Annotated in this window: 56 protein-coding genes and 3 pseudogenes (1 of these 59 cut by a window edge); 23 read left to right on the top strand and 36 right to left on the bottom strand. The window is 69.4% G+C overall.

The window, feature by feature from the left end; translation table 11 throughout:
- The 4 genes from ABT115_RS18295 to ABT115_RS18280 form a co-directional block, all read right to left on the bottom strand.
- Positions 1-710, bottom strand: partial view of an acetyl/propionyl/methylcrotonyl-CoA carboxylase subunit alpha gene (locus ABT115_RS18295; protein WP_351790628.1) — the start only. Its footprint begins 1,225 nt before the window's first position; 710 of the gene's 1,935 nt are visible here — the first part of the coding sequence; its start codon is at positions 708-710; its stop codon lies beyond the left edge, outside the window.
- 278 nt (positions 711-988) lie between these two features.
- A complete protein-coding gene (locus ABT115_RS18290; protein ID WP_351790507.1) occupies positions 989-2,596 on the bottom strand; it encodes an acyl-CoA carboxylase subunit beta in 1,608 nt (535 codons plus the stop codon).
- Positions 2,593-4,311 (bottom strand): acyclic terpene utilization AtuA family protein, encoded by a 1,719-nt coding sequence (locus tag ABT115_RS18285; RefSeq protein ID WP_351790504.1) that lies wholly within the window; start codon positions 4,309-4,311, stop codon positions 2,593-2,595. The genes ABT115_RS18290 and ABT115_RS18285 overlap by 4 nt, the downstream gene beginning before the upstream one ends.
- Entirely contained in the window at positions 4,308-5,102 is a 795-nt protein-coding gene (locus ABT115_RS18280) for a TIGR03084 family metal-binding protein (protein WP_351790501.1), read from the bottom strand. Before ABT115_RS18280 ends, ABT115_RS18285 begins: the two co-directional genes overlap by 4 nt.
- Before the next feature lie 440 nt (positions 5,103-5,542).
- Between ABT115_RS18280 and ABT115_RS30915 the strand changes: the two are divergent.
- Positions 5,543-5,641, top strand: a pseudogene (locus ABT115_RS30915) (RNA-guided endonuclease TnpB family protein); the annotation flags it as partial.
- 189 nt (positions 5,642-5,830) lie between these two features.
- Here the strand turns inward: ABT115_RS30915 and ABT115_RS18270 are convergent.
- Positions 5,831-6,808: an EamA family transporter gene (locus ABT115_RS18270; protein ID WP_351790495.1), complete on the bottom strand. Its 978-nt coding sequence runs from the start codon at positions 6,806-6,808 to the stop codon at positions 5,831-5,833.
- 149 nt (positions 6,809-6,957) lie between these two features.
- Between ABT115_RS18270 and ABT115_RS18265 the strand changes: the two genes are divergently transcribed.
- On the top strand, positions 6,958-7,887 hold the full coding sequence (locus ABT115_RS18265; RefSeq protein ID WP_351790493.1) for a LysR family transcriptional regulator: 930 nt from the start codon (positions 6,958-6,960) through the stop codon (positions 7,885-7,887).
- A 295-nt stretch (positions 7,888-8,182) separates the two neighbouring features.
- On the opposite strand, the gene ABT115_RS18260 is transcribed toward ABT115_RS18265, so the two are convergent.
- Complete coding sequence (locus ABT115_RS18260; RefSeq protein ID WP_351790491.1) at positions 8,183-8,779, bottom strand: TlpA family protein disulfide reductase; 597 nt, start codon at positions 8,777-8,779, stop codon at positions 8,183-8,185.
- 383 nt (positions 8,780-9,162) lie between these two features.
- Here ABT115_RS18260 and ABT115_RS18255 point away from each other — a divergent pair, with 383 nt between their 5' ends.
- Positions 9,163-10,050, top strand: coding sequence for a helix-turn-helix domain-containing protein (locus ABT115_RS18255; protein WP_502969115.1), 888 nt, complete (start codon positions 9,163-9,165; stop codon positions 10,048-10,050).
- Positions 10,047-10,232 (top strand): DUF397 domain-containing protein, encoded by a 186-nt coding sequence (locus ABT115_RS18250; RefSeq protein ID WP_351790489.1) that lies wholly within the window; start codon positions 10,047-10,049, stop codon positions 10,230-10,232. Before ABT115_RS18255 ends, ABT115_RS18250 begins: the two co-directional genes overlap by 4 nt.
- Before the next feature lie 193 nt (positions 10,233-10,425).
- On the opposite strand, the gene ABT115_RS18245 is transcribed toward ABT115_RS18250, so the two are convergent.
- Positions 10,426-11,124 (bottom strand): class I SAM-dependent methyltransferase, encoded by a 699-nt coding sequence (locus ABT115_RS18245; RefSeq protein WP_351790486.1) that lies wholly within the window; start codon positions 11,122-11,124, stop codon positions 10,426-10,428.
- 72 nt (positions 11,125-11,196) lie between these two features.
- Positions 11,197-11,397 (bottom strand): hypothetical protein, encoded by a 201-nt coding sequence (locus ABT115_RS18240; RefSeq protein ID WP_351790483.1) that lies wholly within the window; start codon positions 11,395-11,397, stop codon positions 11,197-11,199.
- Positions 11,398-11,420: 23 nt separating this feature from the next.
- On the opposite strand from ABT115_RS18240, the pseudogene ABT115_RS18235 reads away from it, so the two are divergent.
- A pseudogene (locus ABT115_RS18235) lies at positions 11,421-11,594 on the top strand (DNA-binding protein); the annotation flags it as partial.
- 80 nt (positions 11,595-11,674) lie between these two features.
- Here the strand turns inward: ABT115_RS18235 and ABT115_RS18230 are convergent.
- The 3 genes from ABT115_RS18230 to ABT115_RS18220 all read right to left on the bottom strand — a co-directional run bounded on the left by ABT115_RS18230 (position 11,675) and on the right by ABT115_RS18220 (position 13,424).
- Complete coding sequence (locus ABT115_RS18230; RefSeq protein ID WP_351790480.1) at positions 11,675-12,133, bottom strand: hypothetical protein; 459 nt, start codon at positions 12,131-12,133, stop codon at positions 11,675-11,677.
- The gene (locus ABT115_RS18225) at positions 12,117-12,620 is read right to left on the bottom strand and encodes an NUDIX hydrolase (RefSeq protein ID WP_351790477.1); all 504 of its coding nucleotides are present in this window, start codon (positions 12,618-12,620) and stop codon (positions 12,117-12,119) included. The genes ABT115_RS18230 and ABT115_RS18225 overlap by 17 nt, the downstream gene beginning before the upstream one ends.
- 63 nt (positions 12,621-12,683) lie before the next feature.
- Entirely contained in the window at positions 12,684-13,424 is a 741-nt protein-coding gene (locus ABT115_RS18220) for a class I SAM-dependent methyltransferase (RefSeq protein WP_351790474.1), read from the bottom strand.
- Between the two features lie 363 nt (positions 13,425-13,787).
- Here ABT115_RS18220 and ABT115_RS18215 point away from each other — a divergent pair, with 363 nt between their 5' ends.
- Positions 13,788-14,003, top strand: coding sequence for a DUF397 domain-containing protein (locus ABT115_RS18215; protein ID WP_351790622.1), 216 nt, complete (start codon positions 13,788-13,790; stop codon positions 14,001-14,003).
- Positions 14,004-14,380: 377 nt separating this feature from the next.
- Positions 14,381-14,575: a hypothetical protein gene (locus ABT115_RS18210; RefSeq protein ID WP_351790472.1), complete on the top strand. Its 195-nt coding sequence runs from the start codon at positions 14,381-14,383 to the stop codon at positions 14,573-14,575.
- 140 nt (positions 14,576-14,715) lie between these two features.
- Here the strand turns inward: ABT115_RS18210 and ABT115_RS18205 are convergent, their stop codons facing one another.
- The 7 genes and pseudogenes from ABT115_RS18205 to ABT115_RS18175 form a co-directional block, all read right to left on the bottom strand.
- Positions 14,716-15,612, bottom strand: coding sequence for a helix-turn-helix domain-containing protein (locus ABT115_RS18205; RefSeq protein ID WP_351790469.1), 897 nt, complete (start codon positions 15,610-15,612; stop codon positions 14,716-14,718).
- 9 nt (positions 15,613-15,621) lie between these two features.
- A pseudogene (locus ABT115_RS18200) lies at positions 15,622-16,356 on the bottom strand (DUF6879 family protein).
- Positions 16,357-16,571: 215 nt separating this feature from the next.
- Positions 16,572-17,525: a MarR family transcriptional regulator gene (locus ABT115_RS18195; RefSeq protein WP_351790466.1), complete on the bottom strand. Its 954-nt coding sequence runs from the start codon at positions 17,523-17,525 to the stop codon at positions 16,572-16,574.
- Between the two features lie 444 nt (positions 17,526-17,969).
- The gene (locus ABT115_RS18190) at positions 17,970-19,292 is read right to left on the bottom strand and encodes an MFS transporter (protein WP_351790463.1); all 1,323 of its coding nucleotides are present in this window, start codon (positions 19,290-19,292) and stop codon (positions 17,970-17,972) included.
- 95 nt (positions 19,293-19,387) lie between these two features.
- Positions 19,388-19,537, bottom strand: a complete 150-nt coding sequence (locus ABT115_RS18185) for a hypothetical protein (protein ID WP_351790460.1) — start codon at positions 19,535-19,537, stop codon at positions 19,388-19,390.
- A gap of 334 nt (positions 19,538-19,871) precedes the next feature.
- Entirely contained in the window at positions 19,872-20,882 is a 1,011-nt protein-coding gene (locus ABT115_RS18180) for a helix-turn-helix transcriptional regulator (RefSeq protein ID WP_351790457.1), read from the bottom strand.
- 78 nt (positions 20,883-20,960) lie between these two features.
- Complete coding sequence (locus ABT115_RS18175; protein WP_351790454.1) at positions 20,961-21,947, bottom strand: alpha/beta fold hydrolase; 987 nt, start codon at positions 21,945-21,947, stop codon at positions 20,961-20,963.
- Positions 21,948-22,091: 144 nt separating this feature from the next.
- On the opposite strand from ABT115_RS18175, the gene ABT115_RS18170 reads away from it, so the two are divergent.
- Together ABT115_RS18170 and ABT115_RS18165 are read left to right on the top strand one after the other, a co-directional pair.
- Complete coding sequence (locus tag ABT115_RS18170; protein WP_351790451.1) at positions 22,092-22,697, top strand: helix-turn-helix domain-containing protein; 606 nt, start codon at positions 22,092-22,094, stop codon at positions 22,695-22,697.
- Between the two features lie 182 nt (positions 22,698-22,879).
- On the top strand, positions 22,880-23,290 hold the full coding sequence (locus ABT115_RS18165; RefSeq protein WP_351790448.1) for a VOC family protein: 411 nt from the start codon (positions 22,880-22,882) through the stop codon (positions 23,288-23,290).
- Here ABT115_RS18165 and ABT115_RS18160 read toward each other — a convergent pair whose 3' ends face one another.
- Positions 23,291-26,203 (bottom strand): FAD-binding and (Fe-S)-binding domain-containing protein, encoded by a 2,913-nt coding sequence (locus tag ABT115_RS18160; RefSeq protein WP_351790446.1) that lies wholly within the window; start codon positions 26,201-26,203, stop codon positions 23,291-23,293.
- 283 nt (positions 26,204-26,486) lie between these two features.
- Here ABT115_RS18160 and ABT115_RS18155 point away from each other — a divergent pair, with 283 nt between their 5' ends.
- The 8 genes from ABT115_RS18155 (at position 26,487) to ABT115_RS18120 (ending at position 33,873) form a co-directional block, all read left to right on the top strand.
- Positions 26,487-27,959 carry an ATP-binding protein gene (locus ABT115_RS18155; RefSeq protein ID WP_351790444.1) on the top strand — a complete coding sequence of 491 codons (1,473 nt, stop codon included), beginning with the start codon at positions 26,487-26,489 and terminating at the stop codon, positions 27,957-27,959.
- Positions 27,956-28,402, top strand: coding sequence for a roadblock/LC7 domain-containing protein (locus ABT115_RS18150; RefSeq protein ID WP_351790441.1), 447 nt, complete (start codon positions 27,956-27,958; stop codon positions 28,400-28,402). Before ABT115_RS18155 ends, ABT115_RS18150 begins: the two co-directional genes overlap by 4 nt.
- A complete protein-coding gene (locus ABT115_RS18145; protein ID WP_351790439.1) occupies positions 28,399-28,761 on the top strand; it encodes a DUF742 domain-containing protein in 363 nt (120 codons plus the stop codon). The genes ABT115_RS18150 and ABT115_RS18145 overlap by 4 nt, the downstream gene beginning before the upstream one ends.
- Positions 28,742-29,416, top strand: coding sequence for a GTP-binding protein (locus tag ABT115_RS18140; protein ID WP_351790438.1), 675 nt, complete (start codon positions 28,742-28,744; stop codon positions 29,414-29,416). Before ABT115_RS18145 ends, ABT115_RS18140 begins: the two co-directional genes overlap by 20 nt.
- The gene (locus ABT115_RS18135; RefSeq protein WP_351790435.1) at positions 29,413-30,711 is read left to right on the top strand and encodes a cytochrome P450; all 1,299 of its coding nucleotides are present in this window, start codon (positions 29,413-29,415) and stop codon (positions 30,709-30,711) included. The genes ABT115_RS18140 and ABT115_RS18135 overlap by 4 nt, the downstream gene beginning before the upstream one ends.
- Positions 30,708-31,916 carry a cytochrome P450 family protein gene (locus ABT115_RS18130; RefSeq protein ID WP_351790432.1) on the top strand — a complete coding sequence of 403 codons (1,209 nt, stop codon included), beginning with the start codon at positions 30,708-30,710 and terminating at the stop codon, positions 31,914-31,916. Before ABT115_RS18135 ends, ABT115_RS18130 begins: the two co-directional genes overlap by 4 nt.
- 119 nt (positions 31,917-32,035) lie before the next feature.
- Positions 32,036-33,154 carry a phosphoserine transaminase gene (serC, locus tag ABT115_RS18125; protein ID WP_351790430.1) on the top strand — a complete coding sequence of 373 codons (1,119 nt, stop codon included), beginning with the start codon at positions 32,036-32,038 and terminating at the stop codon, positions 33,152-33,154.
- 146 nt (positions 33,155-33,300) lie between these two features.
- The gene (locus tag ABT115_RS18120) at positions 33,301-33,873 is read left to right on the top strand and encodes a Uma2 family endonuclease (RefSeq protein WP_351790427.1); all 573 of its coding nucleotides are present in this window, start codon (positions 33,301-33,303) and stop codon (positions 33,871-33,873) included.
- A gap of 206 nt (positions 33,874-34,079) precedes the next feature.
- On the opposite strand, the gene ABT115_RS18115 is transcribed toward ABT115_RS18120, so the two are convergent.
- From ABT115_RS18115 to ABT115_RS18095, 5 genes are all read right to left on the bottom strand, one after another.
- Positions 34,080-34,544 (bottom strand): hypothetical protein, encoded by a 465-nt coding sequence (locus ABT115_RS18115; RefSeq protein WP_351790425.1) that lies wholly within the window; start codon positions 34,542-34,544, stop codon positions 34,080-34,082.
- 175 nt (positions 34,545-34,719) lie between these two features.
- Positions 34,720-36,531, bottom strand: coding sequence for an alpha/beta hydrolase (locus ABT115_RS18110; RefSeq protein WP_351790422.1), 1,812 nt, complete (start codon positions 36,529-36,531; stop codon positions 34,720-34,722).
- 9 nt (positions 36,532-36,540) lie between these two features.
- Positions 36,541-37,002: a hypothetical protein gene (locus ABT115_RS18105; protein ID WP_351790419.1), complete on the bottom strand. Its 462-nt coding sequence runs from the start codon at positions 37,000-37,002 to the stop codon at positions 36,541-36,543.
- A 78-nt stretch (positions 37,003-37,080) separates the two neighbouring features.
- The gene (locus ABT115_RS18100; RefSeq protein WP_351790417.1) at positions 37,081-37,605 is read right to left on the bottom strand and encodes a GNAT family N-acetyltransferase; all 525 of its coding nucleotides are present in this window, start codon (positions 37,603-37,605) and stop codon (positions 37,081-37,083) included.
- Between the two features lie 51 nt (positions 37,606-37,656).
- Positions 37,657-38,658, bottom strand: coding sequence for a WD40 repeat domain-containing protein (locus ABT115_RS18095; protein WP_351790415.1), 1,002 nt, complete (start codon positions 38,656-38,658; stop codon positions 37,657-37,659).
- A gap of 37 nt (positions 38,659-38,695) precedes the next feature.
- Here ABT115_RS18095 and ABT115_RS18090 point away from each other — a divergent pair, with 37 nt between their 5' ends.
- On the top strand, positions 38,696-39,403 hold the full coding sequence (locus ABT115_RS18090) for a GDSL-type esterase/lipase family protein (RefSeq protein ID WP_351790412.1): 708 nt from the start codon (positions 38,696-38,698) through the stop codon (positions 39,401-39,403).
- Positions 39,404-39,509: 106 nt separating this feature from the next.
- Here ABT115_RS18090 and ABT115_RS18085 read toward each other — a convergent pair whose 3' ends face one another.
- The 7 genes from ABT115_RS18085 to ABT115_RS18055 all read right to left on the bottom strand — a co-directional run bounded on the left by ABT115_RS18085 (position 39,510) and on the right by ABT115_RS18055 (position 44,791).
- Positions 39,510-40,127 (bottom strand): helix-turn-helix domain-containing protein, encoded by a 618-nt coding sequence (locus ABT115_RS18085; RefSeq protein WP_351790409.1) that lies wholly within the window; start codon positions 40,125-40,127, stop codon positions 39,510-39,512.
- A gap of 50 nt (positions 40,128-40,177) precedes the next feature.
- Positions 40,178-40,816 (bottom strand): TetR/AcrR family transcriptional regulator, encoded by a 639-nt coding sequence (locus tag ABT115_RS18080; protein WP_351790406.1) that lies wholly within the window; start codon positions 40,814-40,816, stop codon positions 40,178-40,180.
- Positions 40,817-41,266: 450 nt separating this feature from the next.
- Complete coding sequence (locus ABT115_RS18075) at positions 41,267-42,130, bottom strand: ABC transporter permease (protein WP_351790403.1); 864 nt, start codon at positions 42,128-42,130, stop codon at positions 41,267-41,269.
- A complete protein-coding gene (locus ABT115_RS18070; protein ID WP_351790400.1) occupies positions 42,090-42,956 on the bottom strand; it encodes an ABC transporter ATP-binding protein in 867 nt (288 codons plus the stop codon). The genes ABT115_RS18075 and ABT115_RS18070 overlap by 41 nt, the downstream gene beginning before the upstream one ends.
- Positions 42,953-43,417, bottom strand: coding sequence for a MarR family winged helix-turn-helix transcriptional regulator (locus ABT115_RS18065; protein WP_502969114.1), 465 nt, complete (start codon positions 43,415-43,417; stop codon positions 42,953-42,955). Before ABT115_RS18065 ends, ABT115_RS18070 begins: the two co-directional genes overlap by 4 nt.
- Positions 43,418-43,528: 111 nt before the next feature.
- Positions 43,529-44,035, bottom strand: coding sequence for a hypothetical protein (locus ABT115_RS18060; RefSeq protein WP_351790397.1), 507 nt, complete (start codon positions 44,033-44,035; stop codon positions 43,529-43,531).
- A gap of 171 nt (positions 44,036-44,206) precedes the next feature.
- On the bottom strand, positions 44,207-44,791 hold the full coding sequence (locus ABT115_RS18055) for a PadR family transcriptional regulator (protein ID WP_351790394.1): 585 nt from the start codon (positions 44,789-44,791) through the stop codon (positions 44,207-44,209).
- Between the two features lie 87 nt (positions 44,792-44,878).
- Between ABT115_RS18055 and ABT115_RS18050 the strand changes: the two genes are divergently transcribed.
- Positions 44,879-45,655, top strand: a complete 777-nt coding sequence (locus ABT115_RS18050) for an alpha/beta fold hydrolase (protein ID WP_351790391.1) — start codon at positions 44,879-44,881, stop codon at positions 45,653-45,655.
- Between the two features lie 229 nt (positions 45,656-45,884).
- On the opposite strand, the gene thpR is transcribed toward ABT115_RS18050, so the two are convergent.
- Complete coding sequence (gene thpR / locus ABT115_RS18045) at positions 45,885-46,457, bottom strand: RNA 2',3'-cyclic phosphodiesterase (protein ID WP_351790388.1); 573 nt, start codon at positions 46,455-46,457, stop codon at positions 45,885-45,887.
- A gap of 101 nt (positions 46,458-46,558) precedes the next feature.
- Between thpR and ABT115_RS18040 the strand changes: the two genes are divergently transcribed.
- Positions 46,559-47,143, top strand: a complete 585-nt coding sequence (locus tag ABT115_RS18040; protein WP_351790385.1) for a Uma2 family endonuclease — start codon at positions 46,559-46,561, stop codon at positions 47,141-47,143.
- A 69-nt stretch (positions 47,144-47,212) separates the two neighbouring features.
- Here the strand turns inward: ABT115_RS18040 and ABT115_RS18035 are convergent, their stop codons facing one another.
- Positions 47,213-48,547 (bottom strand): MFS transporter, encoded by a 1,335-nt coding sequence (locus ABT115_RS18035; RefSeq protein WP_351790382.1) that lies wholly within the window; start codon positions 48,545-48,547, stop codon positions 47,213-47,215.
- 95 nt (positions 48,548-48,642) lie between these two features.
- Positions 48,643-49,083: a MarR family winged helix-turn-helix transcriptional regulator gene (locus tag ABT115_RS18030; RefSeq protein ID WP_351790380.1), complete on the bottom strand. Its 441-nt coding sequence runs from the start codon at positions 49,081-49,083 to the stop codon at positions 48,643-48,645.
- A 144-nt stretch (positions 49,084-49,227) separates the two neighbouring features.
- Here ABT115_RS18030 and ABT115_RS18025 point away from each other — a divergent pair, with 144 nt between their 5' ends.
- Positions 49,228-49,443: a ribbon-helix-helix protein, CopG family gene (locus ABT115_RS18025; protein ID WP_351790378.1), complete on the top strand. Its 216-nt coding sequence runs from the start codon at positions 49,228-49,230 to the stop codon at positions 49,441-49,443.
- Here the strand turns inward: ABT115_RS18025 and ABT115_RS18020 are convergent.
- Positions 49,436-50,890, bottom strand: a complete 1,455-nt coding sequence (locus ABT115_RS18020) for an NCS2 family permease (RefSeq protein WP_351790376.1) — start codon at positions 50,888-50,890, stop codon at positions 49,436-49,438. The genes ABT115_RS18025 and ABT115_RS18020 overlap by 8 nt on opposite strands.
- A 221-nt stretch (positions 50,891-51,111) precedes the next feature.
- Here ABT115_RS18020 and ABT115_RS18015 point away from each other — a divergent pair, with 221 nt between their 5' ends.
- Entirely contained in the window at positions 51,112-51,411 is a 300-nt protein-coding gene (locus ABT115_RS18015) for a DUF2530 domain-containing protein (protein WP_351790373.1), read from the top strand.
- Between the two features lie 173 nt (positions 51,412-51,584).
- Complete coding sequence (locus ABT115_RS18010; protein WP_351790370.1) at positions 51,585-54,065, top strand: HAD-IC family P-type ATPase; 2,481 nt, start codon at positions 51,585-51,587, stop codon at positions 54,063-54,065.
- 129 nt (positions 54,066-54,194) lie between these two features.
- Here ABT115_RS18010 and ABT115_RS18005 read toward each other — a convergent pair whose 3' ends face one another.
- Positions 54,195-55,070 (bottom strand): DUF5707 domain-containing protein, encoded by an 876-nt coding sequence (locus ABT115_RS18005; RefSeq protein WP_351790368.1) that lies wholly within the window; start codon positions 55,068-55,070, stop codon positions 54,195-54,197.
- Between the last annotated feature and the right edge of the window lie 440 nt (positions 55,071-55,510).

The following is a 55,510-nucleotide window of genomic DNA, read 5'->3' as shown; positions in this document are numbered from 1 at the left end:
CCGGGCGCGGGGGCCTCCTCGACCACCTTCTGGTGGCGTCGCTGGAGCGAGCAGTCCCGGGTGCCGAGCGCCCAGACACCGCCGTGCTCGTCGGCCATGACCTGGACCTCGACGTGCCGGCCGCGCTCCACGTACGACTCCGCGAAGACCTCGCCGTCCCCAAAGGCGGCAGCGGCCTCGGCGGAGGCTGCCGTCAACTCGCCTGACAGCGAGGCGAGTTCACGCACGATGCGCATGCCGCGCCCGCCGCCGCCCGCCGCCGCCTTCAGCAGCAGCGGAAGGTCGTCGGCGGTGGCCTGCTCCGTGTCGACGGGCGCGAGCAGCGGCACCCCGGCGGCGGCCATCAACTCCTTGGCGCGGGTCTTGGACGCCATCAGCTCGATGGCCTTGACCGGCGGCCCCACCCAGACGAGACCGGCGTCCTGCACGGCCTGAGCGAATGCGGCGTTCTCGGAGAGGAACCCGTAACCGGGGTGGACCGCGTCGGCGCCCGCCGCGAGCGCGGCGCGTACGACGAGGTCACCGCGGAGATAGGTGTCGGACGGGGCGGCACCCGGCAGCCGTACGGCGGTGTCCGCCTCCCGTACGTGCAGCGCGTCGGCGTCCGCGTCGGAGAACACGGCGACCGTGGCGATGCCCAGCGCACGGCAGGTGCGGAAGATCCGGCAGGCGATCTCGCCCCGGTTGGCCACCAGAAGCGAGCGAATCATGGCTGGCATGAGAGAAAACTCTTTCCACTAAGACACCGCAACCATCAATTGAGAAACCCCCGCGGCGAGCAACCACCTCCGCGAGAGCGACGGCGGTTTAGACCGACCGGCAAATGGGAGGCGGCGTCGCGATGCTGGGCACGCGCATCTGCGGCGTTGTCGTCAGTCAACAACGCTCCGCGTTGCCTCCCTCCTCCGTCTTGCAGCTGCACGCACCCAGCCCCGCTCCTTCTCCCACCCCCCATTTGCCGGTCGGTCTTAGCCGCAAAAGGGCCGCCTCACATCCGGAAGATTCCGAAGCCGCCGCGGGCGCCTTCGACCGGGGCGGTGTGGATCGCGGACAGGCACATCCCGAGGACGGTCCTGGTGTCGCGCGGGTCGATGACCCCGTCGTCGTACAGCCGCCCGGACAAGAACATCGGCAGCGACTCGGACTCGATCTGCTGCTCGACCATGGCACGCAGCCCGGCGTCCGCCTCGTCGTCGTAGGGCCGTCCCTTCGCGGCGGCGGAGGCGCGGGCGACGATGGACAGCACCCCGGCGAGCTGCTGTGGCCCCATGACGGCGGACTTGCTGCTGGGCCAGGCGAAGAGGAAGCGCGGGTCGTACGCCCGTCCGCACATGCCGTAGTGCCCGGCCCCGTACGAGGCGCCCATCAGCACGGACAGATGCGGGACCTTGGAGTTCGACACCGCGTTGATCATCATCGCGCCGTGTTTGATGATGCCGCCCTGCTCGTACTCCTTGCCGACCATGTAGCCGGTGGTGTTGTGCAGGAAGAGCAGCGGGATGTCGCGCTGGTTGGCGAGCTGGATGAACTGGGCGGCCTTCTGCGACTCCTCGCTGAACAGCACCCCTTGCGCGTTGGCGAGGATGCCGACGGGATAGCCGTGGAGCGTCGCCCACCCGGTCACCAGGCTGGTCCCGTACAGCGGCTTGAACGCGTCGAAGTCGGAGCCGTCGACGAGCCGGGCGATGACCTCGCGCGGGTCGAAGGGCACCTTCAGGTCGCCGGGCACGATGCCGATCAGCTCGTCCTCGTCGTACTTCGGCGGTTCGGCGGGGCCCGGATCGGCGTGCGCCTTGCGCCAGTTGAGGCGGGCGACGATCCGGCGGGCCTGGCGCAGCGCGTCCTGCTCGTCGACGGCGAAGTGGTCGGCGAGCCCGGAGGTGCGGGCGTGCATCTCAGCGCCGCCGAGCGATTCGTCGTCGCTCTCCTCGCCGGTCGCCATCTTCACCAGGGGCGGTCCGCCGAGGAAGACCTTGGACCGGTCCTTGATCATGACGGTGTGGTCGGACATGCCGGGGACGTACGCCCCACCGGCGGTCGAGTTCCCGAAGACGACGGCCACGGTCGGGATGCCTGCCGCCGACAGCCGGGTGAGGTCGCGAAACAACGCCCCGCCCGGGATGAAGATCTCCTTCTGTGACGGGAGATCGGCGCCCCCCGACTCGACGAGGCTGATGCAGGGCAGCCGGTTGGCGAAGGCGATCTCGTTCGCCCGCAGGGCCTTCTTCAGGGTCCAGGGGTTGGAGGCGCCGCCGCGTACGGTCGGGTCGTTGGCGGTGATCAGGCACTCCACGCCCGACACCACTCCGATTCCGGTGACGAGCGAGGCACCGACGGTGTACTCGGGGGAGGCACTCCCCCAGGCGGCGAGCGGCGACAGCTCCAGGAACGGGGTGTCCTCGTCGATCAAGAGCTCGATCCGCTCCCGGGCCAGCAGCTTGCCGCGCGAGCGGTGCCGCTCGGTGTACTTCTCACCGCCGCCCGCCTGCGCCTTGGCGTGCTCGCCGGCCAACTCGTCGAGTTTCGCGAGCATGGCTGCGCGGTTCGCGGCGTATTCGGGGCTCGCGGTGTCGAGCCCGGTGGGCAGGACGGTCATGCGTTCACCTCCGGTGCGTGGGCGGCTTCCAGCAGCGATACGGGAATGGGGAGATGCCGGGAGCGCAGCCACTCCCCGACCGCCTTGGCCTGCGGATCGAACCGGTGCTGGGCGGCGACGCCCTCACCGAGCAGCCCGTGTACGACGAAGTTCAGGGCGCGGAGGTTCGGCAGGACATGGCGTACGACGGTGAGGCCGGCGGTCTCCGGCAGCAGCTCCCGCAGCCGTTCGACGGTCAGCTCATGGGCCAGCCACCGCCAGGCGTCGTCGCTGACGGCCCACACCCCTACGTTGGCGTCCCCGCCCTTGTCACCGCTGCGGGTACCCGCGACCCGGCCGAGCGGGGCGGTCCGGGTGGGTACGTCGGACGGAAGGGGCTCGGGCAGCGGAGGCTCCCCGGTTTCCCGGAGGGGCTGCGTCCGTACGGGGGGCTGTTGGCTCTCCCGCCGCCCGCCCGGGAGTACGGCGACATGCGGGACCTCGTCGGACGGTACGTACTTCGCCTCGAACACCCCGTACGGTGCGCCCTTTCCGGGCGGGGCCGTGACATGAAAGCCCGGGTAGCTGCCGAGGGCGAGTTCGACGGCGGCGCCGGAGACCGCGCGTCCGACGGCTTCCGGGTCCTGGCCGCGGACGACGAGCCGGAGCAGCGCGCTCGCGGTCTCCTCGGTGGCGGCGTCGGACCGGTCGGTGCGCACCAGTTCCCACCTCACTTCGCCGGGTTGGCTGCCGGATCGGGCGAAGGAATCCGCGAACTGGTCCCGCACCAGCCGCGCCTTGGCCTCGATGTCCAGCCCGGTGAGCACGAAGAGGACTTCGTTGCGCCAGCCGCCGAGCCGGTTGAGCCCGACTTTGAGGGTGGGCGGCGGGGCCTCACCGCGCACGCCGGAGATCCGCACCCGGTCGGGGCCGTCCTGGGTCAGCGTCACGGTGTCGAGCCGGGCGGTGACGTCCGGTCCGGCGTACCGGGCTCCGCCGGTCTCGTACAACAACTGGGCGGTGACGGTGCCGACATCGACGACTCCGCCTGTGTGGTCGTGCTTGGTGATGACGGACGAACCGTCGGCATGGATCTCGGCGAGCGGGAAGCCGGGCCGGCGGATGTTGTGGCCACGGAAGAACGAGTAGTTCCCCCCGGTGGCCTGCGTTCCGCACTCCAGTACGTGTCCGGCGACGACGGCCCCTGCGAGAGCGTCGTGGTCGTCCGGTCCCCAGCCGAAGTGGGCGGCCGCGGGCCCGGTGACGAGGGCGGCGTCGGTGACCCGCCCGGTGACGACGACATCGGCGCCCGCGGTGAGGCAGGCAGCGATGCCGGCGCCGCCGAGGTAGGCGTTGGCGGTGAGGAATCCCTCGGGTACGGGGAGGCTGTCGCCCTCCACATGGGCGACCCGCACTGGCACACCCACCTTCTGAGCCAACTCCCTGACGGCGTCGGCCAGTCCGGCCGGGTTGAGCCCTCCGGCATTGGTGACGATCTTCACCCCGCGCTCGTGGGCGAGCCCGAGGCCCTCTTCGAGCTGGCGCAGGAAGGTGGTGGCGTACCCGCGCGTGGGGTCCTTGAGCCGGTTCCGGCCGAGGATGAGCATGGTCAGCTCGGCGAGGTAGTCGCCGGTGAGGATGTCGAGGGGCCCGCCGGTGAGCATCTCCCGTACGGCGTCGAAGCGGTCGCCGTAGAACCCGGAGGCGTTGCCGATCCGCAGGACCTGCCCGGTCACTTCCCGCCTCCCCGGGGCGAGCGGCCGGGGCCGGGCGGCCCGGCGAAGGCCTGGGCGATGTCGAGCCACCGGTCGGCATCGGGGCCGGTGGCCCGGACGGCCAGGTCGTCGCGGTGGGCGCGCTGGGTGACGAGGAGACAGAAGTCGACCAGTGGTCCACTGACGCGCTGCGATGCGCCTTCGGCACCGAACGCGATCACCTCACCGTCGGGCGCTTCCAGTTCGACCCGGAACTCCTCCTTGGGCACCTCGATGCCCCGCACCCGGTAGGCGTAGTCCCTGGCCCGCACCCCGATCCGGGCGACGTGCCGCAGCCGGGCGGTAGGGGTCCTGGTGACCCCGAGGGCGTCGGCGATGTCCTGACCGTGCGCCCAGGTCTCCATGATCCGGGCGGTCGCCATGGACGCGACGCTCATCGGCGGCCCGTACCAGGGGATACGGGCCCCGGCCGGTGCGTCCCGCAGCACCGTCTCAAGCCGCTCCCGCCCGCGCCGCCATCGCGCGAGGAGTGTCGCCGGATCCAGCACGGCCAGCTCCTCGGCCCCCCGGTCGACAAAGGTCTCGGGGGCCTCCATCGCCTTGGTGGCCTCCCGGGCGAAGGCGCCGGCGTCGGTCGCGGCCAGCAGGGCGACCTCGTCGGTCCAGGTGAGATGGGCGATCTGGTGCGCGATACTCCAGCCGGGGGCAGGGGTCGGCGCGGCCCACTGCCTGGCATTCAACTCCCGTACGAGTACGTCGAGTTCCTGGCTTTCTTCGCGCAGATCGTCGATCACGGCTGCGACATCGGGCACGGTGCGCTCCCCTCGGGGCAGGCGATGTGCCCAGGAGCATGGCAGCGAACCCATAAACAAGCAAGCAAGCTTGCATTATTTTCTGCCCCGCAACCGGAGCGACGGCAGGCTGTGCGCCCACCGCGTCCGGTAGCACCCTGCGCCTTCCAGGACGAGTTCGAACCGGGTCGCCGGCCGGTGAGCCGAACCGGAACAGTCCTGGCAGGACGTCACTGCACGTCGGTGCGGCCCAGCCAACTCGGCCGGACCGGCACCCCGTCCGCGTATCGCTCCACCGGCGGCGATGCGGGCGACGGCGGGGGCGGGGGCGGCGGAGGTGGCACCGCGGCGGCCGGCTCCGGTTCGGCCGGCTCCGGTTCGGCCGCGGGCGGGGGCGGTACGGCGCTGTCGTCCAGCAGCTCCGCCACCGTGAACCGGGTGCTGAAGGACTGCCAGGCGCCGTCGAGTGGTCCCGCGAACTGCCTGCCGCACCCTCCTCGGTGCGCGTATACCAGGACGCCGCGGGCCACTGGTACTGCTCGTTCGTCGTCGCCACCGAAGTCCACGATGAAGTCGTCCTCGCTGACCCAAGTGGTCGAGCCGAGCAGCGGCTGACCACCCTGGACCACCTCTACGCTCTCGCGAACACGGCAGGCATCCCCCTCCCAGCAGAGATCAAGACAGCGAGTTAATGCTCTGCAAGCCCTAACCGAACGGCATTGATCCTAGGGAGGCTCGGCGGCGGGCCGTCAGGCGCGATCGCGGCCCTTCCCGCTCCGCACCTGACTGCGCACCGCACCCATGCTCGCCCCGATCACCAGGGCGATGGCCAGGGCGTCCGTCGCGGAGAGGGCCTGGTCGAGGATGAGGAAGCCGGCCGCGGCCGCTATCGCCGGTTCCAGGCTCATCAGGATCGCGAAGGTGGGCGCGGGCAGGCGGCGCAGCGCCATGAGTTCGAGGGTGTACGGGAGGACCGAGCTCAGCAGCGCCACCGCCGCGCCCAGTCCCAGCGTGGACGGGACCAGCAGTTTCGAGCCGGACTCCAGGATGCCGAGGGGCAGCGAGAGGAGAGCGGCGACCGCCAGGGCCAGGGCCAGGCCGTCCGCCTGGGGGAAGCGACGGCCGGTACGGGCACTGAAGACGATGTACGTCGCCCACATGGCGCCCGCGCCCAGCGCGTACGCGGCGCCCACCGGATCAAGGCGGTCGAAGCCACCCCCGCTCAGCAGCACGACCCCGCCCAGCGCGAGGCCCGCCCACACCAGGTTGACCAGGCGGCGTGAGGCGATCACCGAGAGAGCCAGCGGGCCCAGCACCTCCAGGGTGACGGCCACGCCCAGCGGGATGCGGTCGACGGCCTGGTAGAAGAGCGTGTTCATGCCACCCATGGCCGCCCCGAACGCGAGGACCGTGCCCCAGTCGGCGCGCGAGTGGCCGCGCAGCTTCGGGCGGCAGACGATCAGCATCACGAGCGCGGCGACGGTCAAGCGCAGTGTGACGACCCCGAGCGCGCCGGCCCGTGGCATCAGCAGAACCGCGATCGCGGAGCCGAACTGGACGGAGAGGCCGCCCGCGACCACCAGCGCAACGGGGGCGAGTGCCGCCCTCTGCCCCTTGGCGCGTGCAGGACCTGCCGCCCCACCCAAGGTGGGCACCGCCTCCGGTACGGCGACGGCTGCGCCCCGCTCCGCGGCCGCCACCCCTGCTGCACTGCGCTGGTCGTTCACCTGCGACGTTCTCCCGAGTCCGGTAGTGCGTTTCCATGCACTGCTTGATTGAGGACACTGCACTCTTGTCGTGCGGTACCTCCCCTTACGGTAGGTATCTTCGCGTGGCACGTGAAATGCCTGCTGGGCTCCCGTTATGCTCCCCACGCATGAGCCTGGGACGCAGTGAAGACGGTCGTACCGGAAGCCGGTCGGGCCGCGACTCCGGTCGCGGCATCGAGATCCGCCATCTGCGCGCCTTCCTCGCCATCGCCGACGAGGGCAATGTCACCCGCGCCGCCGCCCGCCTCCGCCTGACCCAGCCCGCGGTCTCCCGCACCCTCGTCGCCCTGGAGCAGCACCTCGGCATCCGGCTCGTCGACCGGTCGACCCACCATCTCGTCCTCACCCCCGAAGGCATCGCGTTCCGGGACAAGGCCGCCGCCGCGGTCGCCGCGTTCGACGAGGCACTCGCCTCCGGCGGGCCGTGCCACTGGCCGCTGCGGCTCGGGCATGCCTGGTCCGCGTTCGGCCCGTACACCACACCGCTGCTCCGTCGCTGGCAGGAGCGGTATCCGCAGACCCCGCTCGAACTGCTGCGGATCGACGACCGCACCGCCGGGCTGACCCGCGGCGAGGTCGATGCCGCGCTGCTGCGGGGACCAGTCGAGGCGCCCGGGCTCGTCACCGAGGTGCTGTTCGAAGAGGACCGGGTGGCAGCGGTGGCCGCGGACGGGCCGCTCGCCGCCCACGCCACGCTCCGTCTCGCCGATCTGGCGGACGGCACCGTCGTCCTCAACACCGTCTCCGGCACCACCGCCATCGATCTGTGGCCGCCCGACGCCAGGCCCGCCGCGACCCTCACCGTCGCCAACACCGACGACTGGCTGACCGCTATCGCGGCGGGGCGGGGCACCGGTGTCTCCACCGCGTCCACCGCCGGCATGCACCCGCACACCGGAGTCGTCTACCGCCCGCTCGTCGACGCCCCCACCGTCCCGGTCCTGCTCGCCCGGCGTGACGCTCCCGGTCATCCCGCGCTGCCGGAGCTCGCCGCGCTGGCCCGGGAGATCGTGGGGCGGGGCACCACCGGCGGCTGAGGAACTCCCGCACGGGGCCGGGTGTGGGTGAGCGCCGCCGCCCGCGACCACCGGACGTCACAGGTGCCTGTCAGCGCGACGTGCAAGGCCGCCGGTGCGGCATCTGGGGCCGTCAGTGCGGCACCTCCACCAGGAGCATGCCCCGGCCCCGGTCTCCGCCAGCGGCGGCATCGCGGGGCGTGGAACCCTCGCTGACCAGCACGTTCACGAGGCCAGAGGACCTTACAACAGCCCTGGATGCCGGCCTGGGGTCGATCTATTCGAGTGGGGGATTATGGTCGAGGAGTCTTTTGGTTTAGTTCTCCTCGATCAGGGGGTCAATCATCTTATGCAGTTTGTTGTCATCGATTGAACCGAGCGCCCTGGCTGCAATTTCTCCATTTCGGTCCAGAACTACAGTGGACGGAATGGACTGAAGGCTCACTGTGCCCTTTGGGAATCCTGACAGTAGTAGTTTTCCAGTCGGGTCGTACAGGCTCGGATATGCCATATCGTAGTCATCTTCAAATTCCTTGGATAGGCCCTTGTTGCCGTCGCGGGCGTTGATGCCGACGAATTCGACACCCTTGGTCTTCATTTCTTTGGCGACTTTATTGAAGTAGGGGGCTTCGGCCCGGCAGGGTGGGCACCAGGAACCCCAGGCATTGATCACAACGATCTTGCCTTGGAAGTCGGCGATGTCGAGGTGCTTGCCTTGAATGGTCTCGCCCTTGATCGGGCCGACAGGCTTCCGCTCTCCCTCGGTAACCGTTGAGATGCCTTCGTTGCTCGATACGTAGTTCGTCTGACCGCCGCCTCCGGACGTGCTGCTGCCACAGGCGGACAGGGAGAGCGAGCCAAGAGTGACGATCGCTGTCAGTGCAACGGCACGGGAGAGGGGCCTGGGAGTCATGCACCGAGCTTCCCATAGGCCCGTGAAGAGGCAGTCACATCCCTCGAGTTGGGGCGAATGGACGAACCTGCGCCGGATGGCAAGCTGCGGCAAAGGTCAGCACAGCGGTGGGGCTTCCAGGCCGCCTGACCCTCCCGCGCGGGGTCGAACTGAACCGCTGAGTGAACACACGTACGGTAACCGGCACTGGCGGATCGCGTGGCCGAACGGTGCCGCCATGCGCCCAACGTGCAGGGCGCGCAAAGGTGTTCACCAGGACCTACGCACGTACGCTGAGTCAGAGTACGCACACAATCGGTGGACAGTACGAAGCACCCGACGTGACGATGGAGCCGAGTCAGAAGCGGTACGGCGGGGCGGGTGCGCGCGAAAGGTGGCCGGCTGTGGCCTACGAGAACACGGACGACGGCGCTGCGGGAACGGCGGCAGGAGGAACGGGCGCGGGAGCCGGCGCCGAGCCGGGAATGTCGGACAGTCTGCGCACGTTCGGCGCGTTCGTCCAGGCTTTACGGGAGCACGCGGGCTTCAGCCGCGAGGAGTTCGGCGACCTGGTGCGCTTCTCCAAGCACACCGTCGCCTCGATCGAGCAGGGCCGCCGGATGCCGGACCGCGACTTCGTGGAGCGCGCGGAGGCGGTGCTCGGAAACACCGGCGCAATGCGGAAGGCCGCGCCACATCTGACACGGCAGGCGGGACTGGCGAGTTGGTTCCGGCAGTGGGCACGGGTGGAGACGACGGCGATCAGCCTGTATACGTACGAATGCCGCGTTGTGCCAGGCCTGTTGCAGACCGAGGCGTACGCGCGGGCGGTGTCGCTGAACGTGCCGCCGCTGCCCGACCCGGAGGAGCTGGAGCAGCGGATCGCGGCGCGACTGGCACGACAGGAGCTGCTGGCGGTGACACGGAAGCCGCCGACGGCATTCAGCTTCATCGTGGAGCAGGCGGTGCTGGAGCGGTGGACGGGTGGGGAGGCGGTGACGCGGGAACTCTTAGACCACTTGGTGGAGTTGCTCGCGCGGAACTGGAACGTGGAGTTTCAGGTGATGCCGCTACGGCAACCGTCGCACGCGGGGATGGACGGGCCTATGCAGCTGGCCGAGACACCCGACAATCGCTGGTTCGCCTACTCTGAGGGGCAGCAGAACGGGCGGTTGATCGCCCATGCGAAAGAGATCAGCCTGCTCCAGCAGCGGTATGCGAAACTGCGCTCACAGGCCCTGCCCCCTAAGGACTCCCTGGGCCTGTTGAAGCGATTGCGAGGAGCGCTATGAGCACGTCCGAACTGGCCTGGTTCAAGAGCAGCTACAGCGGCTCGCAGGGTGACAGCTGCGTCGAGGTGGCGAAGGGGGCGCAGACGATCCACGTCCGCGACTCCAAGGACCAACTGAGCCCCGAACTCGCCCTCTCCCCCGCCGCGTGGGATGACTTCGTCTCCTACGCCGTCCAGGGCTGACCCTCACGCCCCGCGCCGGACCCATCCGGCGCGGGGCGCTGCCGTTCACCGGGCAGGTGGCATCCCCCGTCCTGGAAGACGACCGCCCTGGGCGTCGTCTGCGGTTGCCCGGAACACTTCCGACCACCGCCACGTCGGCTTCCCTTACGGGGTGGCCGTCGGGGGTGTGAGCTGCTGTCGGTTTTCTTCGGCTTCAGGCCGAAGCCACCGACTCCTGGCCTCCTTGGACGCCCCGGACGAACAACGTGCCCGTGCGCCGGGTCCCCGGAGGCGGAGCGATCACGGAGGCGGACACGTCCACGTATCCGTGCTCCTTGAGGATCAGCACCCAGGCATCTGGTTCATGGTCCCACCGCTTGACGACAGCGGGGTCTTCGTCAGGCCCGCGAGGGATGTACGACGCCTGGCAGCCGCAGCACCCCTCGACCGGGGGGCGCTGGGACATGGCGAACACGCCACCGGGCTTGAGGTTCGCATGAACGATCGGTAGCAGTAGGCCGGGGTCCGAGAACCAGCCCGCACCGAAGACGCTGTAGATCGCATCGAAAACCGCGTGGTTCTCTTCCAGATAGGCGAGAGCGTCGCCCTGGTGCAGCTCCATCCCGTCCACATCGGACCACCGGTCCCGCGCCTTCGCGAGCTGCTTGGGGGACAGGTCGATGCCTACAGCCCGCATGCCGAGGCCGGCGAGGTGGGCTGCGTTCCCGCCCGCACCACAGCCAAGGTCGAGCACGGTCTCACCCGGCTTCAAGGCAAGTACCTCGGCTCCAGGGCCGTGGTCGGCGTACTGAGTCCAGTTGAACCATGTGGACTCGCCACGGGCGTTCGTCGTGCGCCGCTGGGGCTTGGTCTGCGCGTACTCGTCCCAGGCCGCACTACGGGTGTCAGACACTTCGGTTCCGTTCTCGTTCGCAGGCACAGCCGCCCGGCATGGGGAACCGGGCGGCTGGCCGACTGGGTGGCGCTACTTCCCGCCGACGGGGCTGTCGGTGCAGCCAGCGTGGCACTGCGAGCAGTCTGCCGCGCCCTCGTTCGGCCAGAACTCGGCATCGATGGTGAACCCGGCCGCACGGATCGCGGCCGCGGTCAGGGCCATGGCGGCGCGGCCGGCCTCGGGGTCCGAGCCACCCTCGTCCTCGTCAGGGACGTGGTGGATGTAGTCCACGCCGAATGAGCTGGAGGGCCGCTCAGAGCCTGCCCGGGGCCAGGAGCAACCCGAACAGCCCGCTGACGCTGGACCTGAGCGTTGACCGCAACGTGGTCACCGGATCGTGGGTCGAGCAAACCGCTTCGGACGGCTACCACAACGGCGCCCGGTACCACGGGGCCATTCAGCGAGCGGCCCAACCAGGGGCAGCAAGAGGTCATCTGACCGACGGCGACCCGATCAGCCAAACTTCGGTGGCAATGGATCAACCATCGCTGTCACAGGTCAGTGGCTGCTAGAAGTGGTCGGGCAGCCAGGGCTCGAGGCGTGCGCCACCTGGCACCGGGCTATCGACCACATGGGCGGTGTCCGCTCCGTCCGCACCCGAAAGGCGGTCTCCCGCATGCGCAGCGACCTCGGACGCTTCCGGGCCCGTGGCCTGCGGCGCGTGGTGCCCTGGAGCATCAGGGTGTTCACGTACACCAGGGCGGACTGAGGATGCGCAGGCACAGTACGGCGCCTTCAACATGGTCTGCACGGTGCGCCGGTAGACCGGGCCGCGGGTCTTGAACTCGTGTACCAGCTCCCGCAGCGTCTGCTTGCCGCCCGGTGCCGCCGGGTAGACCACATCCCGGACCATGCCCTCCGGCTTGCCCAGCGACGCTTCGACGAGCTGGAAGAGAATGTTCGGCTCCCGGCTCCCTCCAAGGCTCTTGCGAGCGCTCAGGCCGGGGACGCTATGCGTCCACTTCATCAGGGGCGGTGTCGAGAAACTTGCGCAGCATGGGCACGTTGAGCGGGAAGAGCCTCTTCGCGGCGATCAGCTTTTCCAGTTCGTGTCGGTCGTACCAGCGGTGGCCGGAAGCTTCGCTGGTGGCTTGGGCATCCCCGGTGATCTCGGCGATCACACAGAGCCCGATATGGTTCTGCATGGTGTCGGTGACGCATACGAACGGCTGTGACGCCGCCAGCTCAGAAGTCTCGGCGACAAAGGCATGCGCATCGCCGCCGGCCAGGAACCGGAGGACCTTCAGGCCTGCTTCCTCCGCGAGTTCGCGGCGCGCGGCCTGTGTCAGGGACTCGTTTCTGTTGACCTTGCCCTGTGGAAGCTCCAGGAAGCCGTTGTACGGAGTGTCGTCGTTCGCCTTCGTCCGCCGCTGCAGCAGCACCTCGAACCCTCCGCTGCCGCGGGGGCGTACGGCGAGGATGCAGACAACGGGCCGCTGCAGAGCGTGTGACATTTTCAGCTCGCTTCCGGGTCGGGGGATCTACTGTTGCCCGCGAGGCCACCACTCCAGCGGGGCTCAGGCCAGTGTGCCCACAATGCACATCCAGTTCTTGCCCCGGGGATCGGGTAACTCCCAGTAGTCAAGGACTTTCCAACCGTCGTCCGCCAACAGTGCCTCGAACTCCTGCCGGGTCCACTCCCGCCGGTATCGCATCAGATTTCCGGAAAAGTCCGACTTCACCTTCCAGCCCTCGCTACTGCTCGCGCTGACGGTGGTCCCCAGGCAGAGCACCCCGGAGGGCCGCAACAGCTCGCGGCATTTGGCCATGAAGGCCCGCACTCCCGGTTCGGGAAACAGATGAACAACCGCGTCGGCCACGATCGCGTCGTAGGACGAGGACAAGTCGTGGGACAGAAAGTCCCCGATGATGACGCCGGCCCCAGGGTTCCTCCTCCTCGCCAGCCTCACCATTTCCTCGGAGGAGTCGATACCGGTGCAGATGAAACCCCGCCGCGCCAGCCACAGCAGGTTCAGGCCCACACCGCAGCCGACCTCAAGCACCTTGCCGCCGGGGACGAGGGACTGTGCGATCCGCCGGACCCGCCGGTCCGCATGCTCATAATTCTGCGAGACCCGACGCTCATACTCGGGCGCTGCGGCGTTGTACGTCTCGGTGTGACGCGCGAGCAACTCCGGCAGAAGCCCATCGGTCCCATCCATGGCCGTAGGCCGAGCAGGATGTTGGGGGTCCATGTGAATTTCTCCTCCGCGGAATCGGTACGCCCGGCTGGAACGGGCATCGACGCCTGCACTCATGACTCGGGCAACTTCTGGTTCTTCCCCGGCAACAAGGCACTCAAGTACCACAATGTGGCCAACTCTCCACGGTGGAGGGAGAGCGCGCCATCGAAGTCATACCCGATGGCCCCTACCTGTACTGTCTGCCCTCCGCCCACGCCGTCGATCGGGACGCACCAACCAACTCCCTGTGGGAACCGGGAACCAACCGCTTTCCCGACGTCAAAGAAAGTTCTGGGCTCAGTGCGTTCCACGGCGAGCTGCGCGTGACAGGTCGGAGCCCTTGGACGAACCAGTCGTCTACCGGATGCGTGACTCGCCGAAGCTCAATGCCCCCTTCCGCGGCCAGCGCGCGACGGACGTCCGCACAAGCAGCCCGACATTCTGCTCGGCGCCCACGGCTACGACCGCGACAAGTGCGGCCGACTGGTCCGGGGGCCTCACGCCCCGGACCGGCTGGGAGGTCCGAAGCGTGAGGGCTCGTCGTCCAGCCCCGAGGCGATCCACGTCCGCGATTCCAAGGACCAACTGAGCCCCGAACTCGCCCTCTCCCCCACTGCGTGGGACGACTTCGTCCCCTGCGCCGCCCGGAGCTGACCCTCATGCCCCGCGCCGGACCCGTCCGGCACGGGGCGCTGCCGTTCACCGGCCCGGCGGCGTCCCCAGTCGTCGGCATGCCGCCCGAGCGCGTACGGAATCCCCGTCCGCCACGGGCGAACGACGAACGGGCGGTTCACCATGGAGGCTGTCGGCCTGCGGTCACGTCCAGGTGAGGCGCTGTCCGTCGGGGTCCAAGTGCAGCCGCATGCGGCCAGCAGGCGGGCATCCGTCCACTTGCCACTGCGTGACACGTTCGTTGATCCCGTCCCACAGACGTGCAGGGCCGCCCTGCCGGACCATCCACCGTCCGCCGTCCTGGAAGACGACCGGCTCGTTTGCAAGTCTCCTCCTTGGTCGCTTCCTACGGTGGTGTCGTGCAGGACCCGCCCCGGCAAGCGCGATGCGGCCACGAGCGGGAGTTTGAGAGCTTCTGGTCACGCGGGCACGGTGTCGGCCTCGCCGACGCGGGCAGCGAGCACGGCCGCTCGCGGACACGGATCGTGACGCCGAGCCCGGTCGCGCCGGACACGTCGTACGCCTTCGACTTCCCAGGAGCCATGGGCTGTTGACAGCGGTCGCATCACCGGCGGTCCTTCCGCCACACACGGTTGAGGCGGACCGCGACCGGGCACGACCGGCAGGCCGACCGGTCCGTGCCCGAATTATGTGTCCGCAAGGCCATGACCAGCACGTTAGGAGCTCGGGAGAATCAAAGCGCACTGTGATTCGCGAATATTCTCCGGCTGTCAGGCACGATTCGCGATGATGCCCACGAGAGGTTCAGTTGGGCCCGCGCCCGTGCGATCAGCCGATGCGCGCCTGTCCCGTACACAGCTGATTCCGCGAGGCTGTCCCACACCCGTCGGTACACACCGGTGCTTTCGGGGTCGTCGATCCAGAGTTCGGCGTGCCAGTCCTCGACGATGGCCAGCCGGTCGTCATACAGCCAGAACCCCGGCCCCGGCGGTATGGCCACCTGGGCGCCGAGTGGGACGATGCCGAGCCGGACGGTATCCAGTCCGATCGCGCCGACGAGTCGGTCGAGCTGGGCGGAGAGCACATCGGGAGGGCACACTCTGGCGTGGAGAGCGGCCTCCCACATGATGATGTCGAACGTTCGGCCCGACCGGTAAAGCAGGTCCTGGCGGCGCGTACGGGCCCGAACTGCTGCCTCGATGTCGCGGGGCGACTGGTAGAGCGCGGCAAACCCGGTGAAGATGTGCCGGGCGTAGTCGGGGGTCTGAAGCATGCCGACGACCATGGCCCCCTGCCACGCCCGCAGTTCGGCCGACCGCTCGTACTCGACGGTGAGGGCGTCCTGTACCGGCCGGTGACCGGCGCTCAGCTGGCGGCGCCACGACCGGGTGCGGGTCTCCAGACCCTGGACGTGGGCGTGGAGCTCCTCAGCAGCCTCGGGGTGCCCGGCGCCCGTGGCCCATGCCGTGAGGTCGTCCGGAGTGGCTGTCTGCCGTCCGGTCTCCAGTTTGGAAACCTTGGCCTGCGGCCACCCCAGCTCGGCTGCCAGCGCCCGTTGCGTCGTCGTACCACGCAGTTCACGGAGCCGACGGCCGAGCGCCTCACGGGCGTACTGGAAGTCAGTGCTCACACGGCGAAGTTACCTCTGCACCTGGTCGTAGGGCACGGCGCGGTGCCAGGCGGCCTCGCGGACCTGCGCGTATCGCAGGACATCCACGGGGTTTGTGATCAGCTCGACTCCCGTCATCTCGTCAGCGTCGTTGTGGTGCAGCAGGGCAACAACTCGGCTGTCGAAAATCCAGAAGTCCTCTTGCGGCAACTGGAGCGCGTCGGCCCTGCTGCGTGCCAGCACGCGGATGTTCTCGCCGACCGCGGTGTTGCGACGGGCGTTGTCGAGGAGGTAGCGCTGCCCGGCGGTGGGCGGCTCATCGAGAATGCGGACGCGCTCGAACCGTTTGCCGAGCGCGGACTGATCGCGTCGTCCGGTGCACCACGGGTCGTCGAGGTCCCAGTCGACACGGCCCTCGGCAAGGAACTGTCGATAGGTGTCGGTCTCCTCGTCCGAGGAGTAGCGGCGGCGTGTCTCCAGCCTTCAAGCCGAGTGCTTCAGCTTGGCGAACATTCCGCCGAACGCGTCGAAGGTGATGAGCTGGGGCACGTGCACAGGCTCCTTGGGTCCGAAGTTCGCGAGCAGTTCGCGCGGGACGATGACAGCGCCCTCCCCAGTGGTGAGGTTGTCGAGCTGGTCGAGTTCGGCCGCGTCGGTGACGCGGTCACCCTGGACAACGTATTGATCGGTGCCAGGGATCTCGTACAAGGTCGGGCATCCGTCGTTACCCGAGTTGGTGCCGACCTTGCGCAGTTTCCGGATCATGGTGTCCTCCTGTGGCTGGCTGATCTGTTGCGCACCGTAGCCGTGTGGGTCGGCGACCCAACAGGGTGCCGGACTACCCCTGACGGTCAGGCGGATAGCACCCGTTGGCGCAAAAGTCCGAGTTGTCGGCATATTCGACACGTTCGGCCGCTTCGTACGGTGGCGCCGCCCGTGGCATGCCCGGCCTTGCTGCGCGGCCGGGCCGGTCAGGCCGGTCAGGCCGGGTCGGTTTCGCGGCAGGGCCTGCACAGGCCGTCGCGGAACGCTTCGGGCCGTCCGGGGGTGCCGCACTCGGTGCACTCGATGATCAGGCGGCGTACGGGAGTTCCCGGCGCGGCCGGGGCTGCGGCGGGCAGGCGGGGCGGGATCTTGTCGCGGAGACGGCGGCGGACGAAGCCGAAGGGCGAGTCGACGGACGCGGGGAGCCCGGCGGTGAGCGCGTGCGTCAGGTAGTCGGCGTCCACACCGCGCGCGAACCACTCGGCGGCCATCTGTTCCAGTGCCGCGCAGTCCGCTGCCGAGAGGGCCAGGCGGGAGTCGGTACGGCCGAGACGGGCCAGGACGAGGAAAGCGGGAGAGGGCCGGTCCACGGTCGCCTCCGGCTGCGGCTCGGGCTCCGGCTGCGGCTCCGGCTCTGCGGTGCGCTGCTGCGGCACTGTCGTGATGGGCGGCTGTGCCGGTACGGATGCGGGCGCTTCGGGGGCGGCGGGGATGTCAGGAACCCACGGCGGCGGTGGCGCGGCAGCCCCCTGCGGCGCGGAGCGGCGCTCCTCGGCGGCGAGGAAGGCGTCCCACCACTCGTTGTCACGGGCGACCCGGGACCAGAAGGTGCGGGTGACCCAGCGGACCTGGTCGCCCTCGCCGCTCAGGCACCGGACATGCCGCAGATGACCCGCCACCCCCAGAGCCCGCAAAGCGCTGCCGACAGCCATCTGCCCGTACAACGGCTGACTCCTGGCCAGCGACTTGATGTCCATCGCCGCACCCTCGGGCAGCGCGTCCACGTAACCGGCGATGTGCCGCTCGCGTTCGGGCAACAGGGCGAAATCACCCTCGTGGGGCGGGCGTTGATCCGGCACGGATCGTTTTCCGTAACCGGGCTTGGCCTTCGGATGAGAGCGCGAGGATGCGGACACGCGCGGGGCAGGGCTAAGGTTTGAAACAGCCACGGGGTCGCCTACTTCGATCTTGGGGTCAGACCCCGGCCGGTGCTGAGAACACCGCGTCGGGGTCGTTACGTTGGGCACCGTAAGCAGCCGCGACTCCGCGCCGCAAGTTGGTCACGATTAGTCATACTTGCTGGCCGTGACGGGGTAGGGAGGGCGGGGAGGTTTCCCCAACCCCCTTCTTTCACAGACCGGTTGTACGACACCGCTCGAATCCCGACGTCCGGAACCCGGCCCCCGAAGCCCGAAGCTCAAGACCCGGCCCCGAGCCCCTCCCCGTACCCACGAAAGAGTGAACAGGGCCTTCCCGAAGCTCGAAACCCGGATACCGGCCCCCGAAGCTCGGGCTCCGGCCGCCCCGCGCCTCAGCCGCAGGAAGTGCCCGATTCGGGCGGCGCCCGTCTGCTGCCCGAGCTCCTCAAAGCCCGCACCCGCGGGCCGTGTTCGTCACCCAGCATTGGTCTCTCCGGCTGCTGCTGCGCTTGCCTGCTCGGCCCACCGGACCGCATAGGGCATCGCCAGTCCCGCGAGCACGAAAACACCGCCCAGAGCCAGCCAGCCGGGAACGCCCCAGGTGATGCAGAACAGGCCCAGAATTGACGGAGCCAGGGAACTTGCCAAGCCTGCGCCGGTGGCGCTCAGTCCGGAGTACTGACCCTGGGCATGGGCGGGCGCCAGTCCGAAGCTCAGCTCGAACGAGGCGGCGGTGTGCCACAGCTCACCGATCGTGTGCACGACGACACCAGCGGTGATCATTATGGTGGCGAGCCATCCCGGGACCCCCGCCGCGATCGATATCGCTGCCATGCCGAGCAGGAACGCCACCCCGGAACGGACCGCGACCCGCCCCGCTGAGGCGTTATCGACTACCCCTCGGCTTGCCCGCACCTGGAACACCACCACGATCAGCGTGTTGACCACCGCGCACGCTCCGACCAGCCACTGGGGTGCTGCGCTGTGCCCGACGATCCACAGCGGCAGCGCGAACACCAGAACATGTCCCTGAAGCGACAGGACCGAGTCCAGCCCAGTGACCACCACGTACGGGCGGTCCTTCAGCACACCCCAACGGCCCGCAGAAGACGTCCCCGAGGCGGAGTCCCGCTCACGCAACGGTGGCAGATGCGGCAGCCGGGTCACGACAGCCGCGCAGAGCAGGAAACTCAGGGCATTGGCCAGCACCAGCGCCACGTACGCGCCCCGGGTGTCCACCTGCACCACCACGCCGGCCATGACTGCGCCACACGCTCCGGCCAGATTGGCCACGGCCCGCAGATAGGACCGGTACTTCGTCGGATCCGCCCCCGCAAGACCGCGCGTCAGCGGGCCTCGGGCAGCGGCACCGGCCGAGGACGCGAGCTGGGTGAGGGAGATGACCAGGACGAACATCCCGAACGAGCTCACCAGCACCAGCGCCGCCATCGCCACGGCCTGCACGCACTGAATCGCCAGATACGTCTCCCGCGGCCCGCGCCGGTCGGCCAACCGCCCCGCCGGCACCCCTGCTGCCAGGCCAACCAAGGCCGCCACCCCCATGCCCAGACCGACCTGCGTCACCGACAGTCCGACCGAGCGGGTGAAGAACAGCGCGGCGCCGGTCATGAAGAGACCGCTGCCGATCATGCTGATGAACGTCGCCAGCGCCAGTGTCCGCCGGGGCCCCCGCTCGGGCAGCAGCCCACGCGTCACCAGCCCCGACTGCCGGGGTCGCCGCGCTGCTTTCGGCACGGTGTCGTCCAATGCCTGGTCGGACGTCCTGTCGGTTCTCAAGGTGCCGGATCCCCTTTCCTGCGAGCCTCTTGGCCGCCCAGGGACTATGCACGGCGGTCCGACTGCTGCGGAAGGCGCGTTGACCTGGCGAAATGTCACATCTCAAAAAGGAACCAGGAGCCGTCTGTCAGGCGTTGTGACGAGTAACGGTTCACCAGTTCTCCCTGCTGCCCCGGGGGGTCGATCCGGCCGCGGGCGGCGTTCTCGAAGGCGCCGTAGTCGGCGGTGCGGTCGATGCGCAACATTTTCTGGTCCGCCGACTGGTCCGGGCACCTCATGCTCCGGACCGGCAGGGTCCGCTCCGGAGCGATGCCGCCGCGACTTCGCGCCGCAAGTCGGTCACGATTAGTCATACTTGCTGGCTGTGACAGGCCAGGGAGGGCGGGGAGGTTTCCCCAACCCCCTTCTTTCACCGACTGGTTGTACGACACCGCTCGAATCCCGACGCCCGGAACCCGGCCCCCGAAGCCCGAAGCTCAAGACCCGGCCCCGGGCCCCTCCCCGTACCCACGAAAGAGTGAATAGGGCCTTCCCGAAGCTCGAAACCCGGCACCCGAAGCTCGGGCTCCGGTCGGGGCGTCAGGTTCGCAGGGCGTGGGAGGCAAGGCGGTTGGCGAAGGCGGTGACGAGAGCGCGGAGTTCGCTCGGACGCTCGATGACGAACGGCCGGTCGAGCGCGGCGAGCACCGGCGGCAGCCAGTCGAGACGCTCGGCCCGCAGCTCGACCCGCAGCCACTGCTCACCCTCGTCGGCAGTGGGCCCGAGCTCCGCTACCCCGGCGACGGTCGCGGGCAGGTGGGCCCGGACCTGCGCGACCGTCGCCCGGACCCGCAGCACCACCTCGTGGCGGTACTCCGCGGCGGCGAACCCCGCCAGCAGCTGCTGCGCCGGGTCATGGTCCGTCGGCGCCTCGAAGGAGCCGGGCAGGGGCCTGGCGTCCGTGATGCGGTCCAGCCGGAAGGTCCGCTCCTCACCGGATCCGGGGTTCGCGCCGGCTCCGGGGCTCGCACCGGTGACGTACCACCGGCCCTCGTGGGCGACGATGCCGTAGGCGTGCAGCGTGCGTTCGCTGCGGTGTCCGGAGCGATCGGTGTACCGGAGGGAGACCGGCCGGCGGTGGCGCACCGCGTCGGCGAGGGTGAGCAGGACCTCCGCGTCCGGCACCGACGCGGGCGCCGCGGCCGGGCGGGACAGGTCGGTGAAAGCGAGCGAATCGAGGAGCGCGGCGAGCCGGCCCACCACGTGCTTGGGCAGCACCCGCCGGATCTTGGCCGATGCCGTCTCACCCGCCGTACTCCCCGCCGCCGGCAGCCCCGCCCGGCGGCCGGCGGCCAGGCCGAGCAGCACGGCCAGCGCCTCGTCCTCGGCGAGCATGAGCGGGGGCAGACGGTAGCCGGGGCCGAGCCGGTAGCCACCGTAGCGGCCGCGGATCGATTCCACGGGCACGTCGAGGTCGATCAGGTGCTCGACGTACCGCCGCACGGTGCGGCCGTCGACGCCGAGCCGGTCGGCCAGTTCGGCCACGGTGCGGGTGCCGCCGGACTGGAGCAGCTCCAGCAGGGTGAGGACGCGGCCGGTGGGGCGGGGCATGGCCTCAGCCTATGGAGGAAAGCGGGCGGATTCTGCCCTCTATTGGTCCTACGTTGTGTCCCGGCCGCGCCTGGCGGTTCAGCCCGTGAGGGTGTTGAGCCAGCCGGTCAGCAGACGGTTGATCTCCTCGGGGCGTTCCTGCTGGATCCAGTGGCCGCAGCCCTCTACGAGGTGGGAGGCGGTCAGGCCGGGGAGGGTGGTGGGGAAGGCGTCGATAGCGTCGGACATCCAGGTGGTGGAGGCGTCCAGGGCGCCGCCGATGAACAGGGACGGCTGCTTGATCGGGGCGCCGCGGTGGGGGGCGAGGTCTTCCCAGTCGCGGTCCATGTTGCGGTAGCGGTTGAGGGCGCCGGTCAGACCCGTGCGCTCGAACTCTCCGGCGTAGACGTCGAGGTCGTCCTCGGTCAGCCAGGCCGGGAGGATGCCGGTGGGAAATCGGTCACGCAGCCGGCCGCCGTTGGCGACGAAGTGCGGGTCGGGCTCGCCCTGGGCGGGCATGGTGTCGGCGGACAGGGCGGCGTAGAAGCCCGCGAGCCAGCCCCGCACGTCAGGCTCGATCTCCGTCTCGGCGCGGCCGGGCTCCTGGAAGTAGGAGACGTAGAACTCCTGCTCGGGGCCGCCGATCTGGCCGAAGATGTCGGTGGGGCGGGGGCCGCCGGGTGGCGCGTACGGGACGCTCAGCAGGGCGACGGCCCGGAAGACCTCGGGGTGGAGCAGAGCGGAGGTGGCGGCGATGTTGGAGCCCCAGTCGTGGCCGACGACCACCGCGCTCTCCTCGCCGAGGGCGTGCACGAGGGCGACGTTGTCCTCCACCAGGTCCAGCATCCGGTAGGCGTCGGTCGCCGCAGGCTTGGAGGAGCGGCCGTAGCCGCGCACGTCGATCGCCACCGCCCGGTAGCCGGCCGCGGCGAGGGCCGGGAGCTGGCGGCGCCAGGAGTACCAGGACTCGGGGAAGCCGTGCACGAGCAGGACCAGCGGGCCGGTGCCCTGCTCGACCAGGTGCAGGCGCCCGGCCGGGGCCTCGACGGTGCGGTGGCGGAGTGCGGTGGACGGCTCGGGCTGCATGGGGGCTTCTCCTCGGTTCGCGGGTGGATGCAGGTACGCATCGATCATGCGGCGCGGCGACCGTCCGACGCGATTACCGTTGCCAGCCTGGCAAACTTGCAGGACAGGATGGTGGAGCGGCGCGTCCGGAAGGGGGCAGAGCGGGTGACAGGCGACGACGTGGCCGACACGCTGGCGGCGATGGGCCCCCGGCTGCGGGCCGCGCGCGAACACCGCGGCTCCACGCTCACCGGCGTCAGCTGCGCGACCGGCATCTCCCCGAGCACGCTGTCGCGGATCGAGACCAGCCGACGCAAGCCCACCCTGGAGGTGGTGTTGCAGTTGGCGAAGGAGTACGGCGTCTCCCTGGACGAGCTGGCCGGCACCGCCCCCGCCGCCGAGCCCCGCACCTCCGCGCTCCAGCGTTTCGGCGACGACAAGGCAGTGCTGCCGCTGACCCGGTACGTCGGGGGCCTGCACGCCCACAAACACGTCCTGCCCGCCGTTCAGGAGCCGCCCGCACGGCCCCGGCAGGTTTCCCACGACGGCTGGGAATGGCTGTGCGTCCTGTACGGGCGGCTGTGGCTCGCACTCGGCGACCAGGACCTCGTCCTGAGTGCCGGGGACGTCGCCGAGTTCGACACTCGCAATCCCCACGGGGTCGCGAGCGCCGGCCCCGGCGGCCCGGTCGAGTACATGATCATGTTCGGGCCGCAGGGAGAGCGCCTGCGACCGCGCACCCCGCCCGCCCCCGGCCTCAGGGCCCGGTAGCAGGCAGAGAACACGGTCACCGCTCCGTACAGGGCACGGGCGCCGGACACCGGTCTCATCGCGGAGTTCGCTTCACGGTATGTCAGCGTAGGTCGGCGGAAAGCGGGCGGATTCTGTCCTCTATTGGTCCTACGTTGTGACGGGCAACGACGCCTTCAATCGAGCAAACCAAGGAAAACTTCATGGATTTCGTTTCGATCCGCATCATCACCGCCGACGTCGCACGCCTCGTGGATTTCTATGAGCGGACCACCGGGGTGCTGGCCGACCGGGCCACCGAGGACTTCGCGGAGCTGCGCCTGCCCCACGCCACGCTCGCGATCGGCAGCGACCGCACCATCCCGTTGTTCGCCCCGGGGTCGGCCCGGCCGGCGGCGAACAGCAGCGTCATCATTGAGTTCCTCGTCGACGACGTGGACCGCATCTACCGGAACCTGACCGGGTTCGTCACCGACTTCGTCAAGGAGCCGACGACGATGCCGTGGGGCAACCGCGCGCTGCTGTTCCGCGACCCCGACGGAAACCTCGTCAACTTCTTCACGCCCGTCACCCCGGAGGCCGTCGAGAGGTTCGCGTCGCGCCGCGCCTCATAGTCACTCAGCCGCCGGCCCGCTCCCCTCCCCAGCTCCCTCCATCAGGTCCTCTTCCAGGCCCTCCGCCAGAAGTTCCGCCAAGTGCCGGGCCCGTACGCCGCCCAGTTGTTCCAGTTGGGTCCGGCAGGAGAAGCCGTCCGCCAGGAAGGCCGTTCCCGGTTCCGATGCCCGTACCGATGGCAGCAGCTGCTCCTCCGCGCAGGCTGCCGACACCGCCCAGTGGCCCCGCTCGAAGCCGAAGTTTCCTGCCAGCCCGCAGCAGCCACCGCTCAACTCACCGGTGAGCCCGGCGCGTTCCCGCAGCCGGTGGTCCGCCGCGTCGCCGAGGACCGCGTGCTGGTGGCAGTGGGTCTGGCCGGCGACGGGGCGGTCCAGGTGGGGCGGCTGCCAGTCGGGGGCGTACTCCTCCAGGTACTGCGCCAACGTCCGGACCGAGCGGGCGAGTTCGGCCGCGTGCGGGTCGCCGGGAAGGAGTTCGGGCAGGTCGGTGCGGAGGGTCGCGGCGCAGCTCGGTTCGAGGACGACGAGCGGTTCTCCGAGGCAGTCGCCCATCCGGTCCAGAGTTCGGCGCATCACCTTGCGGGCCTTGTCGAGCTGCCCCGTGGACACATAGGTGAGACCGCAGCACACGCCCCGGCCAGGGAGCAGAGCGGTGCGCCCCGCCGCCTCCAGGACCCGGACCGCGGCCCGCCCGACCTCGGGCGAGAGGTGGTTGGTGAAGGTGTCGGGCCAGAGGGTGACCGCCTGGTCGCTCGACAGGATCACCGTCCCCTTGCCCTGGTGCCGCCCCAGCCATCGGGTGAACGTCTCCCGCGCCAGTACCGGGAGCGTCCGCTCCGGAGCGATGCCCGCCAGTCGTTTGGCCAGGGCCGCCAGCGGGCGGACCCGGGCCAGGGCGTTCAGGGCGGGTGCGAACGGGGCCGCCGCACGGAGCCATGCCGGCAGCCGTCCCATCGTGTAATGGGCGGCGGGGCGCAGCCGTCCCCGGTAGTGGTGGTGCAGGAACTCCGCCTTGTACGTGGCCATGTCGACACCTACCGGGCAGTCGCTGCGGCAGCCCTTGCAGGACAGGCAGAGATCGAGCGCGTTGCGCACTTCCGTCGACCGCCAGCCGTCCGTGATCACCTCGCCCGCGAGCATCTCGTGCAGCAGCCGGGCCCGGCCGCGGGTGGAGTGGGCCTCCTCGCCGGTCGCCCGGTACGACGGGCACATCACGCCCGCGCCCGGCGGCTTTGTCGTACGGCATTTGGCGACGCCCACACATCTGCGTACCGCCGCGGAGAAGTCGCCGCCGTCGTGCGGGTAGCCGAACGTGACGTCCACCGGGCGCTTCGGCAGCACCTCGAAGCGGAGGTTCTCGTCGAGCCGGGCGGGGTGGGTGAGGATGCCTGGGTTCATTCCGTTGTACGGGTCCCAGATGTTCTTGAAGCGGGAGAAGAGGGCGACCAGTTCGTCTCCGTACATGCGCGGGAGCAGTTCGGCGCGGGCCTGGCCGTCGCCGTGTTCGCCGCTGAGTGATCCGCCGTGCGCGACGACCAGGTCCGCCAGCTCCTCGGAGAAGCGGCGGAAGCGGGCCACTCCCTCCGGGGCCGACAGGTCGAAGTCGATCCGGACGTGGATGCAGCCCTCGCCGAAGTGCCCGTACGGGGTGCCGCGCAGCCCGTGGGCGGCGAGCAGGGCGCGGAAGTCGCGGAGGTACGGGCCGAGGCGGGTGGGTGGTACGGCGCAGTCCTCCCAGCCGGGCCAGGCCTCCGTACCGTCGGGCATCCGGGTTGCGGTGCCGGCGGCGTCCTCGCGGATGCGCCACAGGGCCCGCTGTCCGGCCGGGTCGGTGACGACCATGCCGGCCCGCGCGTCGGCCGCCCGGAGGATGCGCTCGGCGTGCGCCCGCGCCTCGGCCGAAGTGGCGCCGCCGGTCTCGACGAAGAGCCAGGCACCGCCGCGCGGCAGCCCGGCCGGTTCCCGTACGAGATCGGCGGCCATGCCCTCCACGGTCAGGGGGTGGTGCGGGAGCAGGCCGGGAGCTGCTTCGGCGGCTGCGGACTCGTCGGCGTATGCGAGTACGGCGAGCGCGCGGGCCGCCGGCGCCTCGACCAGCCGTACGGTCGCCTCCGTCACCACACCGAGCGTGCCCTCGCTGCCGCAGAAGGCGCGGGCCAGGTCGGTTCCGCGCTCGGGCAGGAGTGCGTCCAGGGCGTATCCGGAGATACGGCGCGGGAGTTCGGGGAATCCGGTGCGCAGGAGGGCGAGGTTCTCGCCGACGAGTTCGGCGAGTCCGGCGAGTCCGGTGAGTCCGGTGAGTCCGGTGGCGGGTTCGGTGAGTCCGGTGCGTCCGGTGGCGGGTTCGGTCTCACCGGCCCGGACCAGACGCAGCGTGTCGCCGCCGTAGCGGGCCACGGTCAGGGCGTGCACATTGTCGGCCGTGGTGCCCCACGCGACCGAGTGCGCGCCGCAGGAGTTGTTGCCGATCATGCCGCCCAGCGTGCAGCGGCTGTGCGTGGCGGGGTCGGGTCCGAAGGTGAGGCCGTGCGGGGCGGCGGCGGTGCGCAGGTCGTCCAGGATCACGCCCGGCTGGACGACCGCGGTACGGGATTCGGCGTCCAGCTCGACGATCTTCCCCATATGGCGGGTGAGGTCGAGGACGACACCGGTGCCGGTGGCCTGCCCGGCGATGGAGGTGCCGCCGCCGCGCGGGACCACGGGCACGGCGTGTCCACGGCAGACGGCGAGCGCGGAGGCCACGTCGTCGGCGTCGCGCGGGGTGACGACGCCGAGCGGCACGCGGCGGTAGTTGGAGGCGTCCATCGTCGTCAGCGCCCGTGCGGTGGGGCCGAAGTCGACCTCTCCGCGGACCGCGGTGCTCAGGGCCTGTGCGAGGGCGGTGCGTTCCGTCGGTTCGTGATGTGCGGCCATGGACCCAGGATGCCGTTGCCCCGGTTACTCGACGGCCTCGCCCGCGCGAGTCCCCCCCGAATACGTCAATACGTCGGAATACGTCGGACGCGTAGTCACATACGTGACAGAGAACGCCACAAGCACTTCCCAAATAGAGAGTCAATTCTCATATAGTGACCAAGACTTGGCTGGGAATCGTCAGCTCCAGTTGTCGCATTCATCCCCGCCGTGCCGAACTGTCCCAAACTGTCCCGATCAGACCCGTTGGCCCTACCGCCCCGTCCGCCCCCAAGGACTCCGCTTGAGCACCTCATCCCGGCCGACCGCACTGGCTCTGCTGATCTCACTGGCCGTCACCGGGTCCCTGTGCCTGTGGGCGGTAGTCGCTGCCCCCGACTCGGTACAGACCACGCTGGCCTGGGGAGCGGGCGCCGGCGCCGTACTGCTGTCCACCGCCGTGGCCACCGCCGTCCATGCCCGTGCCACCGCAAACCGTTTGCGCGCACATCTCGCGGCGGAGGCCCAGCGGTTCACCGGCGAGATCAGCAGGCTCGTCTCCTCCGCCGCGGCCGAGGGCCAGCGGTTCACCGCCGAGACCGCCCGGGTCAAGGCCGCCGCCGAGGCCGAGACCGCACGGGTCACCTCGCAGGCCGTCGCCGAGTCCGAACGGCTCACCGCCGAGGTCGGACGGCTCACCACCGACGTCGAACGACTCACCGCCCGCGCGGCCCGCAGCGACACCGAGCGTTCCGCCGCTGTCGCCGCCTGCGCCAACGCCGCGGGCCGGATGCAGGCCCTGGCCACCAGCATGCTCGCCGACCTGCGCGAAATGGAGCACCGGCACTCCGCCGAGGACGTGCTCGGCGATCTGCTCCATCTGGACCACCGCACCGCCCAGGCGGGCCGGCTCGCCGACTCCATCGCCGTGCTGACCGGCGCCCGCTCCGGACGACGCTGGGCGAAGCCGATCGTGATGGAGTCGATCCTGCGCGGCGCGATGGGCCGGATCAGCGGCTATCAGCGGGTACGCCTCCACTCGACCAGCGAGGTCGCGGTCGCCGGCCACGCCGCCGAGGGCGTCATGCACGCACTCGCCGAACTCCTCGACAACGCCGCCAACTTCTCGCCGCCCACCGCGGAGGTCCATGTGTACGTCGAGGACGTGCCGGCCGGCGTCGTCCTGACCGTGGAGGACAGCGGCCTGGTCATGAGCGATGTGCAGCTGCGCCGGGCCGAGCGCGCGGTGTCGGCCACCAACCAGGACCTGACGGGTCTTTCCGGCACCCGGCTCGGCCTCGCCGTCGTCGGCCGGCTGGCCCGTAAGCACGGTCTGACCGTGTCGTACCGGCCGTCCGCGCGCGGCGGCACGGGCGCCCTGCTGATGCTCCCGCAGGAGCTCCTCACCCGGGCTACGGTGCCGGTCCCGGAGCCGGAGCCCGAACAGGCGCCCCAGCCGAAGCCGGAGCCGAGGCCCGAGCCGGAACCCGCGCACGAATCGGCGGACACAACGGCAACGGAAGCCAACCCCGCCCTCTCGGACTCCCCCGCGTCCGAGACCACCGGCAACCTCCCCCGGTTCGGTGAGAGCGGGCTCCCCAAACGCCCCCGCGGCCGCACCCTCGCCGCCGCCGAGGCCCGTACCAACGCGGGCGGTGCCACCGCAACCCCCCGGCCCCGTACCGCCGACCCCAAGGAACAGGCAGCCCGCTTCAGCAGCTTCCGCCAGGCTGTTCGGGCCAACTCCCCGCACCCGGAAGAAGGCAACACCCGATGACCGCGACCACCGACGAGAAGCTCAACTGGCTGCTGGAGGCACTCCTGGAGCGAACCCCCGGCACCCGCCATGCCCTCGTCCTGTCCAGGGACGGCCTCAAGCTGTGCCGTACCCCCGAGCTCTCCATCGACCAGGCCGACCAGCTGGCCGCGATCTCGGCCGGTATCCAGAGCCTGTCGCACGGGGCGTCCATCGAGTTCGGTGACGGCACCGGCGGCGTACGGTCCGCGATGGCCGAGTTCTACGGCGGTGTGCTGTTCATCGTCGAGGCGGGCTCAGGCGCCCATCTCGCGGTCGTCGCCTCCGACAACGCCGACGTCGGCCTCATCGGCCACAACATGAGCGAACTCGTCGAGCAGCTCGGCGAGCACCTGAGCGCCCCGCCGCGCTCCCCCTCGGCTTCCGAGGCCTCCGCAGTCGTCGACGCGACAGCGAACGTATGACCCGCCCCCGTCCCGGCCGGGACGACGACCCGGACCGGCTGTACACCCTCACCGGTGGCCGCAGCCGGTCCGATTCGGACGCTTTCGACCTGGTGACGCTGGTCGTCTCCGAGTGCGAGCCGACCCCCGGCATGCAGTCGGAGCACGTCACGATCCTGCGAATGTGCCAGCTGCCCACCGCGGTCGTGGAGATCGCGGCGGGCCTCGGCCTGCCCGTCAGCATCGTCCGGATCATGCTGTCCGATCTGCTGGACACCGGCCGGATCAGCGCCCGTCACCCCCGTACAGCCCGTGTCGCGGACCGGCTCCCCGACCCCGAGATCCTGGAACAGGTGCTCGTTGGACTCCGCAACCTCTGACCGTGCCGCCCTGCGGGCGACGGCCGACAACGGACTGAAGATCGTCGTCGTCGGCGGCTTCGGGGTCGGCAAGACCACCATGGTCCGCTCCGTCAGCGAGATCCGTCCGCTGAACACGGAAGAGACCATGACCCGCGCGGGCGAGGCCGTCGACCATCTCGACGGTGTGCAGTCGAAGACATCCACGACCGTCGCCTTCGACTTCGGCCGGATCTCGCTCGACGAACGCTCGGTGCTGTATCTCTTCGGCGCCCCTGGCCAGGAACGGTTCTGGTTCCTGTGGGACCGGCTGTTCTCGGGCACCCTCGGTGCCGTCGTCCTCGTCGACACCCGCAGGCTCGCCGACTCCTGGTACGCCATCGACCGCCTGGAGCACCACGGCACGCCGTTCATCGTGGCGTGCAACGACTTCGGCGGCCCGCTCCACACCGAACAGCAGATACGGGAGGCGCTCGACCTCTCGGACGACGTACCCCTGGTGGAGTGCGACGCCCGGGACCGTTCCTCCAGCAAGTACGTACTGATCACGCTGGTCGAGCACCTGCGCACCCTGTCGCAGGGCAAGGCCTCCGCGCCGTCCGCCACCGCGCCTGCCGACCCGTCCGCCGCCCGTCCGGAGATCGCGCCGGAGAAGACCCCGGAGCCCACCTCGTGACCCAGCCCCCGGCGCCGCCCGCCGGCTGCCCCGTGTCCCAGGGCCGCGCGCCGCTCTCCGGCCCCCGGTTCCAGACCGAACCGACCCGGCTGTACCGGGAGATGCGCCGCGACCACGGGGCCGTGGCACCCGTCGTCCTGGACGGCGACGTCCCCGCCTGGCTGGTGCTCGGCTACCGCGAACTGCACCAGGTCACCGGCGACCCGGTGCTGTTCAGCCGCGACTCCGACCTGTGGAACCAGTGGGACCGCATCCCCGACGACTGGCCGCTGCTGCCGATGATCGGCCGCAAGCAGCCGTCGATCCTCTACACGGTCGGCCCCCGGCACACCGAGCGCGCCGCGATGATCAGCAACGCGCTGGAGGCCGTCGACCCGTTCGCGCTCAAGCGGTACGCGGAGGAGTTCGCCGACACTCTCATCGACGGGTTCTGCACCGAGGGCAAAACCGACATCATCGCCGAATACGCGATGCTGCTCCCCGCCCTCGTGCTGGCGAAGATCTACGGCTTCAGCGACGCCATCAGCCACGCGCTCGTCGGCTCGCTCAACGACATGATCGACGGCCGGGAACGGGCGCTGGCCGGGCAGCAGCACCTCGCCTCGTCCATGGTCCAACTGCTGGTCGACAAGCACGCCGAGCCCGGCGACGACGTCGCCACGCGGATGCTCGCCGACAGGGGCGGCTTCACCGACGAGGAAGTCGCCCAGGACCTGATGGTCATGATGGCGGCGGGCCACCAGCCGACCGCAGACTGGATCGGCAACTCGCTGCGGCTGATGCTCACCGACGACCGGTTCGCCGCCTCCCTCTCCGGCGGCCGGCACAGCGTCGCCGAGGCAATGAACGAGGTGCTCTGGGAGGACACCCCGACGCAGAACGTCGCGGGCCGCTGGGCATCGCGCGACACCCATCTCGGCGGCCGCCGCATCCTGGCGGGCGACCTGGTGCTGCTCGGCATCGCCGCCGCCAACGCGGACCCGCAGGTCCGCACCGACGGTTCCGCACTGACCGGCGGCAACAACGCGTTCCTCTCCTTCGGCCACGGCGAGCACCGCTGCCCGTTCACGGCCCAGGAGACCGCCGAAATCATCGCCCGTACCGGCATCGAGGTGCTGCTGGACCGGCTCCCGGACATCGACCTCGCCGTCCCCGCCGAGCAGCTCACCCGACGCCCGTCCCCGTGGCTGCGGGGCCTGACGGACCTACCGGTGACCTTCACACCCACCCTTGCCATCGGAACCGGAACCGCTGCCGGAACCATTGCCGAACCCGCCATCGGAGGCCAGAGATGACCCGGATCGCCCTCGACCCCTTCGTCGCCGACCTCGACGGCGAGAGCAACCGGCTACGGGCGGCAGGCCCGCTCGCCGAGGTGGAACTGCCGGGCGGGGTGCACTGCTACGCCGTCACCCACCACGCCGAGGCGCGGCAGCTCCTCACCGACAGCCGGATCGTGAAGGACATCAACGTCTGGGGCGCCTGGCAGCGCGGCGAGATACCGATGGACTGGCCGCTGATCGGCCTCGCCAACCCGGGCCGCTCCATGCTCACGGTCGACGGCGCGGACCACCGCCGGCTGCGCACCCTGGTCGCGCAGGCACTGACCGTGAAGCGGGTGGAGCGGCTGCGGGCCGGCATCGAGGCGCTGACCACGGCGAGCCTGGACCGGCTGGCCGCGCTACCGAAGGGCGAGCGGGTCGACCTGAAGGCGGAGTTCGCGTATCCGCTGCCGATGAACGTGATCAGCGAGCTGATGGGCGTGGACAGCGCGGACCACCCGCGGCTCAAGGAGCTCTTCGAGAAGTTCTTCTCGACGCAGACGCCGCCGGCGGAGGTCCCGCAGATGATGGCGGACCTCGGCGAGCTCTTCACAAAGATCGTCGACTCCAAGCGGGAGAACCCTGGCGACGACCTCACCAGCGCCCTCATCGCGGCCTCCGAGGACGGCGACCAACTCACCGACGAGGAGATCGTCAACACCCTCCAGCTGATCATCGCGGCCGGTCACGAGACCACGATCAGCCTGATCGTGAACGCGGTCGTCGCGCTCCAGACACACCCCGAGCAGCGCAAGCAGGTGCTGAACGGTCAGGTGCCGTGGGAGAACGTGATCGAGGAGACCCTGCGCTGGAACACGCCCACTTCGCATGTCCTGTTCCGGTTCGCCACGGAAGACGTCGAGGTGGGCGACAAGGTCCTGCCGAAGGGCGAGGCACTGATCGTCTCGTACGGCGCGCTCGGCCGCGACGAGGCGCAGCACGGCCCGACGGCCGGTGACTTCGACATCACCCGCTCCCCCAACCGCCACATCGCGTTCGGCCACGGCCCGCACGTCTGCCCGGGTGCGGCACTGTCCCGGCTGGAGGCGGGGGTGGCGCTGCCCGCGCTGTACGAGCGGTTCCCGGAGCTGGAGCTCGCCGTCCCGGCGGCCGAGCTGCGGAACAAGCCGATCGTCACCCAGAACGACCTGCACGACCTGCCGGTGGAACTGGGCTGACCGGCCCTCCCGGCACAGGGCCCACGGACCGGAACTCACGCGGTCCACGGACCGGAGCGAGCGTCTCACCCGACGGACACCGTCCTCGGCGGTGTCCATGAGGTACTACGCTCCGGTTCGTGGCCGATATCCAGATTCCTGCTGACATCAAGCCCGCCGACGGACGCTTCGGCGCCGGTCCTTCCAAGGTGCGGACGGAAGCGCTCGACGCGCTGGCCGCCACCGGTACGTCTCTTCTCGGTACGTCCCACCGCCAGGCCCCGGTCAAGAACCTGGTCGGCGCGGTGCGTCAGGGCGTGCGCGACCTCTTCTCCCTCCCCGAGGGCTACGAGGTGATCCTGGGCAACGGCGGCTCCACCGCCTTCTGGGACATCGCGACGCACGGACTCATCGAGACGAAGTCCCAGCACCTCAATTTCGGCGAGTTCTCGTCGAAGTTCGCGAAGGCCGCCAAGCTCGCCCCGTGGCTGGCCGACCCGACCGTGATCTCCTCCGACCCCGGCACCCACCCGGACCCGCAGGCCGAGGCGGGCATCGACGTCTACGCGTTCACGCACAACGAGACCTCGACCGGTGTCGCCGCGCCGGTCAAGCGCGTCCCGGGCGCCGATGACGGCTCCCTCGTCCTGGTGGACGCCACCTCCGGCGCGGGCGGCCTGCCGGTCGACATCACCGAGTCGGACGTCTACTACTTCGCCCCGCAGAAGTCCTTCGCCTCCGACGGCGGTCTCTGGATCGGCGTCTTCTCCCCGGCGGCCCTGGAACGCGCCGCGCGCATCCACGCGTCGGGCCGCCACATCCCGGAGTTCTTCAGCCTGCCCACGGCGATCGACAACTCCCTCAAGAACCAGACGTACAACACCCCGGCCCTGGCCACGCTCTTCCTCCTGAACGAGCAGCTGAACTGGCTGAACACCCAGGGCGGCCTGGACTTCTCGGTCCGCCGCACGGCCACCTCGGCGCGGAACCTGTACGGCTGGGCGGAGGAGTCCAAGTACGCGACCCCGTTCGTCACCGACCCGGCGAAGCGCTCGCAGGTCATCGGCACGATCGACTTCGCGGACGAGATCGATGCCGCGGCCGTCGCCAAGGCGCTGCGCGCCAACGGGATCGTCGACACCGAGCCGTACCGCAAGCTGGGCCGCAACCAGCTGCGCGTGGCGATGTTCCCGGCGATCGACCCGTCGGACATCCAGGCGCTGACGGCCTGCATCGACTACGTGATCGAGAAGCTGTAACGCGTACCCGTACGACGAGGGGCCCCGCGCCGTCGCGCGGGGCCCCTCGTCGTTCACTCGGCCGGGTGGCGGAACGGCTTCCGGGCGTGGGCGGCGGTGTCGTCCGACGACGATGACCTCGACGACACCGAGTCAGGAGGCCCGCAATGGAATCGTTGCTCCAAACAGCCAACAGCCTCATGGAGCAGCATCCGGGTTACCGCGTCGAGATCATCGGAGGCGTCATCACTGTGGCCCCGCTGCCGGAAGGCCGGCACGCCAACGCGCTGACCAAGAGCATGATTCCGTTCCTGGCCGCAGACCTCCATGGCAAGGAAACCGACGTTCTTCAGGGAATCGGCCTGTGGCTCCCCAGCGGCCCCGAGGACTACGCCATCCCCGACCTGGCGATCGCCGACGCCGATCTCGACGAGCATCTGATCGAGAACAACTGCTACGACCCCGCCGTCTTCCGCCTCGTCCTGGAGGTCACCTCCAGCAACTACAACAACGACCTGCGCAACAAGGTCGCCGCCTACGCCGAGGCCAAGATCCCGGTGTACGTGATCGTCGACCGCAAGCACGGCCGGGTGCATGTGCTGACCGACCCCATGGGCGGCGGCTACGACACTCACCAGGTGTACGCCCCCGGGCAGACGGTCACGCTGCCCGATTCGATCGGCGCCCCGGTGACCCTCGACGTCGCCGATCTCATCCGGGCCGACCGCCCCCGGACCTGATACGCCCCGGCACGAGGAACCGCGCTCGTGTGCAGGGCCGGGTCGTCGGGCACGGCCGCCATCTCGTCCGCGTACGCGCCCCGCAGCGACACCGCGTCCAGCGGGACAGTGGCAAAGGGCCCGGTTCCGTGTCCGGGGATCATCTGGATTCTCCACGGCTGCCTGCCCGAGCCGTCCCGCGCCCACTCGTCCAGGAAGCAGTACCTTCAGAACCGCTCGACCTTCTCGCCGTCCGGGACCTGATAGCAGCCGGAGACGACCATCAGGCTGAGGCTCGGCGGGTTGTCCTTCGCGAAGTGGACGATCTTGACGCTGTACTTCTTCTCGTCGTTGTCGGCCGTGAGGTTGACATTCTTTTGCTTGCTGTTGTCCGGCCCGTAATCGACGACCTTCCAGCCGTGCTTGGGCAGTTCCTCCTTGAGCCGCTCCATCACACCACCGAGCTGGTCGGCCGATGCCGGAGTGAAGCTCCACGGGTGAAAGATCTGGAAGTACTTCTCGCGGTCCTTGCCGCTGCACTCCGTGACGCCCGCTCCGGTGTTGGACGCCTTTCCCTTGATACCGATCAGGTCGTAGATCTCGCTGGAGACCTTCTTTGCGTCAGCGGCGGCTTCCTCAGAGGTGCTGGTGCCCGCGGAGGGGATGTCGTGGGAGTCATTGGCGTCAGTCATGCTGCATCCAGTGAGGGTCGCGAGGGCGAGGGACACTAGGAGCGCCGGGGCGCTCAGTTTGCTCTTCAAGTCGAGGGGCCTCGATGGGTCGGACCGGGACACAGGCCGGTCATGTCGTCATGTACTTCGTGGGTCGTCGTCGGACAGGCACCGGCAGCCGCGGGCACCGACATCCCTACCTCATATGCGCCCAGTGGTCCGGCGGCGGCTTCAAATTCGCTTTGTCACCATGGCCTGCCACGACCTGGCCCTGGTTCCACAGGCTCTCGGTATTCTCCTTCCAATAGTCGCTGTGGCCTTCGGTGTCCGTGGTCATCTGGTTGGCACCGAAGCGTTCGTCGCTGGGAATGGTCCAGGGCCCGTCCCAATCGGTTCCGCCGTGCCCATAGCGACCGATGTCCGGGACGGGGTCCCCGTCGGCCTCCTGGTTCCAGACATGTCCCGTGGGCACGTCCAGCGGCTCTGCCTTGGGTACCTGAACACCGGGGCTGCCCGCGAGGATCACGTCGTCCGCGTTCAGGTCGCCCTGCCGGGCCGCGGAACCGATGAGGGTCGTGCCATACGAGTGGCCGATCGCGGTGCGGTGCGGGTCCGAGTCGCCGGTGTGCGACGCGTCGAGTCCGTCCATGAACTGGTTGAAGGCCGGGGCGCCATCGTTCGCGTAGTGGCTGAACGGCGAGTCCTTGACGATGTTCTGCGGGGCGTCGTAACCGAGCCAGGTGATCGTGGAGACCGACTTGTCGCCGGGCGAGGCGTCAGCCACACGCCAGACATTGACCATCCGGTCGATGTCACCGCCGATGCCGCCCAGGTTCGACGTCGTGCCCGGAACATAGACCGCCTGATGATCAGCCGTGTCCGGATTCCCATTGGCGACGATTGCCCGGCCGTTTCCTTCCGCGCTGAATCCGAGCAGATACGCCTCGGGCAGGCCTTCCTCTCCAGTCTTGTCGAAGCGGTCCTGGATGCTCCGCATACCCTTGAGGGACTTGTTGAGCTGCTCGTACCGGTCCCCGTACTTGTTGTGCCACTCCATCCATTCGTCGGTGTGCACCTTGGACGGGTACATACCTGCGGTGATCCACGTCCACTCACTGGCAGGCGGCTTCGGGATGGAGTCCAGCTCTATCTGCAGCTCGCCCCGCTTCTCATCGAGAACGACGCGATTTGCCTCGTCACGAACCGTGGAAGGCAGCCCGTCGAGCGCCCCCACGGTGTCGGGCCGGAGGGAGAGCCACGCTGCCTGCTCCTCCGGGCTGAGCCCGTTCCACCACGATGCGTTGTCCTTCGGACTGCCGTCCTTCGGGGACTCCGGCAGGGAGTCGAGATAGCTCTTGCCCGCCTCGCGGACCCCGCCCATGTCCGACTGCGCGTCGGCCCAGTCCCGCTTGGAGACCGTCAGGTCGTCGTCGGCCTTCAGCGCGCGCAGCTTCGGCGCCCACTTCTCGTCGACATCCGTGGCTTCCTTCAACGCATCGGCGATCCGGTTCGCATACCCCATCGCCCTGCCGTAGTTCGGGTTTGGATGGATGTTCGCTGCCTGGCGCTCCAGGGCATCGGACGTCGGGCCGCCCCCAGCGCTCCCGGTCACCGAGCCGCCGTCAGCGATCTTCTCGTCGCCGGGCTTCTTGCCTGCCGGATAAGTGACCGAGCCGTCCGGGTTCACCGTGCAGTGGTTCGCGCGAGCGTCCTCGATCGCCGCGTCCAGCTTCCGCTTGGCCATCGCCATGTCGAAGGCGAAACCATTGAGCGCGGTGCTTACCAGACCGCACTCGGTCTGCGCGTAGTGGAAGTTCTTCGACAGCTCGTGGAGCTCCCGGAGGGCGGCCTTCGCCGCCTGGCCCTCAAGCTGATTGCGCACCCCCGCGCAGATCTGGTTGTCGATCGAATCCTTGGCCGCACTGGCCATTTCACCAGTCGCCCGGTAGCCGTCCGCGGATTCCTCGTACTCCGACGGCTTGAAGGCTTTCAGCGTCGCAAGATCCATGACCGTGAATCACTTCTCCTTCGCCTGGCCGCCGGCGGTTTCGGTGTCCTCGTACTTCAGCTTCAGCTTGTCCAGCTCCTCCTTGATCGTCTCGTCGGACTTCGACAGATCGTGACCCGACCTCTCCAGAAGCCCGCCCAACTCGTCACAGCGGCTGCTCACATCGCGGACGTACTTCTTCCAGGAGTCGTACAACTCCTTCTGCGCCGCCGCGCTCTGACACCCGCCGGTGTCACCCAGCCCCGCCTGCCCGTCGTCCAGCTTCGCCAACGCCTTGCCGATGCCGTCCTTCAGGCCTTTGACCCCCTCGCCGGCCTTCACCCATGCCTTCTTGTCCGACTTCAGATCCTCCGAAGCCGCGCTCGCCGGAGCCCCGCCCCCTTGATCGGCCGGATACTGGTTCAACTGCATCTGTGTGGAACCGCGCGCCACCGCATCGGTCTTGAGCTGCTCCCACTCATCCCACGCCATCCGCGAAACCTCCCCGTTTCCCCGTTCCCGGGCAACCCCGGGGCGAGCCACCATAACCTCCGGCTCCGAGGCGCGAAGTCAAACGCTCACACGGCCCGCTGCGCCCCGCTCCCAGCGCCGTTCGCCATCGCACCACCCCTCCGTGGGCATCAGCCCCGCCGCGGCGGCCACGGCGGCGGAGGCGTCATGGTCCGGATGGATATGAGCGACGACGGTACGGACCTCCCGCACCACTGCGAGGTGGGCGACCAGACCCGCCGCGGCCTCCTTCGCGTACCCGCGCCCCTGCCACCGCGTCCCGACCACCCAGGCGATCTCCGCCTCCGCGTCACGCGCGTTCACCGTCGCCTGTACGTATCCGGCCAGGCAGCCCTCGTCCCGTATCCACAGCACCCAGTTCCACCAGCCCACGCCGGGGTCCGGCGAACCGGCGGTCCAGCGTGCGTAACGGGCCCACAGCTCGTCCGCGCTCTCCGGGGCGCCTCCGGTGTAGGTGTGCAGGGCCGGGTCGTCGAGCACGGCCGCCATCTCGTCCGCGTACGCGACCCGCAGCGGCAGCGCGTCCAGCCGGGCGGTGGCAAAAGGCGCAGGTCCTGGAATCATTCGGTTCTCCATAGCTGCCCGAGCCTACGCGCGCCGTGGCGGACCGGAACGTCAGTTCCCCTTCCGCCGACGCCCCATGAACACCAGGACGCCGATCCCCGCGAGTACCAGCACACCGGTCAGGGTCGTCCCCTTCACCTCACCGTCCTTCGCCCCGGCGGACGACGCCGACGAGTCGCCGCCCCCGGACGGCGACTTCCCGGCATCCCTGCTTCCACCTCCGGCTCCGGCTCCGTCCACGTCCACCCGCACCACATCGCTCCGCTCCCCCTCCGAGCCGAACATCAGCGCCGAGCCGTCCGCCGTGTACGTCACCGACTCGGCCTGCCCCTGGAGCGGTGCCTGAACCGCGTGGTCGGCGCCGAGCCTGCCGTTCTCGAAGGCGTAGCCACGGGCGCTGAAGTACGAGCGCAGCACCAACTCCTTGCCGTCCGGTGAGAACGCCCCGTCCGTCACCCACGGCACCTCGCCGACCCGCCGGAACACATTGGTCCGTCCGGTGGTGAGCTCGGCGGGCCCTTCGTACAGTCCGCCGCCGTCCTCGTTCTTCGAGGCGATGTAAACCCGGCCGGTCTTCGGATGGACCATCAGCGCCTCGGCGTTGCGCGCCCCATCCGCGTACTTCACGTCGAACTGGGTGGCCCGGACCGTCGCGTCCTTCAGTTCCTTCGGCTCCGGGAACCGGTAGATCCAGACGTGGTCCCAGCTGCCGTTCAGATTGTCGCCGATGTCGCCGACGTACAGGTTGCCGTCGGGTCCGAGCGAGATCGCCTCCACGTCGCGTGGCTGCCCCACCCCCCGCACGGTGATCGTCGCGACGGTCTTCCCGGTGCGGGAGTCGACGGCGTAGATGTACGGCCCGTCGTCGCTGTCGTTGTGCGTCCAGTAGATGCCAGGGTGGGCGCGGCTGGCGGCGAGGCCGCTGGACTCGGTGATCCGGGGATCCTCGATCGTGAAGCTCCGATCGGCTCCGTCCCCGGACGCCGCGGCCGGGGACGCCCCGGCGAGGAGGAGCAGCGCGGCGGCTCCGAACACAGTCAGGTACGAACGCATGGCACCAGTGTCCATCGTCACGTCGCAGGCTGGAGGCATGATCCGCGATGATGACGCCATGCGTTACACGTTTGTCGGCGATTCCATGACGATCGGCCGCGCCGGCGACTTCACCTGGCGCTACCGGATGTGGCAGCACCTCACTTCCGCTTCCGGTGCCCCGTTCGCGATCGTCGGCCCGCGCAGCGAGCTGTACGACACCGGGGCGAACGCCCCCGTCTCGTACGCGTACGGCGCACCGGACTTCCCCGCCGACGCCCGCACCCATCTGGCCGGCTGGGGGGAGGGCTGGCTGCACATGGCCCCGGTGATCGCCGACACGGTCACCGAGCACCGTACGGACGTCCTGCTCGTCTCGCTCGGCCTGATAGACCTCGGGTTCTACACGGACAGCGGTCAGACCGCCCTGAACGCACGGGCGTTCATCGCGGCGGCCCGAACCGCGAACCCGCACGTCAAGATGGTCCTCCTGCCCGTGATACCGAACATACGGGCCGAGTCGGACGCCCCGTTCGCCGCCGAGTGCGACCGCTTCAACGAACTCCTGGCGAAGGCCGTCGCCGACCTCGACGACCCGATGTCCCCGATCCTGCTGGCCTCCCACCCGCCGGGGTACGACATCCACCGGGACACGTACGACGGGACGCATCCCGGACCGACCGGCGAACACAAGCTGGCGGCCGCGTTCGCCGACGCGATGCACCAGGCGTGGGGCCTGGGCGGCCCGTACACGGCCCGCCCGTAGGGCCTGTTCTGAGTTGGCCCGCGGCGTCGTGACGCCCGGCACGCACGCTCGCCGCACCGACCAAACGCCAGATTAGCTCCGCTACCAGGGCATTCGCCCGGCCGTCTCACCGGTTCGTGGGCCGGGCCCTCACATGCATCCGCTCCCCCTGCTGCCCGAACAGGCTGAGGAATTCGACCGGATCGGGCCCGGCGCTGGCCCACGCATGCGGGGTACGGGTGTCGAACTCGGCGGCCTCGCCGGCCGTGAGCACCAGGTCGTGCTCGCCCAGTACCAGCCGCAGCCGCCCCGCCAGTACGTACACCCACTCGTACCCCTCGTGCACCCGCTGCTCCAGCGGCCCCGTCGCCCCGCGTCCGCCGGGCAGGATCTGCTTGTACGCGTGCAGCCCGCCGAGGTGGCGGGTGAGCGGCACGAAGGTCATGCCGTCCCGCGTGAAGGGGCGGAAGTGGATGCGTGGATCGCCGGTGGCGGGGGCGCCGACGAGTTCGTCCAGCTGCACGCCGTACGCCTTGGCCAGCGGCAGCAGCAGTTCGAGCGTGGGTTTGCGGCCGCCGGACTCCAGGCGCGAGAGGGTGCTGAGGGAGATCCCGGTCGTCTCGCTGAGCTGTGCCAGGGTCGTACCGCGTTCCTGACGCAGGGTGCGCAACCGCGGGCCGACGCCCGTCAGGACGGTCGCAATCTCGTCGTCCGTGCGCTCTCCGCGCTCTCCTTCTTCTTGCATCTCCCCATTATTCGCCGTCCCGGGTTGCCGTCCCGGCAACCCGGGACGGGTCAGGATGACAGGATCATGGCCAGTGAGAGCCGGGTCAGCTCATCGGTCAGCCACTCGGCGTCGACCTGCCGGGGCCGACGGCCGTGGTGGGCCATGAGTTCGTCCACCGAGTGGTTCAGCACCGTGACGGTCACGGTGTGGTCTCTCGCCACCGCCTCGCCCCGTCGCACGGCACGCTCGGCCTCGGAGGTCAGGAAGTCGATCCACATCGCCCGCCATGTCGCAAGGTGGCTGTCCATCTCCCGGCTCACCCCCAGCACCTCGACGAACGCCACCCGCGCCGCGCACGGGTCCTCGGTGACCGCCTTCACATAGGCGTCGAAGAGCAGCCGGACCCGTTCCGCCGTCGGACAGTCCTCCATGCCCTCGGCCATCAGGGCGTTCTCGGCGGCGCGCAGCCCGTAGGTCGCCACCTCGTCGTAGATCGCCATCAGGAGCACCTCCCGCGAGACGAACTCCTGCTGGAAGACGTGCACGGGCACCTTCGCCTGCTCGCACAGATCCTCGACACTCGTGCGCGCGTACCCGTACGCGGCGAACAACTGGCGTCCGGCCCGCAGGAGTCGGTCCCGTGCCTCCAGCTCCTCCACGGCCTGTCCGACCACCCTGTTCCGCTGGTTCGCCACGACACCCACCATCGGTCCTCCTTCGTCGTCCGTACGGCTGCGTCCACTCTCCACGCTTCGCCGCGCCGGTGGCGTGTCCGCCACGCGCTCTGGCACGCGTAGGGCGGGACCTCGGTCAAGTCCGATTGCCCATCGAACCGTTGCTGCTACGGTCTGAATTTTGGATCTACGGAGATGCCGCTGCCCGTGACCGTGCCCATACGTCTGCGACACGTACCTGGTCGCGGCAGCCGCCCTCGCAGGCGCCCATCGATGACCTTTCGTTCTTCTTCTACCGGTAGTGAGTCACCGACCGGCCGAAACCCCGGCTGACCGACCGTCCGTTCCTGCGTACTCGGCTGGGGCGCAGGCGCCACCACCAGCCCGTCCTGGACCCGGCGGGTGTGTTCCTCCGTGAGTGGGACGTTCGAGCAGGGCTGGTCGGTGGCCCAGTGCCCCCGGCCCGGGTGGCCCCCGGAACGTTCAGCGGGCGAGGCGGCCCAGCAGCGAACCGGCGGCGACGATACCGGCCAGCGCCGCGAAGGCGAGGACCGCCAAGTCGAGACCGAGGTGTGCCTGGGTGCCGATGAGCAGTCCGCGCAGGGCGTCGACCTCGTAGCTCAGCGGGTTCACCCTGCTGATGGCTTGGAGCCAGCCGGGCATCAGGGCGACCGGGTAGAGCGCGTTGGACGCGAAGAACAACGGCATGGTGATGGCCTGCCCGATGCCCATCAGACGGTCGCGGGTCAGGACGATCCCGGCTATCGACACGGACAGGCAGGAGAAGAACGCCGAGGCGAGGACGACCACCACGACCACGCCGAGCAGCCGCAACGGGTTCCACGTCATGCCGACACCGATCAGTGCGGCGATCACGATGACGACCGCCGCCTGGATCGTGGCCTTCACCCCGGCGGCGAAGGCCTTGCCGGTCACCAGGGCAGTTCGGGGTGTCGGCGTGACCATGAGTTTGGTGAGGACGCCCGAGTCCCGCTCCCAGATGATCATGATGCCGTAGAAGATCGCGATGAACATGGCGGACTGGGCGATGATGCCGGGCGCCAGGAAGTCGAGATAGGGAACGCCGCCGGTCGGGATGGCGTGGATACGGGAGAACGTCACGCCGAAGATCAGCAGCCAGAGCGCGGGCTGGACGGCGCGGGTGTAGATCTCGGTGCGGTCGTGGCGCAGCTTCTGCATCTCGACGACGCACATCGCGGCCACTCTCGCCGGCACGACGCGCCAGCCTCTGCGGGGCGGCGGCGGAGTCAGCAGCAGCGCGAACCGCTGATCCGGCGGGGCGGACTCAGCCGAGGCGGGATGCGGTGCGACGGGTACGGCGGACATCTCGGAACGCTCCTTTCCCTTCGTCGGAACCGGAGCCGGGGTCGTTCAGTCCGCTTCCGGAGTGGTACCGGAAGACGTCCTCCAGGGACGGTGGCGGAAGGCTCGTCTCACCCGACTCCCGGCGGTGTGCGATGAGTTCGCTCTTCAGCTCGGCGGGAGTGCCGAGCGCGCGGAGTCTGCCGAGGTGCATCAGCGCGAGCCGGTCGCACCGCTGGTCGGCCTCGTCCATGGAGTGGGTCGTGACCAGCACGGTCATGCCGGTGCCGACCCGTATCTCGGTGATGCGGTCCCAGACGCTGTCCCGTGCGATCGGGTCGAGGCCGATGGTCGGCTCGTCCAGGATCATCAGCCGGGGCGCGCTGACCAGGGCCTGCGCGAGTTCGAGGCGGCGGACCATACCGCCGGAGTACGTGGCGGCGAGCCGGTGCGCGACGTCGCCGAGGCCCACCGCGTCCAGCGCCTGGGAGACCCGCGCGGCCCGCTCGCGGCGGGGCACGTCGAAGACGCGGGCGAAGAGCTGGACGTTCTCCCGGCCCGTGAGGTTCGCGTCCGCCGACAGCTGCTGCGGTACGTAGCCGAGCAGGCGGCGTACCGCCATCTTGTGCCGGGCCGCGTCATGGCCGAACACCTCGATGACGCCGGGCGGCACGGGCAGGAGTGTGGTGATCGCGCGCATGGTGGTGGTCTTGCCCGCGCCGTTGGGCCCCAGGAGACCGAACACCTCCCCCTGGCCGACCAGCAGGTCCAGGCCGTCGACGGCCTTCGCGTCGCCGAAGCTGTAGCTCAGACCGGTGCAGTTGAGGGCGGGGGCGGTTGGGTGGGTCACGCGATCTCATCCCCTTCGCGCAACGAGGCGGCGAGTCTGTTCAGGGCCGGGAGTGCGGCGGTGAGCGCCGCGCGGTCGGCGGTGTCGAGCCCGGCCAGGTGTTCGCGGAAGAGCGCCTCGCGACGGGCGTGCCAGTCACGCAGCCTCCCGATCCCTGCGACGGTCGGATACAGCAGCGCGGCCCGCCCGTCCTGGGCGTCCTTCTCCCGGCGCAGCAGCCCTTCGGCGACGAGGTGATTGACCAGGGTGCTGACCGAGTTGGGCGCGAGGCAGAGGCTGTGTGCGGCCTCCGAGACCCGGATGCCGGGCCCGTCGGCCACCAGCCGCAGCAGTTCGGCGTGCGCCCCGCGCAGCCGACGGGCCGACAGGCCGCTCCACAGCCGTCGCCGGGCGAGCCTCTGGATACGGGGCAGAAGTCCGGCGAGCTCATCAGGCAGATCACCCGCCGCCACACTGTCCACTTTAGCTCCGTATGCGAGCTAATGTCCCGATGCCCTGTTCGGACGGAGATACCTTGTTCGGACGGAAAAGCCCTGGCGACGCGTAGGGCCGCCGCTGTCAGTCGTCAACGCTCAATGCTCGGGGAACCGCTCCCCGCACCGGCTGCAGAACACCGGTTCCGGGTCCTGCGAGAGCCTGCCGCACCCGGGGCAGACCCGGTCCAGCATGCAGGGGGCCTCGCCACCCTCATAGGCCGCCGATGGCGCGACCGAGGACGCGGCCGGGGGCTTGATGGTCAGGCCGGGGCGGCGGCGGTGAACGGTCACATAGGCCAGACCGTCCGGTCCTGCGGCGAGCGCACGGCGGGAAGTCCGGGGCAGCCAGACGACGGTGGTCGGCGTCAGGTCCAACTCGCCGCCGCCGGCGACGACCCGGCCGCTGCCCGCGACGACGACGAGAAGGACGTCCAGGACATCCTCCTGATGCTCACCGACCTCGGCACCCGGCGGAAGGCGCACCAGATTGGCATCCAACTCACGTCCTTGCTCGGCCAGTTGCCACAGCGCGCCGCGGGCGTCATGAGCGGCGGCGGTCAGCAGGTCGTCGAGTACGGCCAGTACCCGGGGTACGGAATTCACAGCGATCAGGCTACGCCCGCCCTAAGGGCTGTCCCGTAATCCCCGGTGGATCAGCGCGCGGCGTCAGATGCGGTGCATCGCAAGGCGGAGGGGCGTTCGCATACTGGATGTATGCGGACGTTCCGACAACGCAGCGAGGTGCCGTAGCTGTCGTCGCGCGCCCGCCGGGGATTACGGGACAGCCCTTAGGCTGCCCCCTTTGCTCGCACGGCGGAGCGACCCTTCAGGTCCCGCCGCTTCGAGTTCCTTGAGCGTCTCCCCGAGCCAGCTCAGCTCCGCCTGGCTCGTCGCGCGGGCGATCCTCAGCAGACCCCGCCGGAACGGATCCTCGAACGTCTCGGCACCGAGCGGCCGCTCACCCTCGTAGAAGAAGCTGCTCGGCTCCTCCAGGAACGCGAGCCTGCGCCGCAGCACCTCCGCCTGATCGGCCGGGGACGCCAGATGGCGCAGGAAGGCGAGGACGGTGAACCAGCGGTTCTCGTCGCTGATGTCCGTCTCGCCGGCCTCCCGCAGCCGGCGCCGCAGCTCCTCGCGCCCCTGCTCGGTCAGGGTCAGCGTGTGGCGGGGGGCGGCCCTGCTGCCCGGCTCCGTCCGGCGCTCCAGCCAGCCGGCTCGCTCCAGGCGCTTGATCGCCGGATACAAGGTGCCGTCCGCGATGGGGCGGACGTGTCCGGTGAGGTGGGCGACCCGACGCTTCAGCTCGTAGCCATGCAGCGGCTGTTCGTACAGAAATCCCAGGATGGCCAGTTCCAGCATGCAAGCATCCTCTCCCACGGCGTTATACATCGACGCCGATATATAGTCTCGTCGAGTTCAGCGGTTGTGCGGCAAGGAGGAGGAAACATGCGGAACGCTCATGTGACGGCCAACGGTGCGTGCATCAGGTGGGTGGAGCTCCCCGGCCGCCCCGGCACGTCCCGCACCCGGGTCTATCTGCACGGACTCGGGGCCTCGTCCGGCCCGTACTTCACCGCGAGCGCCGTGCATCCCCTGCTGGCCGACGGCCGGTCGCTGCTCATGGACCTGCTCGGCTTCGGAATCAGCGACCGCCCCACGGACTTCGGTTACACGCTCGAGGACCACGCCGACGCGGTGGCGGCGGCGCTGGAGGCGGCCGGCGCGCACGGCACGGACGTGGTCGCGCACAGCATGGGCGGTGCGGTGGCCATCGTGCTCGCGGCACGCCACCCGCACCTGGTGGCCCGACTGGTGCTGGTCGACGCCAATCTGGACCCGGTCGCTCCCGCCCCGGCGCGGCCGAGCAGCAGCGGCATCGCCGCGTACACGGAGGAGGAGTTCCTGGCCGGCGGCCTGGAGGAGGTGCGCGACCGGGTGGGGCCCCACTGGTGGGCGACCATGCGCCTCGCGGGACCCGAGGCGCTGCACCGCAGCGCCGTGCATCTCGCCCGCGGGACGACGCCGACGATGCGCGAGCTACTGCTGGACCTGAAGATTCCGCGTACGTATCTGCGCCCGCTGGACGACGGACCGCTGCCCGGCGAGGACGCGCTGATCGAGAGCGGGGTGCGGGTCGTGGCGGTCCCGGACTGCGGGCACAACATCATGCTGGACAACCCGGAGGCGTTCGCCGAGGAGACGGCGCAGGCCGTCAACGCCTGAGACGGAGGGTCCGCGTCGGACACCACGGGCCCGGGCTCGCGCCCATGGGCCGGTTCGTACCGCTCTCATCGCCGGATCGGCCGTCCGCGGCACGGCCGCTGACGCCGGCCGTACGCGTCACTGTCCGAGGGCGCCTGCCACGGCGACGACGACGAACATCAGCACGAGCACGGCGGCCATGACGCGGTTTCTGGTCTTCGGATCCACCCCGCGAGCGTAGCCGCCGCGCTCAGTGGCCCAGCGGCCAGGATGCGATCGTCTCGTAGCGCGGTTGCTCGCCCGGGACCCCGGCGACCGGCAGGTTGCTGCGTACGAGGGCGAGCTCGCCGACCTCCCACGGGGTCCCCTCGAAGTCCGCGAGTGCCTCGACGTAGGGGCGCAGGTCGGCGTCCGTGCGGCTGCGGGCGAGGGTGAGGTGCGCGCTGTAGCGGCGGTGTTCCTCCATCGGGATGCCGGCGCGGCGGGCGGCGGCACCGGCGCGTTCGGCGAGCAGCCGCAGCGTGTCGATCGCCCCCGCGGCGCCCGCCCACAGCGCCCGCCCGCCGAACCGGCCGGCGCCGTGGATGCGCAGCGGGAAGGCGTCGGTGTGGTGGGCCGCCCGCGCGAGGCGCGCATCCAGCTCGGGCAGCAGTTCCTCGTCCACGGCCCCGAGGAACGCGAGGGTGAAGTGCCAGCTGGGCGTTCCGGTCCAGCGCAGATTCCCGGCACCGGGAAGCGAACGCAGCGGGTCCACGGCGCGGCGCAGTTCCTGGACGGCGGCGTCGGGCGGCAGAACGGCGACGAAGAGTCTGAGGCTGCTCATGGGCCGAGTCTCGCACCGTAACTGCGTGTCTTGGGCTCCGTGCGTATCGTTGTACTACGCGGCTACCCCGCGCCCGCGCCGCAGCGGGGAGGAGCGGCACGATGACCGTCGTGGAGACCGACAGGATCGAGATGGCCGACAACAGCGACGAGCGCACTCTGGACATGATGTTCGAGTGGCTTGAGCCCACCCCCGAGGGATTCAAGGTAGAGATCGTCGAGGGGAACATCTACATGTCGCCGCAGCGGGACACCCACTGGGAGGTCATCTTCGACATCGTCGAACAACTGCGTGCCAGGTACCCGCGACAGCGGCTGAAGTCCGATGTGCGCATCGACTTCCCGGGCCGTCTCAACGGCTTCGTTTCCGATGTCGTCGCCCTGGCCGAGGACGCCACCAAGGACTCCAAGGGCCGCTGGCGCTACCAGGACATCGAGTTCGTGGCCGAGGTGATCTCCAAGGACACCGCCGCCAACGACTACGGGGCGAAGAAGGCCGCGTACGCCACGGCCGGCGTACCTGTGTACGTCATCGTCGACCCGTACACCGGCACGTGGCACCTCCACACGCTTCCGAAGAACGACGAGTACCGCAGCGTGCTGAGCCTCGACTTCGGCACCCCGATCGACCTCACCGCGACCCTTGTGGGCCTCACCTTGGAGACGGGCGAGTTCCCCCGCGACTGACATACGTGCCACGGGCCCCGATCGGTATCGACCGGTCGGGGCCCGTGGCACGTGCTGTACGACCGGCCCTCAGGCCGCCGCGGCCAGCTTTTCACGCGGTACGAACCGCACGTGCGGGCGGCCGGGGCGGAGGTCGACCTTGAGGCGGAGGCCGCCCGCCCGGACCAGCATGAAGCCGACGGCCAGCGCGGCCAGCAGGGAGAACGCGCCGCCGACCGCCATGCCTGTACGGACCCCGTAGGCGTCGCTGATCCAGCCGACGAGCGGGGCGCCCACCGGCGTACCGCCGGCGAAGACCATCATGTACAGGCTCATGACCCGGCCTCGCATCTCCGGGTCGGCGGCCATCTGGACGCTCGTGTTCGCGCTGATGTTGGTCGTCAGGCCGAACATGCCGATCGGGACCAGCAGGATCGCGAAGAGCCAGACGGACGGCGCCAGGGAAGCGATGATTTCCAGCAGACCGAACACCGTGCCGGCGGCCACCAGCATCCGCAGCCGCGAGGAGCGGCGGCGGGCGGCGAGCAGGGCGCCGACGAGGGAGCCGGCCGCCATGAGGATGTTGAAGAACGAGTACATCCCGGCGTCGCCGTGGAAGATCTCGTCCGCGAAGGCCGTGAGCCAGATCGGGAAGTTGAACCCGAACGTGCCGACGAAGCCGACCAGGACGATCGGCCAGATCAGCTCGGGGCGGCCGGAGACATAGCGCAGGCCCTCCCGCAGCTGTCCCTTGGCGCGCGGCACGGCGGTGGGCTTGTGCAGCTCGCTCGGACGCATCAGCATCAGGCCGATGATCGGGGCCACGAAGGACAGGCCGTTGAACATGAAGGCCCAGCCGCTGCCGACGGTGGTGATCAGAACACCGGCGACTGCGGGGCCAATGAGCCGGGCGGACTGGAAGTTCGCCGAGTTGAGACTGACCGCGTTCCGCAGCTGGGCGGGGCCGACCATCTCGGAGACGAACGACTGGCGGGCCGGGTTGTCGACGACCGTCACCATGCCGAGCAGGAACGCGATGAGGTAGACGTGCCACACCTGGACGACACCGGAGAGCGTGAGCACCGCGAGGGCGATCCCGCACAGGCCGAGAGCCGCCTGGCTGACGAGAAGGAGCTTCCGCTTCGGGAGACGGTCGGCGATGACGCCGCCGTAGAGGCCGAAGAGAAGCATCGGAAGAAACTGGAGGGCCGTGGTGATGCCGACGGCGGCGGCGGACCCGGTGAGGCTCAGGACGAGCCAGTCCTGCGTGATGCGGGACATCCAGGTACCGATGTTGGAGATCACGGCGCCCGTGGCGAACAGGCGGTAGTTACGGATCTTCAGCGACGAGAAGGTCCCGCCGGGCTTGCTCTCGTGGGTGGAATTCGGTGCGGGGGCGGAGTCTGCTCCGGATCCCGTACTCAAAAGGGTTCGCCTCCTCGTACGTATACATTTCGCTGACTGACGGGATGCGGCGGTGCGGGCGGTGCGCCGGCTGTGGTCCGGCGCGGCCGGCCCCGCTACAGGTGGGCGAGCTTCTCCAGCACGGGCGCCGCCTTGCGCAGCGTCTCCCACTCTTCCTCGTCCAGGCCCTCGGCGAGGGTGGTCAGCCAGGCGTTCCGCTTGGAGCGGCTCTCTTCGAGCATGGCTTCTGCCTGTTCGGTCTGGCTGACCATCTTCTGGCGACGGTCATCGGGGTGCGGTTCCAGTCTGACCAGCCCCTTGGCTTCCAGCAGCGCGACGATGCGAGTCATCGACGGAGGCTGCACATGCTCCCTGCGGGCCAGCTCACCGGGTGTGGCCGAACCGCAGCGGGCGAGCGTGCCGAGCACCGACATCTCGGTGGGGCTCAGTGACTCGTCGACGCGCTGGTGCTTCAGGCGTCGGCCGAGCAGCATCACGGCGGAGCGAAGGGAGCTCACGGCGGCCGCACTGTCGCCGTCGTGGATCAGGTCAGGCATGTTTATTAGAGTAACTCATTACCTACCCTAAAGACCATTCGTGTTACACGCGCGAGACCCACATCACCCAATCGATCACCCGAACGAGTGACTCGAATACTGAAAGTGACGCGAAATGACCTCATGAGCCGTAACCCTGCTGCCATGAGATCGACTGTGCTCAGCCTGCGGATAGACGGTGAGCTGCTCGACCGGCTCAGGCAGCATGCCGCCAAACGCGGAATGAGCGTCCAGGACTATGTCGTCCGGACGCTCATTCGCGATGACTTCGACGAGCGCTTCAAGGCGGCTGTCGACGAGACGGAGAAGTTCTACGGTTCGGAAGGGACCGCAGGAATCAGGGCGGAAGAGGTCACGTGAGGCCGAGGGCCGGCATCGCGTAGTAGAAGACGAAGACCGCCGACACCACATACATGGCCGCCGGCACCTCGCGCCAGCGCCCGGCCACGACCCGCAGCACGGAGAAGGCGATGAAGCCGATGCCGATGCCGTTGGTGATCGAGTACGTGAACGGCATCATCACCATGGCCAGGAAGGCCGGGATGGCGAGCGTGTAGTCGCTCCAGTCGATGTCCCGCACCGAACCCGAGATGATCAGGAAGCCGACCGCCAGCAGCGCCGGGGTTGCCGCCTGCGACGGGACCATGGTCGCCAGCGGCGTCAGGAACAGCGCCACCGTGAACAGCAGACCCGTCACGACGCTCGCCAGACCGGTGCGGGCACCCTCGCCGACACCCGCCGTGGACTCCACGAAGCAGGTGCCCGCGGAGGCGGAGCTCGCGCCGCCCGCGGCGACCGCGACGCCGTCGACGAACAGCACCTTGTTGATGCCGGGGAAGTTGCCGTCCTTGTCCGTCAGCTTCGCCTCGTCGCCGACGCCGAGGATGGTGCCCATCGCGTCGAAGAAGCAGGACAGCAGCACGGTGAAGACGAACAGGATGCCGGTGAGCACACCGACCTTCTCGAAGCCGCCGAACAGACTGACCTCGCCGATCAGCCCGAAGTCCGGGGTGGCGACCGGATTGCCCGGCCACTGCGGGACGGTCAGACCCCACGCCTCGCCCGGCAGATCGGCGACCGCGTCGATGATCATCGCGACGACCGTCATGGCGACGATGGAGATCAGGATCGCGCCCGGCACCTTGCGGACGATCAGCGCGAGGGTGAGCAGCGTGCCGAGGATGAAGACCAGAACCGGCCAGCCGCCCAGGTGACCGTCACTGCCGAGCTGGAGCGGGACGGTGGTGTGCGCGGCGTCCGGGATGCGGGAGACGAAGCCCGAGTCGACCAGGCCGATCAGCAGGATGAACAGACCGATACCGATCGCGATGCCCTTACGGAGCGACGTCGGTACGGCGTGCATCACACGTTCACGCAGACCGGTCGCGACCAGCAGCATGACCACGATGCCCGCGAGGACGACCATGCCCATCGCGTCCGGCCAGCTCATCCTGGGGGCGAGCTGGAGGGCCACCACGGTGTTGACGCCGAGGCCGGCGGCCAGCGCGATGGGCACATTGCCGATGACGCCCATCAGAAGCGTGGAGAACGCGGCGGTCAGCACGGTGGCGGTGACCAGCTGGCCGCCGTCGAGCTGGTGCCCGTACATGTCCTTCGCGCTACCGAGAATGATCGGGTTTAGCACGATGATGTACGCCATTGCGAAGAACGTGGCGAATCCGCCGCGAACCTCGCGCCCGATTGTCGACCCCCGCTCGGAGATCTTGAAGAAACGATCCAGGCCGTTCTGCGGCTGAGGAGCCGGTGACTGCTTGGAGTCGACCGAAGCGGTGGCCAGGGGGGACATGTATGACCTCAGTCGTACGTAGTGGGGGATTAAAAGTTGGCAGCTTTGGACTTTTACACGAATAATTCGAGACAGCCGCAAGCAGATTCAGTATGAATACATAAGGCGAAGATCGCTATCTCCGCGCGTAGACCCTTGGGGCACCTGGCCTGACGGCCTTTGTACATGCCGTCCTTACGGGGTACAGGAGGGGGCGCACAGCGGGCCCATACACTGAGGTCATGGCGAAGTGGACACCGAAGCACGAGGCACCCGAGCCCCTGGAGGGGCCCGTCGTCGCCACCATCACCGGCGGCACGATCCTCTGGTTCGTCCTCTTCCTGGTCCAGCTGCCGTTCTACGGCTGGTTCGACGACCACGGGCACCTGTGGTGGCTGTGGACCTGCCTGGCCGGTGCGGGGCTCGGCCTGATCGGCATCTGGTACGTACGGGGGCGCGACGCGGCGATCAAGCGGGCGGCGGCTGCGGCTTCTCCAAGCGCAGGGACGGGCACGGAGGGCACGTCGGGCGCCACGGCCTGAAACCGTCCGGCCTCGAGTCGCCCGTCCGGCCCGGGCGGCCCGTCCCGCACCGTCCTCGCATCGCCCGGCATCAGGACTTCCGTGCCCCGGCAGGACCCTACGCCTGCTCCCTGGGGTCTGATCTCCGGACCCCCGGTGGGTAAATAGGACGTTTCCCCCGTACCGTCGGAACCATGACGCAGCGGGCACCCCAATCCTTCGGCGAGCAGACTCCCGAGGCCTCCGGCGCCGCCGGCCTTCCCGGACCGGCCGTGATCGACGCCGGTTCCGAGCTCGACCCTGTCCACCCGATGAGACTCCCGGCCCCGGCCGTGAACCCCCGCGGGCTGACCGCGGCCGAGGTGGCTCAGCGGATCGCCCACGGTGAGGTCAACGACGTACCTGTCCGCTCGTCCCGTTCCATCGGCGAGATCGTCCGCGCGAACGTACTCACCCGGTTCAACCTGATCATCGGCGTTCTCTGGCTGATCATGCTGGCCGTCGCACCGATCCAGGACAGCCTCTTCGGCTTTGTGATCATCGCCAACACCGGAATCGGCATCATCCAGGAGTGGCGGGCCAAGAAGACCCTGGACAGCCTCGCGGTCATCGGCGAGGCCAAACCCACGGTGCGGCGCGACGGGATCTCGGCCGAGATCTCCGCCTCCGAGATCGTCCTCGGCGACCTCGTCGAACTCGGCCCCGGTGACAAAGTCGTTGTCGACGGCACGGTCGCCGAGGCCGACGGCCTGGAGATCGACGAGTCGCTGCTGACCGGCGAGGCCGACCCGGTGCTGAAGCGGCCCGGCGACCAAGTGATGTCCGGCAGCTTCGTCTTCGCGGGCGGCGGAGCGTTCGCCGCCACCAAGGTCGGCCGCGAGGCCTACGCCGCTCAGCTCGCCGAGGAGGCGTCCCGCTTCACCCTCGTCCACTCCGAGCTGCGCACCGGCATCTCCACCATCCTCAAGTACGTCACCTGGATGATGGTGCCGACCGCGCTCGGCCTGATCATCAGCCAGCTCTTCGTCGAGAACAACGACGTCACGGAGTCGATCGCCCGGACCGTCGGCGGCATCGTCCCGATGATCCCGGAAGGCCTGGTGCTGCTCACCTCGGTCGCGTTCGCGATCGGCGTCATACGGCTCGGCCGTGAACAGTGCCTGGTGCAGGAACTCCCCGCCATCGAGGGTCTGGCCCGCGTCGACGTCGTCTGCCTGGACAAGACCGGCACCCTCACCGAGGGCGGCATGGATGTCGCCGAGGTCCGGGCGCTGAGAGGTGCGGACGACACGTACATACAGCACGTGCTGGGTGCCCTCGGCGCGTCCGACCCGCGACCCAATGCCAGCCTGCGGGCCATCGTCGACGCCTATCCGGACACGCAGGAGTGGCGGTGCACGCAGTCGCTGCCGTTCTCCTCAACCCGCAAGTACAGCGGCGCCGCGTTCGACGAGGGCGGCGGCCGGGCGTCGACCTGGCTGCTCGGCGCCCCCGATGTGCTGCTGCCCCGGCAGGACCCGGCGCTCACCGAGATCGAGCAGCTCAACGAGCAGGGGCTGCGGGTGCTGCTGCTGGCCCGCGCGCAGGGCGGACTCGATGGGCCGGGCATCGCTGCCGGAGCCGTACCGAGCGCGCTGGTCGTCCTGGAACAGCGACTGCGGCCGGACGCCGAAGAGACGCTGTCCTACTTCGCCGACCAGCGGGTCGCCGCGAAGGTCATCTCCGGCGACAACGCGGTCTCCGTCGGAGCGGTCGCCGGAAAGCTCGGCCTGCCGGGCGCCGAAAACACCCTGGACGCGCGCCGACTGCCCACCGCCCCGGACGACATGGCCACGGCCATCGAGAAGCACGCGGTCTTCGGCCGGGTCACCCCGCGGCAGAAACGGGACATGGTCGGCGTGCTCCAGTCCCGCGGCCACACCGTCGCGATGACCGGCGACGGCGTCAACGACGTGCTGGCGCTGAAGGACGCCGACATCGGTGTCTCCATGGGTTCCGGCTCCGAGGCGACCCGGGCCGTCGCCCAGATCGTGCTGCTCAACAACAGCTTCACGACGCTGCCGTCCGTAGTCGCCGAGGGCCGCCGGGTGATCGGCAACATCACCCGGGTCGCCACCCTGTTCCTGACCAAGACCGTCTACTCGGTGCTGCTGGCGATCCTGGTGGTCTGCTTCCAGACCGAGTACCCGTTCCTGCCGCGCCATCTGACCCTGCTGTCGACGCTGACGATCGGCGTCCCGGCGTTCTTCCTGGCCCTCGCCCCCAACAAGGAACGCGCCCATCCGCACTTCGTGCGCCGCGTCATGCGGTACGCGATCCCGTCGGGGGTCATCGCGGCCGTCGCCACCTTCGCGACGTATCTGATCGCCCGGCACTACTACACCGGTCCCGGTGAGCTGGACGCGGAGACCAGCGCGGCCACGCTCACGCTGTTCCTGGTCTCGATGTGGGTGCTGGCGATCATCGCCCGCCCGTACACCTGGTGGCGGGTCTGCCTGGTGGCGACGATGGGGCTGGCGTTCCTGATCGTGCTGGTGGTGCCGTGGCTGCAGAACTTCTTCGCGCTGAAGCTGGTGGGGGCGACGATGCCGTGGACGGCTGTGGGCATCGCGGTGGTGGCGGCGGCCTGCCTGGAGTTCGCCTGGCGGCTGGTCGGCCGCCGCTTCCCGGCGTAGCTCCCGCGACCGCGGCCGGAAACGGCGGCGCCTGCGGCACGGATGCGAACGGGCCGTGCCCCAAGGACGTGAGTCGTCCCCGGACACGGCCCGGTGTGGTGCGCGATGGTGCGTATCCAGCGAAGGGAACTACTTCACGTCGACGAAGTCGCCCGCGGTCGTGAAGGCCGGGGTGGTGGACGTACCGGCGAAGCTGTAACGCCAGTAACCGTCGACCGACGCCTTGACCGTGGTCTTCAGGTTGCCGGTGCTGTTCGTCTTGATGGTCTTGATCGTGGTGTAGGTGGAGCTGGTCTTCTTGCGGAACTGGAGCTTCACCGACTGGCCGGTGTAGCCGTGGTACGCGTGGTCCTCCCAGTTCGCCCGCGAGAGCTTGCCGGTGACCGTGATCGTCCCGCCCTTCCTCACGGGCTCCGGGGCCGCGTTGACCGTCAGCTTCGACAGCCGCTGCACATGGGTGGTGCTGTAGGACTGGTTCTCGGCGGCGCTCATCTCATCGCCGGAGAGCACGGCCGCAGCGACCTTCCAGGTACCGGCCAGGGAGTTCTTGTACAGGTGGTAGCGCGGGTCGATCGTGAAGGTCAGCTTGCACGTGGAGGTCGTCGCGTTGACCTTGGTGCACTTGGCCACGTCCTCGTTCGGCACGAGCACCCCGTCCACGGTGTCCGGGGAAGACAGGTCCTTGCCGTGCCACAGGGCGACGAAGGCGTCGGAGATGCCGGAGGGGTGCGAGGCGGTGATCGAGGCGGAGACCGTCTTGGAGGCGGTGGTGCCCAGGACGATGTCCTTGCCGCCGTTGACGACGACCTTGGAGATGACGGGCTCGGACGTGGCCGCCGCACGGGCGGCCTTCGACGCGCCCTGCGGGGCGATGTCGAAGATCTCGGCCGCCGACGTCGGGATGTGCGGCAGGTTCGCGGCGTCATCCGCGTGGGCGGCCGGGACGGCCAGGGCGGACAGGGCCAGGGCGCCGGAGACGGCGGCCACGGTGGCACGAATACGCATGTATTTCCCCAGTGGAGAAAGGGCCCCGCGAGTATGTGATGCGACCTGAGCGGGGCTCGTTCGGTCTGAGAGTCTGCTGACTCGACAGACCAGACCCGCCACACCTGTGAAGGGTTGTACACCAAACCGAACTTCTTGCGAAGATCCCCCTCCCTTCGGGTGCCCCTGGGCGCGCCGGCTCAGAGCCTGTCGGGTGACCTCCGATCGGATAGCGGACGCGGTCTGGTGCGTGCGATTCCAAGGCGGAGGAGGGAGTCAACGCGGAGCGTTGGTGACTGACGACAACGCGGGAAGCGTGCGTGCCAGGGCGTGGCCGCCCGGTCGGAGGTCACCCGACAGGCTCTCAGCTTGACGTTTAACCCCGGCAAGATCATGTCTTGTCGGGGTTCGTCATGCGCCGGACAGCAGGCGCGGCCGCCTGTGATGCTCGAAGTGTTGAG

The organism is Streptomyces sp. NPDC001832 (assembly GCF_040297265.1).
GTDB lineage: Bacteria > Actinomycetota > Actinomycetes > Streptomycetales > Streptomycetaceae > Streptomyces.
This window is presented reverse-complemented; position numbering and strand designations above follow the sequence as displayed.

Coding starts and splice junctions, on each gene's coding strand:
- ABT115_RS18020 (WP_351790376.1), bottom strand. CDS start 50,890: ATGTCCCCCCTGGCCACCGCTTCGGTCGACTCCAAGCAGTCACCGGCT.
- ABT115_RS18010 (WP_351790370.1), top strand. CDS start 51,585: ATGACGCAGCGGGCACCCCAATCCTTCGGCGAGCAGACTCCCGAGGCC.
- ABT115_RS18100 (WP_351790417.1), bottom strand. CDS start 37,605: ATGATTCCAGGACCTGCGCCTTTTGCCACCGCCCGGCTGGACGCGCTG.
- thpR (WP_351790388.1), bottom strand. CDS start 46,457: ATGAGCAGCCTCAGACTCTTCGTCGCCGTTCTGCCGCCCGACGCCGCC.
- ABT115_RS18030 (WP_351790380.1), bottom strand. CDS start 49,083: ATGCCTGACCTGATCCACGACGGCGACAGTGCGGCCGCCGTGAGCTCC.
- ABT115_RS18220 (WP_351790474.1), bottom strand. CDS start 13,424: ATGAGTGCAGGCGTCGATGCCCGTTCCAGCCGGGCGTACCGATTCCGC.
- ABT115_RS18250 (WP_351790489.1), top strand. CDS start 10,047: ATGAGCACGTCCGAACTGGCCTGGTTCAAGAGCAGCTACAGCGGCTCG.
- ABT115_RS18225 (WP_351790477.1), bottom strand. CDS start 12,620: ATGTCACACGCTCTGCAGCGGCCCGTTGTCTGCATCCTCGCCGTACGC.
- ABT115_RS18095 (WP_351790415.1), bottom strand. CDS start 38,658: ATGCGTTCGTACCTGACTGTGTTCGGAGCCGCCGCGCTGCTCCTCCTC.
- ABT115_RS18055 (WP_351790394.1), bottom strand. CDS start 44,791: ATGCTGGAACTGGCCATCCTGGGATTTCTGTACGAACAGCCGCTGCAT.
- ABT115_RS18105 (WP_351790419.1), bottom strand. CDS start 37,002: ATGGCGTGGGATGAGTGGGAGCAGCTCAAGACCGATGCGGTGGCGCGC.
- ABT115_RS18290 (WP_351790507.1), bottom strand. CDS start 2,596: ATGACCGTCCTGCCCACCGGGCTCGACACCGCGAGCCCCGAATACGCC.
- ABT115_RS18150 (WP_351790441.1), top strand. CDS start 27,956: ATGACCGCGACCACCGACGAGAAGCTCAACTGGCTGCTGGAGGCACTC.
- ABT115_RS18230 (WP_351790480.1), bottom strand. CDS start 12,133: ATGAAGTGGACGCATAGCGTCCCCGGCCTGAGCGCTCGCAAGAGCCTT.
- ABT115_RS18085 (WP_351790409.1), bottom strand. CDS start 40,127: ATGCAAGAAGAAGGAGAGCGCGGAGAGCGCACGGACGACGAGATTGCG.
- ABT115_RS18120 (WP_351790427.1), top strand. CDS start 33,301: ATGGAATCGTTGCTCCAAACAGCCAACAGCCTCATGGAGCAGCATCCG.
- ABT115_RS18080 (WP_351790406.1), bottom strand. CDS start 40,816: ATGGTGGGTGTCGTGGCGAACCAGCGGAACAGGGTGGTCGGACAGGCC.
- ABT115_RS18265 (WP_351790493.1), top strand. CDS start 6,958: ATGAGCCTGGGACGCAGTGAAGACGGTCGTACCGGAAGCCGGTCGGGC.
- ABT115_RS18130 (WP_351790432.1), top strand. CDS start 30,708: ATGACCCGGATCGCCCTCGACCCCTTCGTCGCCGACCTCGACGGCGAG.
- ABT115_RS18180 (WP_351790457.1), bottom strand. CDS start 20,882: ATGCCCCGCCCCACCGGCCGCGTCCTCACCCTGCTGGAGCTGCTCCAG.
- ABT115_RS18185 (WP_351790460.1), bottom strand. CDS start 19,537: ATGTTGCGCATCGACCGCACCGCCGACTACGGCGCCTTCGAGAACGCC.
- ABT115_RS18090 (WP_351790412.1), top strand. CDS start 38,696: ATGATCCGCGATGATGACGCCATGCGTTACACGTTTGTCGGCGATTCC.
- ABT115_RS18040 (WP_351790385.1), top strand. CDS start 46,559: ATGACCGTCGTGGAGACCGACAGGATCGAGATGGCCGACAACAGCGAC.
- ABT115_RS18110 (WP_351790422.1), bottom strand. CDS start 36,531: ATGGATCTTGCGACGCTGAAAGCCTTCAAGCCGTCGGAGTACGAGGAA.
- ABT115_RS18115 (WP_351790425.1), bottom strand. CDS start 34,544: ATGACTGACGCCAATGACTCCCACGACATCCCCTCCGCGGGCACCAGC.
- ABT115_RS18260 (WP_351790491.1), bottom strand. CDS start 8,779: ATGACTCCCAGGCCCCTCTCCCGTGCCGTTGCACTGACAGCGATCGTC.
- ABT115_RS18015 (WP_351790373.1), top strand. CDS start 51,112: ATGGCGAAGTGGACACCGAAGCACGAGGCACCCGAGCCCCTGGAGGGG.
- ABT115_RS18005 (WP_351790368.1), bottom strand. CDS start 55,070: ATGCGTATTCGTGCCACCGTGGCCGCCGTCTCCGGCGCCCTGGCCCTG.
- ABT115_RS18175 (WP_351790454.1), bottom strand. CDS start 21,947: ATGCAGCCCGAGCCGTCCACCGCACTCCGCCACCGCACCGTCGAGGCC.
- ABT115_RS18145 (WP_351790439.1), top strand. CDS start 28,399: ATGACCCGCCCCCGTCCCGGCCGGGACGACGACCCGGACCGGCTGTAC.
- ABT115_RS18025 (WP_351790378.1), top strand. CDS start 49,228: ATGAGATCGACTGTGCTCAGCCTGCGGATAGACGGTGAGCTGCTCGAC.
- ABT115_RS18160 (WP_351790446.1), bottom strand. CDS start 26,203: ATGGCCGCACATCACGAACCGACGGAACGCACCGCCCTCGCACAGGCC.
- ABT115_RS18075 (WP_351790403.1), bottom strand. CDS start 42,130: ATGTCCGCCGTACCCGTCGCACCGCATCCCGCCTCGGCTGAGTCCGCC.
- ABT115_RS18050 (WP_351790391.1), top strand. CDS start 44,879: ATGCGGAACGCTCATGTGACGGCCAACGGTGCGTGCATCAGGTGGGTG.
- ABT115_RS18165 (WP_351790448.1), top strand. CDS start 22,880: ATGGATTTCGTTTCGATCCGCATCATCACCGCCGACGTCGCACGCCTC.